This window comes from Acinetobacter sp. AOR43_HL, assembly GCF_027854635.1.
Lineage (GTDB): Bacteria > Pseudomonadota > Gammaproteobacteria > Pseudomonadales > Moraxellaceae > Acinetobacter > Acinetobacter pittii.
Genome location: NZ_JAKTHX010000007.1, coordinates 115,343 through 173,013, shown reverse-complemented (window position 1 = coordinate 173,013; position 57,671 = coordinate 115,343). Strand labels below are relative to the sequence as shown.

Here is a 57,671-nt window from a genome sequence, read left to right as displayed (position 1 = left end):
CTCTGGTTTGCCTTTTCACAGCAAAGCTCTTCTGCTTTAACGTCGTCTTCAGAAAATGGGCAAGGGACTGGGCAAAAACTGGCAGATAATCAGAATGAATTGGCTCGTCAAAATATACTGAATTTGAGTCCGTCCGAAAAAGAAAGATTGTCTCAGCAACAGATTGTTTTTAATGAAATAGAAAAGGATCAACTGCCTTCTAATGTTAATTTTCCACTAATTAAAAATGCAGAAGGTATGGTCATTAAATATGATCCAAATGTGATTGAGCTTAAAAAAGTGGGTGACACTGTTAAGTTTCAAATGTTGGAATATGGCATTAATCGCACTGGCAAAATTGTAGAGATCGAACCTGTTGACCAAGATATTGTTCGGTGGACCGGTAAATTTGATCAGGGCGATCCGAATCAGAATTTCTTTACCATTACTCAAAGTCAAAAAGACCATTATACGATCATGCAAATTTTTACCGAGAAGGGAAATTATTCGGCTGAAATTAAGGATGGTGTGGGGCTAGTGCAAACCATGGATGAGGGTGTTACAGATCAGGAGTTACACCATGATCATCCTTAGACAAATAAAAGGTTCTGGTAGAGAAAAGAAGCCAGTTCGCAGTTTATCTGTACGGATATGAGCTTTATGCGTTCACACTCTTTTAAAAACAAAGTATGCTTATGCCTGTAAAAAGGAGCATACATGTATCAAGTACTTGCTAGAAAATACCGTCCACGTAATTTCAATGAGTTAGTGGGGCAAAACCATGTTTCTCGTGCATTAAGTAGTGCATTGGAACGCGGTCGTCTTCACCATGCTTATTTATTTACAGGAACGCGTGGTGTAGGTAAAACTACAATTGCACGTATTTTAGCCAAGTGTTTGAACTGCGAAACAGGTGTGACTTCTACTCCATGTGAAGTCTGTGCAACCTGTAAAGCAGTAAACGAAGGGCGTTTTATTGACCTGATCGAAATTGATGCTGCTTCAAGAACAAAAGTAGAAGATACACGTGAACTTTTAGACAACGTTCCGTATGCGCCAACGCAAGGACGTTTTAAGGTTTACCTGATTGACGAAGTACATATGCTATCAACGCATTCTTTTAATGCGTTATTAAAAACACTAGAAGAACCACCAGAACACGTTAAGTTTCTGTTTGCAACGACTGACCCACAAAAGCTACCGATTACGGTCATTTCACGTTGTTTGCAATTTACTCTACGACCTTTAGCCGTTGATGAAATTACCAAGCATCTTGGCGCTATTCTTGAAAAAGAGCAAATTAATGCTGATCAGGATGCAATTTGGCAAATTGCAGAATCTGCCCAAGGTTCACTGCGTGATGCATTATCTTTAACTGACCAAGCCATTGCTTACGGGCAGGGTTCTGTACATCACCAAGATGTTAAAGAAATGCTTGGTCTAATCGACCGTACGATCATTTATGATTTGATTTTGGCGATTCATCAAAACCAACGTGAGAAAGTTAGTCAGCTTTTATTGCAATTTAGACATCAAGCATTAGACGTTTCACTTGTGCTTGATCAGTTGATTTCGACATTGCATGAATTGGCAATTTTGCAATATCTACCTGATTTGAGTTTGAAATATAGCGATGAAATCAATCGCAAGATCATGCAACTGTCTAAGCTGATTTCTGCTCAAGATTTACAGCTATATTACCAAATCGCATGTAAAGGTCGTTCAGACTTGCAACTTGCCGTGACGCAAGAGCAAGGTTTTGAGATGTGCGTTTTACGCTTATTGGCATTCCGTCCTTTAGCGCCAAATGAAATTGTGGTATCAGAGCTTGTTCAACAAAATGGACAAGCAGAAGTAGGTCTAAATTCACAAGCTCAGCCAACAGTCCAAGAGATTACTCCAGTAAATACGGTTCAACCTGTTGAAGTTATTAACCAGCCCGCTATGGTTGAACCTGAACCTGAACCTGAACCTGAACCTGAACCTGAACCTGAACCTGAACCTGAACCTGAACCTGAACCGCAGTCTAATCAGGATTTAATGGTATTTGACCCAAATCATCATGAGCTGATTGGGCTTGAGTCAGCAGTTGTTCAAGAGACTGTTAGTGTTCTAGAGGAAGATTTCATTCCTGTACCAGAACAAAAGTTAGTACAAGTGCAGGCAGAAACACAAACTAAAAATATTGAACCTGAACCAGCTTTCACTGCTGAATCTCAAGGTTTGTTTGAGACATCTAGCGCTTTTTCCCTTGGTCAAGATGTGCCTATAACTCCTGATTTGGCTTCTGAACCTGTTATTGAGCAGCAGTCATTGGTGCAGGCTGAAGTTGTTGAAACAGTTGCCGTTGTAAAAGAGCCTAGTGCAACTGATAACGGTCAGTTGATGCCTCAAGATATCTTGAAGCTTTCTCCTCAAGTTTTGGAAGGTGAGTGGACACTCGAAAAGTGGGAATATTGGTTTAGAAATAGTCAGCTTTCTCCAGCCGTTCAAGAACTTGCTCAACATGGTGTGATGACTGGTGAAATTGGTGGCAATACTATTTTCCATATTCCTCAAGAATATGAAAATATGCTGACCCAATTACAACAAGGCCTTATTGATGCATTAAATGAGCAATGGCCGAATACTCAATTTACAGTTGAATATGGTGCTTTGAAAACATCTACCCCCTATACCATTCAAAGTGCACGTAAAGAAAAAGCCTTTCATAGAGCAGCTGAGCTATTACAGCAACAGCCAGTGATTAAGAGTCTCATAGAAACTTTTGATGGCGAACTACAAAATATTCAATTAAAGCCTTAAATTCATCTGATTTTGATCTGGTGCAGAATATGAAAATAATAGACTTTTCATATTTTTCACTGGATTGAAATATTTGGGTCATGTCACTGTCATTGTACTTTTCTATGTTAGCCATTTTAGATTTTAAATGGACTATATATCGTTATGAAAAGGCAATGCACTGGAATAAATAGTTTTAAATATTCATATTTTTTATTAATCGGCGCGATTCTGCTGAGTGGTTGTAACGACTCGGCAAATGATAATTCAAATACACCAGATACAGGTAAAAAGCCTGTAATGCGCTGTGCTCCATAAACTTAAATAATAAAAAGAACCTGATCATGATGATTACACGTCGTAAATTTTTAAATTACTCTTTAAATATGGGTTTTGGTGCTGCGGCATTGGCAACTTTCCCATCTAGTATTCAAAAAGCTTTAGCAATTCCTGCAAATAATAAAACTGGAACCATTCAGGATGTCGAGCACGTTATTATTTTAATGCAGGAAAACCGATCTTTTGACCATTACTTCGGAACACTAAAAGGCGTCCGAGGGTTTGCCGATCGTTTTACGATTCCTTTGCCAAGTGGCCGCCGTGTTTGGGAGCAGCTTAGAAGTAATGGGCAAGTTTTAACGCCTTTTCACTTAGATGGTACAGCCAATAATGCACAGCGTGCAGATGGTACGCCACATACTTGGAACGACAGTCAGCTGGCTTGGGACAATGGGCGCATGGCGAACTGGCCAACTCATAAAACTGATATCTCAATGGGTTATTTTAAAGAAAAAGAAATTCCATATCAGTTTGCGCTTGCGAATGCTTTTACGATTTGTGATGCCTACCATTGCTCTATGCACACTGGAACAGATGCAAACCGTTCTTATCATTTAACGGGTACAAATGGTGCAACACCGACCAAGCGTTCATTTGTAAACAATGAGTGGGACTGGATTGATGGTAACCCAGCGACGGCAGACCGTGGTTATACATGGAAAACTTATGCCGAACGCTTAGAAGAAGCAGGGGTAAGTTGGATTTGTTATCAAAATATGCCAGATGAATGGGGCGATAATATGTTGGGTGCATTTCGTTCGTTTAGAAAGGCCAACATTGCATCTGGCTATCCTGTTTCAAGTGGCGGCGAACCGAATAAGCCATATGCTGATACGGGTCAAAAACTACCTTATAAAGCCTATGATGCTGCGACCGATAATGCTAAAAATCCATTATATAAGGGCATTGCAAATACATTGCCGGGCAATAAACCAGAAGAATATCTTGATGCTTTTAAACGCGACATTCGTGAAGGGAAGTTACCTCAAGTCTCTTGGATTAATGCGCCATCGATTTACTGCGAACATCCAGACCCTTCAAGTCCTGTCCAAGGGGCATGGTTTATTCAAGAAATTATTGATGCTTTAACTGCTGTGCCAGAGGTTTGGAGTAAAACAGCACTTATTATCAATTTTGATGAAAATGATGGTTACTTTGACCATGTACCGTCACCATCAGCGCCATCACGACTTAAAAACGGCCAGTACGCGGGTAAATCGACATTAAGTAGTGCCGATATGCAGGACGAATATTTTGATCATGCTGCACCTGAGGGAAGCCATTCACAGCCAACACCTGATGGACGAGTTTATGGTCCAGGTCCTCGTGTTCCGTTATATGTGATTTCCCCATGGAGCCGTGGTGGTTGGGTGAACTCGCAAGTGTTTGACCATACTTCTGTGCTCATGTTCTTAGAAAAACGTTTTGGGGTTAAAGAGCCGAATATCAGTCCATATCGCCGTGCAGTGTGTGGTGATTTAACTAGTGCATTTAACTTTAAAACACCAAATGCAGATGTTTTACCGCAGCTGAATGGTAAACAAACACGTTTACAGGCTGATGAGTTAAGAGAAAATCAAGAAGCTTTACCAGCTGTGCCTGTACCCACGGATACAAAGTTACCGATTCAGCAAAGTGGTATACGTCTTTCACGTGCGTTACCTTACGAGTTGCATACCAGTGCACGCTGTAAAGCGGATGGCAAAGTGCAATTAATATTCTCTAATACAGGTACGCAAGCTGCGGTTTTTCATGTTTATGACAAGCTCAACTTAGACCGTATTCCAAAGCGTTATATTGTCGAGCCGAATAAAACTTTAGATGATGAATGGGATGCTTTAAAAGATAACTTGGGTCGTTATGATTTATGGGTACTCGGTCCAAATGGCTACCATCGTCATTTCAAAGGGGATACTCAACGTATTATAGATAGTGGCGTTAAACCTGAAATTCGAGTGTGCTATGACATTGCCAATGGTGATGTTTATGTCGAACTTATGAATGATGGTACTAAGGATGCGATATTGACGGTAAAACCGTGTGCATATCGACAAGATGCGCCGTTACAACTTACCGTAAAAGCGGGACAGGTTGTTAAGCAGCATTGGGCTTTGGCCGATGTAGGTCATTGGTATGATTTTGAAATTACCAGTCAGAGTGATCCATATTATTACCGACGTTTTGCTGGTCGAGTCGAAACGGGTGAAGATTCCTTTAGTGACCCTGCAATGATGTAAGCTAAAATGAGGCAAAAAGAGCTGTGTATTTTCTTTTTGCCTCATTTTTTATAATAAGAAATTCTCTAAAACCTCACGAACTGTCTCGGAAATTGGCACAGTCTTACGCGTTTCGCGATCAACAAACACATGCACAAAATGTCCTTGAGCTGAGGCTTGGTTCTGACCTTGTTTAAAGATTGCTAATTCATAACGCAATGAAGTCGTACCGATTTTACCAATCGCAACACCTACTTGAATAATTTCTGGAAATGACAATTCCTGAAGAAAACTACAAGCTGAATCGATCACTAACCCAATTGCTTTTGCTTCATGAATATCAAAACCTGTTTTTTGGATGAGCAAAGCATTGGCCGCTGTATCAAAGTAGCTATAGTAAGTCACATTATTCACATGACCATAAATATCGTTATCTGCCCAACGCGTTTGAATGTCTAAAAAGAATTTAAATTGATCACGGGTTTTTAAAACTGGTTTAGTCATTAATGAATCGCCTGATAAATTGCCAAAGCAGCGGCTTCTGTCATGTCACGTGGGTTATTTTGTAGTAAACGGGTTTGCAACATGGCATCTTGAGCAAGTCGAGGTAAGCTGGACTCGTCAATACCCAAATCACTAAGTCTTAAAGTCAAGCCACTACGGTCTAAGTGGTTCTGCATGTGGTCAATAAACAGATCACACAAGCCATCAGTGCTGCCATTACTATATGGATCGATCCATTGCATAAGCTCCGCATAGTATTTTTTTGCATTGGGCGTATTAAATTTTAATACTTCAACCAACACTAAGGCGTTGGTATGCCCATGCGACAAATGAAAATGTCCACCCAATGGATAAGCTAAAGCATGTACCGCAGCAACGGGTGAGTTTGCAAACGCTTGTCCCGCGAGCATTGAACCAAAAAGCATGTTTTGACGTGCTTCTAAATCATTACCATCTTTAAGAACTTTTGGTAAGTTATGATTTAACAACTTCAAAGCATGCTTGGCTAAAATATCCGTATAAATATTTTTTTTATGTTTAGAAGTATATGCCTCAATAGCATGTACCATCGCATCAATACCTGTTGCAGCGGTAATATGTGCTGGTAGATTTTGAGTGAAAGTAGCATCAAGAATTGCAGTGTCGGCGTAGAGTACTGGAGAGACAATCCCCATTTTTGTCGTCTCACCTGTGGTGACAATTGAAATTGGCGTTACTTCTGAGCCTGTACCGGCTGTAGTAGGAATCAAAATAAGCGGAAGACGAGCTGTAGTGACCTGATTCACGCCATACATCTCTTGCAAACTTTGGGTCTGATTAGGGTGGGCGAGTAAAGCAATAACTTTTGCAACATCTAGAGAACTACCACCACCAAAACCAATAATGGCATCAACATTTTGCTGTTTTGCATAATTGGCTGCATCTAGTACTACTTGTTCAGGGGGATCAGCTTGCACATCGGCATAGATGACATATTCAATGTTGAGGTTATCTAAAATTTGCAGGATGGGACGGTGTAATTGATTTTTAAGCATGCCTGCATCGGTGACTAGCAATAACTTACGGTAAGTTTTTGACGACAAAACATTCTGTAATTCTTGTATAGAGCCTAAGCCAGAGATGATATTTGGAACGGTTTGAAATTGAAAATGGCTCATATACATTATTTCCTTATTTTTGAACATTATTGTTGAATGGTTCTATAAGATTCTATCTCCGAATAAGTTAGCATAAGAAACTTTAAAATAAAGTAGTTCTGAAGTGACTATGCTTTTCTTAAGCCTTGTGCCACCCATAGATAAATACTTTTTTGCAATGTTGGGTCCGACATGTAAGTGAGGATTACCAAAATATTTAAACCCTCGTCGAAAAGTGGGCTTTTTTTTATTTATAGGGTTCTGTAGATTTTCTGGCAAGCTTCTAATTTATATAATGCCTTAACAATTTATAATTTTATCGGTTCTAAAAAGTGAAAATTTCTAAAACTTTTCTTAGTATTATGGGATGTACGTGTTTGATGCTTAGCTCGGCAGCAATCGCGAAAACCAGCTCTAGTGTATATTCGCCTACAAAAGGTGTAATTTGTGACAAATATATTTGTGCTGACAAAAAAGGTGTTTCTAAAAAGCTTACAGCTAAATATTTAGGCACTTATAAAGCGAATAAAGCCTTCTCTCAAGGTGATTTTGATACTTCAGCGTTTACGCTCTCAAATGGTGTGTTCTGTGATACTAAAACAAAACTATGCCATGTCGATCGATACTTTGAGAATGGGCATCGCAGTAAAATTGATAGAACTATGACAGATAAGCTTTTTAAAAATAAATAATTTTTCTATTGCAGAAATGAGGTAAATATCTCTGATAGATGAGTCTATAAAAGTAAAATTAAATCGCAAAAGACCCCGCTAACTATCGACTAATGGCGGGGTTTTTTATTATTAAGTATTTCTGTAATATCAATTTAATAGTATAGGGTGAAAAAATACTAAATGATCAGGGGTAATAATTAATAAGGGAGGGTTTAGTTTTTGGTAGGATCTTTTCTGATTGGGAAGGAAAAAAGGATCTTTTTATTATTAAGAAAAAACATAATTTTTAGGTGGAATTTAAATAGTGATGTACACAATTAGATATGTTCATCGGAACAACACTTACTATATCGCTTCGAACAACGAAGGAAATTTTATTATTCTTGAGTCACTTGATTCAGAGTTTCGTATGGGCCACCAAATTTCATATGATGGTGAAAAAGTATTTAATCTGACACTAAATGATGAAACGGATGCAGTCATTAAACTTGAGAGTAACGAAAAAGGAGTCTATGAGTACTTACATTCAGTTAAGTAAATTGGCTTTTTTATTCTTAAGTATTTCTGTAAGATCCTTCCGTTGCTTTAAACAACAATAAACCTGAATGATCAGCGCAAAAGTCATAAGGGGAAAGCCTACTTGAAAGAGTAGGCTTTTTTTATTTCTTTATAAAAGCATACTGAGGACTTTATGATCAGGGTAGCTGAGTTATAAAAATTTATTTTTTGCTATGAATGAGCTTAAGTTCCAAATTCTTAAAATCTATAACTTGATTAGAAGAATCAACAGGTTTTAATTTAAGTTCATCATCAGTACTCTTATTAAAAACTTTCACCACATCTTTACCAGCTTCAATAAAATTACCGCCAGATTCAAGCATGGCCAGTAAAACAATATTTAGACTTTTGCCTTTTTTAGTGAGTAAGTATTCTTTACGTTCTCGCTCACCAACTTCTTTATAGATTGATAATTCAAATATTTCTAATTGGATGAGATGCTTTAGACGATTAGATAAAATTTGCTTTGATATGCCTGTATTTTCTAAAAAATCATTAAATTTTGTTACCCCATAGAAGGCTTCTCTTAACAAGAGGATCGTCCATCTGTCATTCAATATTTCTGTAATTTTGAAGATCCCACATACATCTACTGGAAATTTATGATCTGGAATAATTTGATTTGACATTAGTAGGAGCTCCAATTAGTATGGGTCTATAATTTAGACCTAGCCTTAATTCAGGTAGCATTATGCCATTTATAAATATACAAACTATAGAAGGTTTACTAGATAAAGATAGTAAGGCTGAGCTTTTCAAGCGAATAACGGATTTATTTGTAGAAATAGAAGGAAAGGGAAATCCTGCTTTTCGTGAACATGTTTGGATCAGAATTGATGAGCATCCTCCTGAACATTGGCAGTTAGGCAGCTTAAGACCAACAAAGGAAATGATTGAATTAATCACTGCATCAAAGTGATGTTTGTAAAGCCCTATAAATTAGGGTTTTATTTTTATTTAATTACTACAAAAATACAAGATTAGCTAATTTATCGTCTGAATTATCAACTTTTAATCTATTGATAAACATTATTTTCCTTTTCAACCCAAGTGAGTTTTGACAAAATGCAACAAGTCATACTGGTCAATTTGGTTCTTATAAACTTATAGTCTGTTAAGATTGTGCATGATCCCGTTTATTTTTATGTAATTCAAATGTTTGGAAGTAATTTCTAATGGAAACACAATATAAGGTGTTATGTGTCTGTTTAGGAAATATTTGCCGTTCTCCCACGGCTGAAGTGGTTTTTAGACATTATTGTGACGCGCATCAACTCAATGTTATTGTCGATTCAGCTGGAACGAGTAATTATCATCCAAATAAATCGCCTGATCAGCGTAGTCAGTTGCATGCCAAAAAAAGGGGTTATGACCTATCATCTTTACGTGCAAGACAACTTTCAACTCAAGACTTTTTAGAGTTTGATTTGATTTTGGCAATGGATCATCAAAATTTTGAAGATATTCATGACGTGTTGCAAAGAGCCGTTTCCCAATTTGGCGCACATCAAATTCGTGCAAAAGTAGCTTTAATGAGTGAGCATGATCCTGAATACCCACAACAAGCGTTGCCTGATCCTTATTATGGCGGTGCTGATGGTTTTGAACGTGTACTCAATCAATGTGAGTCCAGTAGTTTGGCGTGGGTCAATATTTTAAAAAAACAATTGAATGTTTAAGAATAGGTTTTTCAATACAATGCAAATTCAGAATCAAGTACAGCTTAAGCCATTCAATACTCTAAGTTTAGATGCAACTGTTTCTCACTATACTAAAGTTGGCAGTATTCAAGATATTCAATCAGCTTTAGAGTTTGCTGAGCAGTATCAGTTAAATGTACTTGTATTATCGGGCGGTAGTAATATGTTATTACCGCAGCAGATCAATGCTTTAGTGATTCATCTTGATATTCAGGGAATTGAAGTTTTATCAAACGATGATGATTTTGTGCGGGTTAAAGTTGGCGCAGGCCAAGTCTGGCATGATTTTGTTTTATACAGCACTGAACAGAACTGGTTTGGTTTGCAAAATTTAGCCCTTATTCCAGGTTTAGTTGGTGCTTCACCCGTACAAAACATTGGGGCGTATGGGGTAGAGGTAGGCGAGTTTATTGAGTCAGTACAAGTGTATGACCGTAAATTAAAGCAAACTCAGACAATTTTAGCGGCCGACTGCCATTTCGCTTACCGCCATAGTATTTTTAAAGATGATCCGAACCGTTACATTATCACGCATGTTACTTTTAAATTGCTTAAACAGCCGCACTTAAAACTTAACTACGGCGACTTGAAACAAGCAGTTGGAGACAATCAGACTGCCGAAAATTTACAAAATCAGGTCATCCATATTCGACAAAGTAAACTTCCTGATCCAAAAGAGTATCCTAATGTCGGGAGTTTCTTCAAAAATCCAGTTATTAAACCTCAAGAGTTTGAACGCTTAGTCACACAATTCTCAACAATTCCACATTATCCTCAAGCTAACGGAAACGTTAAAATTGCAGCAGGATGGTTAATTGATCAGGCGGGTTGGAAAGGGAAGCAACTCGATATGGTAGGGATGTTCCATAAACAGGCATTAGTTCTGGTGAATTATGCCAATGCATCTCTAGCTGATGTAAGGAAAACTTATCAGGCTGTACAACGTGATGTTGATCAGCTTTTCCATATTATGTTAGAACCAGAGCCTGTGCTTTATAACAGTTTAGGTTTAATTGAAAATCATACGGAATAGTTTTATGCCAAAAGTACACTTAATGGTACGTTTAGTACAAGTAGTCACCGTGCTATTTGTACTATTAGGCTGTTTCGTGGTTTTTTTATATTCGCCATTTTATTCAAAACTTATTGTAGCTGGCCTTAACTATTTTGTACCTGTTGATGTTAATCAAGTCGCTGCTGAGAGCCAGAGACAGGCTGCTTTAAGTGAGCATGATAATTTAGAGCCAGGTTCGAATTTATGGATCGCTCGTCAAGCCTATTTAAAACTGACAGAGCAAGCGTTACGTGAAAAAAGAACATCTGATCTGACCTATATTCAAGAGAATTATAAAGCTTTGCAGCAAATTATTCTTTTAGAAGAAAAGGAACAGGATTCGGAAGAGCAAGCCGCATCTGTAACGGTTCCTTTAGTCGCTAAAAACTCAGAAATTGATGCTGCAGATGAGGCGAGTAGTCCTGTTGACGAAGCACTTTTTATTAATAGTTCTGAAAATAAAGCGCTTACTGAGCAATATACAGAGTTTTTAGCAAGAAAACCTGTGGTGCCAGAGCATCAAAAAGCTGTCAGTGAACCTGAACAAAAAGTCGAGTATGTGCGTAAAAATCCATTACCAGTACAACCTAAAAAGTTATCAGAACCTTATGCAATTGTTGTGTTGGGTGGCGGATTAACCTTAGATAAAAATGGTAAGGATATTGTTGTTAATGGCTATACGCGTTTGCGATTAGAAAAAACTTTAGAAGTTGAAAAACAAAATCATTTACCTATTGTGCTTAGCGGTGTAGAAGCGCCTTATATGCAAGTTTGGTTAAAAGAACGCGGTGTTGATGCAAAGCTATTAGAAAAGCGCAGTATGAATACATGTGAAAATACTCGTTTTAGCTCTTTATTGCTTCAGAAAAAAGGCGGGGCACCAACAGTCATGTTGGTTACAGATGAATACCACATGCCACGTACACGCCGACTGTTTGCTTTAAATGGTATAGAAACTATTCCTGTTGTAGCTCCAATGCCAACTCCACTGACACGTTGGCAACCAAGTGTGCAAAATTATGATCATAGCCGCCGTGCAAATTATGAATTACTTGCGACAATTCGTGACATGTTGTTTGGCTCAAGTGATTGTCGAGAGGTTCCTTAATGTCAGATATTCCATTTCTCAATCCTGCCGTATTAAAACAATTAGATTTACCGGTTCCTAACCGTGATCTTACGCCGCAGGTTTTGAGTCCGCTTAATTTAAATACATTAGAAGAACCTTCTCGTGATTTGCTGGCCTATCGCAAATTGTATGGTTTACATTTACTTGAATGTGACCATTGGCAAGGCTATGTTCAAATGCCTTTATTCCGTTTGCATGTGCAAGTTTTCAAACCTAAAGTAGAAAAAATACAAGGTACAGTTTGTCTATTGCATGGCTATCTTGAGCATAGCGGTATTTACCAGCCAATTATTCGTGAAATTCTTGAGCAGGGCTTTAGTATCATTACTTATGATTTGCCGGGGCATGGATTAAGTGATGGTTCACCAGCCAGCATTAAAAACTTTGATCATTACCAGCAAGTTTTGATGGCTGTTTATCAATATGTGAAACATGCAGATCAGTTACCTAAACCATGGGTCGGTATTGGTCAAAGTACGGGTGGAGCAATTTGGATGCATCACTTATTAGAATATGCTGAAAAACGCCAAGATCCGATTGTAGATCGAGTACTTTTACTTTCTCCGTTAATTCGCCCTGCAAAAACCGCGTGGTGGCATAACCCCGTTGGATTAGGTATTATTCGCCGTATTAAGCGTCAGGTACCAAGGCATTTTAGACGTAATAATCATAATCCCGAATTTTTGCGTTTTATTCGTTTAAAAGATCCTTTGCAACCTCGAATGATGGGCATGGATTGGATTTTGGCAATGTCAAAATGGATGCAAGAAATGGAAGAGCGACCTGCTTGCCGTATCCCAGTCTGGCTTGCACAAGGTGCTCTCGATCAGACGGTTGATTGGCGTTACAACATTGAATTTATTCGTCGTAAATTTAGACTCCAAACGTTGTTAATGCTTGAAGAAGGCTCTCATCAATTAATTAATGAGCGTGCGGATATACGTGCGGCTTTAACGGGCTTGATTCCGGCCTTCTTGCATGCAAAGCCAAAACATTTTTATTATTAGAAAAGTCATGCATCTATCCAAAATTCTAGATAGATGCATTATTTAATCTTTGTAGTTTATTTTGAATTCTGATAAAGCTGCATAAAGTTTTTATAAACCGAAGACTGCTTTTGTGGACTATACATATTGCGCTCGATTGTTCCTTTATCTGTTTTGATTAAAACATTCACATTTTGAGCATTTTTAAATTCTTGTAGAAATTGACTTGGAATAACAAAGTAAGTGGTTGAATGTTTAGGTACTAATCGGCTCACATTTGTCTTTTCAGTGGCTTGAGCTGGTTCGTAATTGAATCGTTTGCCATCAATATCAAAGGTCAAAGCGTTAATATCATAAAAGTTATAACTACTACTTAAATGAACATCTACTCGAAGCTGATTTTTTTGATTTTCATTCCATTTAACCAATAAGCTTGGGCATAGTTCAGTTGGTGAGCAGTTTAGTTGACCAGCTGTCTTTACCTCTTTAGGAGCTGGTGTACTAACCTGTGTGGTGCTACAAGCCGCAGTAAGTAGACATGAACCCAATAAGAGTAGAGATTTCTTCATCATATAAATTCCAAGATCGTATGTTTAATATTATTTATGTTAAGAGTAATAAATTTTGACATAATTTAACGCGTAGTTGGACCTAAAAATACAAATGGTTTTGCAATTTTAAAGGAAGAGGTGGCATCACCTGCATAGATATGGCTTTGATCGGGTCCTAAATCAAGTCTACGTGTTTTACCATCTTTAAAGTTAATCTTTTTCAAGTCGACCCAAAATACATTTGGTGAGAGAGCGGATTCAAAAAAGTAGAGCATCTGTTTGTGGTCGGCAACAGTTCGCCAGCGAGTCGAAGAGATATTAGGTTCTTCTTGAGTATTTAATCCATAGGGAACAGATGCATTGCGAATCACACTAAATACAGAGGCTTGTGCTTGTTTTGTATTATCATTTTTAGGAATAGCATTAATGTAAAATGATGCACGTGCAAAGCGATCAGATGCTCTGTTCGTACCGGGAAGCATAATTGTTCCGCCAATTTGCTTCCAATATTCAACAAGTGCAAGTTGTTTATCGAAAGTAGGTGAGTTGGTCATGACCTGATAGCTTCGACTATGGTGAATCACTTGTTTTCCACCAATATATTCAATAATTGCGCTATCACCTGTTTTATCAGAAATAGATAAATGTAAGGTGGTGAGCCGTGTTTCACCGGGAACATTGTCGGTAATAATAGTGTAGGGTTCTTTTTCTAAGGCCTTAACGGCTTCATCTACAGTTGCAAAATTATCAAGTACATATTGAGCCCATGCTGCAATACTTAATAAAGGCTTATCTGTCTTTTTTGCATCTGGGTATTCAGACTCTACTAACCATAAAATATTAGCAACCAAACCGGCTTCATTCATTACATCTGTTGTGGAAACTTCATAACCTGTAGCAATTACACTCCCATATTTCGACGTCCATTTTATTGAATTGGGACCAGCGCTACCGTCACGGCTAACCCCGCTTGGCATAATCCATAAGTTGGTACCTGTATCAACCTTCCAATCCATTGAGCGAGCAGTAATAATATGTTGATTATTACCTAAATATACGGCACGTGTACAAGCAACAGCATAGCTACTTAAGCCTACAGCGATTGCAACAAAAGAAGAGATGAATGTTTTTTTCAACATGATGAGGTACCTTCTTGTTATAAGCATTAAAAAATTTTTATTAAATAAAATTAAAATGTGTACGTTATTTATACTTTTATATTAGGTGAAAAATCTATTAAATACAAATTAAAAGGGGAGTGAAATTTAAGCAAAAATCACATATTAGGTTTAAATATGGAAGAGCATCACACTATAAAGGTGATGCTCAACTTATAAAAATTAATATAAATTAAAAATGATTGGCATCAGCCATATTCCACATTCGATAGTAGAAATTATCATCGTCATTATTAAGTTCAGATTGTAAAAGTTCACCTTCTTTCAAGAAAAAATGCAACTGAGCATAGTTCTTAATTTCACGGTCATTTACTCGCTGAGCCAAATGATGAGCTTTAATATCAGAAGGATGGCGTAAACCCGCAGCAGCGATCATTTCTGATAATGCATGCAACGTATTTTTATGAAAATTAAATACTCGTTCTGCTTTGGTTGGTACATCAATTGCTTTTTGACGATCTTTGTCTTGAGTCGCTACACCTACAGGGCATTGGTTGGTGTGGCAGCTTTGTGCCTGAATACACCCAACGGCAAACATGAAACCACGTGCTGAGTTAACCCAGTCTGCACCGAGTGCAAAAGTGCTAGCGATATCAAAAGCACTAATGATTTTACCACTAGCACCAATTTTAACTTGATCTCTTAGCCCTGCACCCACAAGAGTGTTATGGACAAAGCGTAAGCCTTCGCGTAATGGCGTGCCAATATTATCGCTAAACTCAATTGGCGCTGCTCCTGTACCACCTTCAGAACCATCCACAACAATAAAGTCGGGAACAATTTTTGTTTCAAGCATTGCTTTAACAATACTCATGAATTGCCAAGGTTGGCCAATACACAGTTTAAAACCAACTGGCTTGCCGCCAGATAATGTTCGCAGCTTCTGTAAGAAATGCATCATTTCAATTGGGGTAGAAAAACTAGAATGCTTAGCAGGAGAAATACAATCATGATCGCGTGAAACGCCACGGATTTGGGCAATTTCTTCGGTAATTTTATGCTTAGGTAAGATACCGCCATGGCCTGGTTTTGCACCTTGTGAAAGCTTTAATTCGATCATTTTGATCTGTGGCAATTGAGATTGTTTAGCAAATTTTTGCTCGTCAAATTTTCCATCTAGGGTACGGCAACCAAAATAACCACTGGCAATTTGCCAAACAATATCTCCACCATTTTCGAGATGATAAGGGCTTAAGCTACCTTCACCAGTATCGTGATAAAACCCACCTAATTGCGCTCCTTTATTGAGTGCTCGAATTGCATTGGCACTTAAACTACCAAAGCTCATGGCAGAGATATTCATAATGGATGCACTATAGGGTTGAAGGCATTGTGCATTACCCACCTGAATGCGGAAGCTCTTTGGATCAGCTGGTGGGCAAGGGCTTATTGAGTGGACAATAAAGCGGTAATTCTCTTGATAGACATCAATAATTGAGCCAAAAGGTTTATCTGCATTTTCGTTTTTAGCACGTTGATAAACTAAGCTTCGTTGCATGCGAGAAAAAGGTAGAGCATCTTGATCCGCTTCAATAAAGTATTGACGAATTTCGGGGCGTATATCTTCAAACAAAAAACGAAAATGTCCCATAATTGGGTAGTTTCTTAAAATAGAATGTTTATTTTGTAAAACATCATAGAGGCCTAATAGGCTTAAAGCTCCTGTAACTACCCATAAACCATTAAGGAGAGTATCAGAAATAAAATAATAGATACTATGAGGGGTATAGACGGTTCGAAACCATGTGATGCTGAGCGCAGTAAAAATACATAAAAACCAGAGAGAATGGCGTGAAAAGAATGTATTGAGAAATTTATGTCGAATGATTTGTGCTGGACTCGCCATATTGGAACAAATTCCTAATGTTTTACTGATACATACCTTGCCAAGAAGGAACTAAAACCACAAGTATGGAATTGTTAGCTTAAGGACGGTATAACAAAATGCAAAGATTATTAGGTTTGATTTTTCATTTAATTTTTAGAAATAGTTGAGCTAGCAATACATATTTTTAGTAGTGAAGACCCGCCTCTAGCCATTGAAATATCTAAAAAAATTCTAAAGATGTGATAAAACACTTAGCTTTCTTATTCATAAAGTATTATTTTCTTATTCATTTAAAATATATAGAATAATCAGGTGCTTACTTTTCGTTCTTATTTTTTTGACCAAACTTTAAAAAATTATAAAATATAAATGGTTATGGTAAATTTTAACTAATGAAAAATTAAAATTTTTTAGAAAAACTAATAAAAATATAAATGAAATTATCGAAAATTAATAAAAAGAGTGGGGATAACCATAAAAATTTTTATAATTGAGAAATCAATCAAAATTTTGATTATTAATTGATATTTGGAATGAAACAAACATTAGTGTTTTTGTTGTTTTTTTGTATTATGCGCAACTAGTAGAGTAAAAAAATAACGCTTTGAAAAAACAGTCAGAAGAACTAGTGATTGTGATGGGGAAGGCTAATTTTTACATCTATTAATTTTATTGGCGTAATGTAAAAAGGTTTTTAACCATGAATAAGTCTCTCATTTGTTTATCAGCAATTGCTATGGGTTTAACATCTATCAATGTTGCAAATGCAGCTAACGCAACCGGTACACTAACTGTTAAAGCAACGATTACAAACAGTTGTGTTCTCAACACTTCTGCAACAGGTACTACGTCAAATGCAATTTTAGACTTTGGTACGTTAAGTTCGCTTGCAAGCAACGTAGATGCAGACACCACAACAACAGGTGGGACTGCAATTAAAGTGTTATGTAACAACACTGTGCCATGGACTTTGGCTTTTGACGCAGGGAAAAATGCTCAATCGACACAACGTCGTATGATTGGTGGGGCGGCTAGCAACGAATACATTCCTTACAACCTTTTCTCAGATACTAATCGTGCAACAGCAATTGGTATTGCAACAACTGCATATAGCGGTACTGGTACTGGTGCAGCATAAACAGTTAACGTCTATGGTCGTATTCCTACAGGAACGACTTTACCAAGTGCAGGTAGCTATGTTGACACTGTGACTGTAACAGTGACTTATTAATTTTTAATAAGTTTTATTGCGTCATCGCTAGCTCTTTTTAAAGGAGCTAGCTCAATTTGAGAAAAGTAGTTCTGGGCAAATCATGAAAAAAAATATCTTTGTTGTGACAAGTTTATTGTTATTTTTGCCTAGTATGCTAAATGCAGCATCAATCCGCCTTTCACCTGTTAGTGTTGAAATATTGAGTGATCAGGCTGCATCTTCCATTAGTTTATATAACCAGTCAAATGAAAGTGCTGATTTGCAGGTGCGTGTATTTGAATGGAGACAAAATGCTGGTCAAGATCAGTTAATCCCTACGGATGAGATTGTAATTAGTCCACCATTTCTAAAACTACAACCTAGTGACTCTTATAACTTACGTGTAGTTAGAATTAACCCAGAACTTATTTCTGGTGAAAAAACTTATCGTATTATTATTGATGAGTTACCAAAACCGATTGATAGTCGTAAAGCTGATCAAGGGGTTAACGTACTACTACGTTCGTCATTACCTGTATTTGTCGTCAATAAAGATGCGATTACTAAACTGAATTGGTCAATACAACAAGAACAAAATAACGCTTATCTCACCATAAGTAATCTTGGTAATCGGCATGCGCTTTTAAATAACTTAATACTTGTGGATACAACAGCAAATAAAAGCTATCCCATTAAAGTAAACACCGTGAATGGTTATATTCTTGCTGGGAAATCGAGAAAATTTAATATTAGTCCTGATTTCAAATTTCAAGCAGATCATAAATATAATATTTCATTAAATATTAACGGTAAGCAAACATCTCTTTAAAGAGGCACATATGAAATATATCGTAAGTGCCTTATGTGTTATGTACTTGCCGATTCATGCTGCTGCTGAATCATTACAAGATAGTACCAATGCTGTCTTACCAAGTATTCCGGAAGTTCCGAATTCTGCTCATCAGGCATTTGGTTCTGATCAGGGATATATCCAGCTATTTTTAAATATTTCTGTTAACTCAAATATTTCTAAGGATTTAATATCGGTACGGCAGGATCAAGATAGAAAACTATATATCCGCTCTCGTGATTTAAAAACTTTAAGACTAAAAATGGATGAACATATCCCAGATAACCAGTGGGTGTGTATTAATGGTTTTAACGGAATCCAGTTTAAATATCTCGAAAATGAGCAGTCTCTAAACCTAAAAGTTCCACTGAACATGTTAACGGGTTACTCAGTTGATTTAAGTGGCCAGCAGGTCACTAGCCCACAATTGCTAAAGATGAAACCCTTAAACGCGGCTATTCTGAACTACAGCCTGTATCAGACTATGACCAATGATGAGAATGTTTTCTCTGGTTCGGCTGAGGGTATTTTTAACAGTGCAATCGGTAACTTTTCTTTAGGGGTTTTATATAACGGTAGTAATGAAAATAGCTATAGCCATGAAAAATGGGTGCGCCTAGAAAGTAAGTGGCAATATGTTGACCCTGAAAAGATCAGGATATATACCCTAGGGGACTTTATTTCCAATAGCCCAGACTGGGGGAGCAGTGTCCGTCTTGCCGGTTTCCAGTGGTCGAGTGCATATACTCAACGAGGTGATCTTGTTACCTCGGCACTACCGCAATTTTCAGGCTCGGCTGCATTGCCTTCGACTTTAGATTTATACGTTAACCAACAAAAGATTTATTCAGGGCTTGTGCCATCTGGTCCATTTGACATTAAGCAGCTCCCATTTATTTCAGGCAATGAAGTCACGCTTGTGACTACCGATGCAACAGGTCAGCAGAGCATTACTAAACAGGCTTACTATTTTTCATCTAAAATTCTGGCAAAAGGCATTAATGAATTCTCAGTAGATGTCGGGGTTCCACGCTATAACTACGGACTGTATTCAAACGATTATGATGATGCCACTTTTGCTTCGGGTGCGATTCGATACGGTTACAGCAACTCGTTGACCTTAAGTGGTGGTGCAGAGGCTTCAACAGATGGTTTATCGAACCTCGGGACTGGTTTTGCCAAGAACTTGTTTGGTTTTGGGGTAATTAATGCTGACATCGCAGCGAGCCAGTATAAAGATGAAAACGGTTATTCTGCCTTGCTGGGTTTAGAAGGTCGCATCAGTAAGAACATTTCATTTAACACCAGTTACCGCAAAGTGTTTGATAACTACTTTGACCTTGCCCGTGTGTCTCAAGTTCGATATTTAAAAGATAATCAATCCGATGATGAACCCAAAAATTATTTAAGCTACAGTGCGCTGGCAGATGAGATCTTTAGGGCCGGAATTAACTATAATTTTTATGCAGGCTATGGCGTTTATTTGGGCTATAACCAGATCAAATATAGCGACAATGCTAATAAATTAGTATCTGCCAATTTAAGCGGAAGCCTGAACAAAAACTGGGGATTTTATACATCAGCTTATAAAGATTATGAAAACCAAAAAGACTATGGTATTTACTTTGCGTTGCGCTATACACCATCTAGCCGAGTCAATGCGATTACAAGTATTTCTAATGAAAGTAGTAAAACAACCTATAGACAAGAAATAAATGGATTTAGCGATCCACAAATCGGTGCATTTGGATGGGGAGGCTATGTTGAGCGTGATCAGGATGCGAATCAAAACAATGCATCGGTCTATGCTTCTTACCGTGCTCGTGCAGCTTACCTGACGGGACGTTATAACCGATTTGGAGATAACGATCAGGTTGCACTTTCAGCAACAGGTTCACTGGTTGCGGCAGCAGGACGTATATTTGCGGCCAATGAAATTGGAGAGGGCTATGCGGTCGTAACCAATGCAGGGCCGCAAAGCCAAATTCTAAATGGTGGTGTTAATTTAGGTGCGACCGATAAGTCTGGCCGATTCTTAATTGCGAATTTAAGACCCTACATGTCTCATCATATCTACCTAGACCCATCATATTTACCTTTAGAGTGGGAAGTTAGCTCTACGAATCAGACAGCGTTTGTAGGTTACCGCCAAGGAACCTTGATTGACTTCGGTGCTCATCAGGTCATTTCTGGATTAGTGAAACTGGTTGATCAAAACAACTCACCGTTGATGCCGGGTTATACGGTTCGAATTAATGGTCAGCAAGATGGGGTGGTTGGCTACGACGGTGAAGTGTTTATTCCAAACCTGTTAAAGCAAAACAAACTTGAAGTTGATCTTCTGGATCATGGTTCATGCCAAGTTGTTTTTGCGTATGAAAATAAGCAATACAGTGCTAAAAAATTGGGGCCTTATGTATGTCGATAAATATTGCTAGCTTTAACCAACCCACAACATTTAGAGCACTTTCATTTATCCTGAAATATTTTTTGGGAACGGGTTTGCTATGCCTGATCTTTACATTTTTTAATTCCGCCCATGCAGATTGCACAGCTACAGCGCCAAATTCTGGCACATATACATACACTGCTGCAACAATTAACAATGATGCAGTACTGACATACACTGGGACAATACGTTGTTATGGAGCACGTTCAACACCAGAAATTTCAGGTTATATGTGTATGAAAACCGTTTTTACTGGAACCACCAGTAGTAATAATAATGTTTCATTACCCTATACGGTAACTGCAAGTGTAGGTGGGGCTGGCTCTTCTACCACTAATCAAAATTCGAATGTCTGGTATGGGCCTGTGAAAACCGTCTCTTCAAAGAATGTTATAAGTTACTCAGTAAATATAAAAGTTACAGCTCGTACGGGTTCGCTCATGGCATATCCTAAAGGAACCTATACGGGTACGGTTCAGCTATTTTGGGACATGCAAGCAAGCTCTAGCACTGTGTGTGAGGGGGGTAGTGGTGGAGGTTGGGACTCGGGTAATACCACCATAACTGCTAATTATGTTGTGCCAAGTTTGTGTCAAATAGATTCAACATCAAATGTCGATTTTGGAAATATTAATGATATTGGTAAGACTACTCGTGATTATACAGCTCAAGGAGTAGTAAATACGACCTGTAATAATGGACTGCCATATAGTATTTATTTGGGGGATGGAAATAACCGTATTGCTGGTGGCTTTAGGCAGATGACAAATGGTAGTGGTCAATATATCCCATATCAGTTATATCAGAACTCGAATTATAGTGCGGTATGGGATACTACTGGTGGTGTAAGCGCAGTTGGAGGTTCTGGAGGTGTTTCTAAAACAGGTTCGGGCAATTCTCAGGGTACAAATGTCTATGGAAAAATTCCGCAAGGTACCACTATTTCAACAGCTCCGGGTAATTACTCAGATGCGATAGTTGTTACAGTAATTTATTAAGAATTTATTGGAATTTTATGTTGAGTATATTTTTTGGATTTGAGTTGAACACTTAGCATTTAAAAAGTGGTCTATAAATTTGGTGTTTAATTGTTCTAATTTAAAAGAGGCAGATAGGTTTTTTAAACAAAAGGTAGGGGTGATAGGTAGTTAGCGGTAATGTTGTTTTAGGATGAGTAAAAACAGAAAAAGACAAATTAAAAAAATAAGAAAAAACATCTGATAAATATATACCTTATGAATATTAAATGTATTTTTACATAAGTTAACAGATTGTACAAATTAAATTACAGTTCTCTTTTCTTTATTTATTCTTTCTTATCAATAAAAAATACTTATAGACACAGGTAGACTATCAATCATTTAATGATTTGTATTGGAAAACAAAGTGTTAAAATTGAAAGGCTGAGATGCTCTGATATGTTTAATTGTATTTTATTCGGTGAATCTACGAATCAAAATTTGTGGATGCTTAGTAGTACTAAAGACAAATGGCTACATGCGTGATAGCTATCCCGAATTTTAACCTCATGAAAATACAAAGGTTTATAAATTGTTTCAACCACTTACTATCCAAACTCGACTTGGTGGATTCTACTTCTTTTACTATTCCATCGTGGGCACATTCATGCCTTATTGGAATTTATATCTTCAAGATCAGGGATTTAATTATCAAGAAATTGGTGTTTTATCCTCAATTGCGATTGTAACGCGTTTTTTTGCACCTTTAGTTTGGGGTTGGATTGCTGATAAATCTGGTAAGCGAATGTTGCTTGTTCGGGTAGCAACTTGGATGGAATCTTGTATATGGTTGGCTATTTTTATAGTGCCAAATACTTTTCAATCAGTTGCTTTGCTTATGCTTATTTTTAGTTTCTTTCAAAATGCGATTTTAGCTCAATTTGAGGGAGTTACTTTATTTTGGTTGGGTGATCAAAAAGCTAAACTTTACGGCAAAATTCGTAAGTGGGGATCGGTGGGGTTTATTGTTGGGGTATTCAGTATTGGGGCTATTTTAGAAATAGTGCCTATTTCAATGCTCCCAATTTTACTATTAATTATCGCGTCGCTGGCGTTTATTTGGTCTTTCACAATTCGCGAACCTGATAGCGCGCCTAGTTCCCAAAAATATTTAGAACCTTTACTTCCTGTTCTTAAGCGCCCAACAGTGGCTGTATTTTTTGCAATTGAATTTATTCTACTTTTTTCACATGCGCCTTTTTATAGTTTTTATAGTAATTTTCTGAAATCTTTGAATTTCAGTACGACTGAAATTGGATTTTTATGGGCCATGGGCGTTTTTGCTGAAATTTTTATGTTTTCAATTGCCTCAAATATTTTTCAACGTTTTTCGTGGCGCAGTTTAGTGATAGTGTGTCTGCTAGTGACGAGCATACGTTGGATGCTAGTTGCAGTATTTTCACATTATTTTATTGGTCAACTTTTTGCGCAGTGCTTACATGCCTTTAGTTTTGGTTTATTTCACTTGATCGCAATGAGAGTTATTTTTCAAAACTTTTCTGCTGGACAGCAAGGGCGTGGACAAGCACTTTATAGTACCATGTGGGGGTTAGGTGTAGCTTTCGGTAGTGTTCTGGCTGGGCATTTCTGGAAAATTCTTTCTGGTGAACTCATCTTTATGTGTGCCAGCGTGGTTGTGCTCTTAGGTTTGTGCTTTGTAAAGTGGCTTCCGAAACAAGTCGATTCTTCAACTACCTAAGCTTGAGATCATGCAAAACAAAGAATTTATATTGAAAAAAGCAAGTAAATATAAAATTGTTTGATGACTTGTTGTGACACGTTACAGTTGAAAAATATTGTTTTTATATGGTTATGGAGCAGTGATTTTGTCAAAAAATATGCTAACTTAACTTCATGCGTTTAATGATTAATAAATCTATGAAAAATATTTATATTATTGGATTATTGTGGGCTTGTTCTGGTTTAGCTGTGGCAGAAACGGCTAGTCAACAGCCAGCTGAACAACCCGTTCGGACCGCAAGTAATCCTAATGCTATACGTATTGTTACGCGCCCTGAAATTATGGGATTATGGGGAATGGAAATTCCAAATAATAAGAAATGTGTGGAATATTATAACTTTCGTAGTAGTAATGATGTAGTGATCAAAAGCGGTCAGGAATGGTCTTATGGTATTTATGAATATCAACCATCTGATGACCCTAAAGAGCAGCTAGCCGCTTTAGTAATGCAAATTAAATTTGACAATAATAAAGTAGATTGTTCTGGTCAGAAACAAGACCAAACAGGTGATGTTTCACAGTATTTTGTACAATGGAAAAACGACCATACAATCAATTTCTGTTCAACAGCTAAAGGTGAGCAGTGCTTTGCGACTTTACGTCGGGTATTACCATAAAATTATAGATATAAAAAAAGCCTCTTAAAAATAAGAGGCTTTTTTTATTATGCAGTTTCAGCTTTCTTTTCTTCGACTTGCTTTAACAAGTGTTTTTCAAGGTAATGGATATCCATTGCTTGAGAGCAGAAACTCTTATCTTGCAAAATAAGATCTTTATGTAGAGGAATATTTGTTTTAATTCCCGTAAGGATCATTTCATCTAGTGCTTGACGCATACGAGCAATTGAAGTTTCACGGTCTTTACCATGAGAAATCAATTTAGCAATCATAGAGTCATAGTAAGGTGGAATGCTGTATTCTGGGTAGATATGAGAATCTAAACGAATACCAGCGCCGCCTGGCGCATAGAAACTTTCAATTTTACCTGGTGAAGGTAAGAAGGTTGTAGGATCTTCTGCATTGATACGGCATTCAATTGCATGTCCTTGAACTTTGATATCTTCTTGTTGAAGCTCTAGTCCTAGGCCACCAGCAATACGTAACTGTTGTTCAATAATATCGACACCGGTAACCATTTCAGTTACAGGGTGCTCAACCTGAACACGAGTATTCATTTCAATAAAGAAGAATTCACCGTCTTCAAATAAGAATTCAAACGTACCAGCACCACGATACTGCATCAACTGACATGCATGAACACAAGCTTCTAAAATATCAGCTCGAGCTTGCTCTGGTAGGTTTGGTGCAGGTGCTTCTTCTAGTACTTTTTGATGGCGACGTTGTAATGAACAGTCGCGGTCATATAAATGAATTGCATGACCATTACCATCACCAAGAACTTGAACTTCGACATGGCGAGGTTTTTGTAAGAAGCGTTCCATGTAAACGGTATCATCACCGAACCACATTTCTGCATCGCGCTGCGCTGCTTGAACTGATTCAAGTAGTGTATCTACACGCTCAACAATACGCATACCACGACCACCACCACCAGAAGCCGCTTTAACAATAAGCGGGAAGCCGATTTCTTTCGCTTCTGCCAAGGCATTGTGGATGGTTACTGCATGGTCGCAACCTGGTACAGTAGGTACGCCAGCTTTTTTCATGGCAACAATCGCAGAAACTTTATTCCCCATAAGGCGGATATGTTCTGGACGTGGACCAATAAAAGTAAAGCCTGAGCTTTCTACAATTTCAGCAAACTCAGCATTTTCTGAAAGGAAACCATAACCCGGGTGAATAGCATCAGCACCGGTAATTTCTGCAGCAGTAATAATTGCCGGGATATTTAAATAGCTATCACTACTTGCGCCCGGACCAATACATACTGCTTCATCAACAAAACGTAAATGCATCAAATCCTTGTCGGCATCTGAATAGATACCAACAGTCTTGATTCCTAATGTTTTACAAGCCCGGGTAATACGTAAAGCGATTTCACCACGGTTTGCAATTAAAACTTTTTGCAACATAGACGTCCCCGGGGTAATTACGCGCGATAACGGAATAAAGGTTGACCGAATTGGATAACTTCACCATTTTTCACTAAAATTTCTTCAATCACGCCACTTTGAGTTGCTTCAATTGGGTTCATGATTTTCATTGCTTCAATAATACCCAAAGTTTCACCAGCAGATACTGTTTGGCCTACTTTAACAAATGGTGCTTCACCTGGGCTTGGAGCAGCGTAGAACACGCCAACCATTGGAGAAGTTTCAACTGCTCCACGCGGTGTTTTTGCAACTGGTGCTTCTGCAACAGGAGCAGCCGGAAGTGCTACACCAGCCGCAGCAACGACAGGATTGCGACGAGTTAAAGCGATTGATTGATCACCTTCTTTAACTTCGATCGCTTGCAAGTCAGACTCAATCATTAAATCGATGAGTTTCTTAATTTTGCGGATATCCATGGGCGACTATTCCTAAACTAGTTTGGGTTAGATGGTTGAATTTTTTCAATAGCGTAATCGAGCGCAAAACGATAGCCTTTTGCACCTAGACCACAAATCACGCCAATTGCTTTATCAGATAAATAAGAATGATGTCTGAATGCCTCTCTTGCATGGACATTAGACAAATGAACTTCAATGAATGGAATCGCAACGCCAAGCAGGGCATCACGTAGAGCAACTGAAGTGTGGGTGAGGGCAGCAGGGTTAATAATAATAAGTTTTACGCCTTCAGTTTGTGCCTGATGAATACGATCAACAAGGGCACCTTCCCAGTTGCTTTGAAAAGTATCTAATGTGATTGAAGCTTGTTGAGCTTGGCTAATAAGTTGTTGGTTAATATCATCTAAGGTAAGATGACCATATACTTCTGGTTCGCGTTTTCCCAGCAAATTCAAATTCGGTCCATGAATCACCAAAATGGTCGAACTCATTCAGATTGCTCCAGCTCTAAAGTTGCAAATATTCTTTGCAAGATGTCTGCAAAGTTTGCTTATTATGGCATATGTTTCTACAATTTTTTTATAATTTGTTTTCATCGTCGCAGAAAGGGTATACCAAATTCGGCTTATATATTGTAAATTTTGCGATGATTTAGCAATGTTAAAAAATGACAAAATTTCAAGTAATTTAATGGAGCTTATTTTAAACTGAATTGACAAAAACAGTTCATGTATTTTGTGTAACGGCTATAGAGTTCTCTCCAATCACTAATAGCTCATTCCATCGAGTTAGATAATTTTTTGAACGGTGACATTGTTTCATGTGCCAAGATGGATTACGGGAATGATAACCGACTTGTAAATAGTGACTGCCAAATCGGTTACGAACTGTGCTGAGCGTTTGCATTAATTGTTGTCTTTGCTGAATCAACTCAAGAGGTTGCCATAAATCATCAATGTGATGTTGGCGGGGATGCAACCCACAAAATAAAACTCCAATCTTAATGTATTTTTTATTTTCTTTATATAAAACATCAATTTGCTGCATGGCTGCTTTTGTTAATATGCATAAATCATCTGTTGCATAATTTAAGCCTATCGCTTGAGAAGATGCTTTTTTATAAGGTGGTTTATCTATTTTTTCATAAAGCAAGACTTGAACGCAGGCACAGAGCTGTTCTTGTTTCATTAAACGGCGATGAGCACGGTTGAGATGAAAAATAAGTGCTTGCTTAATAATTTCAATGCTGGACAAAGCTTGAGCAAAACTACGTGATGCTAAAATTCGTTTGGTGACAATTGCAGGATCGTCGAGTTGAATACAGGATTGGCCTTTTAGCTCACGAATGGTACGCGCCATAACCACAGAAAAAGCTTTTGCTAGATGATGCTCATTGGCAAAAGTTAAGTCTAAGCATGAATAAATCTCATAACTCCGTAATTGTTTGACTAATTGATAGCCAATTCCCCAGACTTCTTTGACTGAAGTGTGTTGCATGAGGTCTTCAAGAAGCAGAGGATCTAAAGTAGTGAAATTACAAATTCTATTAAAGCTTCTAATTTTTTTAGCATAGTGATTGGCTAATTTTGCTTGAGTTTTTGAATATCCGATGCCAATACAACAGGGTAAGCTTAACCATTCTTCTAAGGTTTCTACGACTTTGACACAATAAGAATGAATATCTAGAGATTGAAGGTAAGGGGTAAGGCGAATAAAACATTCATCTATAGAATAAGCTTCTAAATCATCGGGCGAGAAAAACTCACCAAGAACTGAAAAAAAGCGACGTGACATTTCAGCATACAAAGTGTAGTTGCTTGAATAGACGTGTACACCTGCTTGAAGAGCTTCTTGTTCGATTTGATACCATGGAATACCCATTTTGATACCCATATTTTTTGCTTCTTCACTACGTGATACAACACATCCGTCGTTATTAGAAAGTACTACGACTGGTAGACCAATAAGTTTGGGATTAAATAGTCGCTCACAACTCACATAACAATTATTAATGTCTACGAGGGCGTAAATTTCGCGGTGTGAGATTTCCATTATGATTTGCCCCGTGAAAAATATTGGTAAAACTACATATTGATATTGTTTTCATAAACACAGCGATGAGGGGTGTTGGATGAAAAAGTTGCATCTTGAATATGTAACAAAATCAAGTTAACAAAATTTTTAGCAGAATGCTAGGGTGGTTCTGTGGGTTTACCTCAGGTTAATAATGGAAAAAATAGATAAGGAATTAATATTTTTAATAAAAAAGGAGATCGCATTGATCTCCTTTTTGTGACACATTCAATGTCAGTTTTTGATTACCACTTATGACTATAAGAAACTTTAAGCGTTGCACCATTTGCCACTAAATGGCTAGTGTTATCGCTAGTTCGTAATAATTGGCTATATAGAGGATAATACTTGCGGTTAAACATGTTCTCTAAACCAATCGTCACAGTGTCTTTTTTGTTAAGCGCAAAGCTACTGATTAAATCTGCTGTTGTATAAGATTTTACATCATAGCGACCAAAACTATTTTTGCCATTTAAACGGTAATCTTCTGAACCGAAGTAAGTAGCTTGCAGGCGGTTCGTCCATGTTTCCGTTGGACTATAGGAAATATAACCTGTGAGTTTTAATGGTGGAATACGGAAGCCTGTCATGTCTTGTTCAGCACCGTTTTGCGGCTTTTCACGACCTTTCATCCATGTAACACTACCACCAGTTCCCCAAACATTGGCATCGTCAAGATAATCAAAAGTTGCTTCAACACCAGTGACTTTTTCTTTGGTTCTAGCGAGTACTAAACCATTGTTGAACGATTGCACAGCACCTAGGTCGGAAGTGGAGTGGAAGACCGCTAAACTTGAAGAGAAGTTATTGAAGTTTCCTTTCCAGCCTAACTCGTAGTTATCTACTTTTACGGGTTCTAAGAATGACGAACCAAGGTTAAAACCTTCACCAGCATTACGAATAATCAAACCAACATCAGGTAATTGGAAACCTTGGTTAAAAGATGCATAAATCGAGTGTTGGTCATTTGGAGAGAAAGTCACATTAGCATTGTACAACCATGCATCAGCTTTCACTTTTCCGCCCTCAACGGTGTAAGGGTTAGGCTTACCTAATTGTGATAAAGGAACAAAGCTATCAATTTGGGCATAGCTATCTTCATAACGCGTACCAGCTTCTGCTGACCATTGGTCATTAAAGCGGTGTTTTAACTGTATAAAACCACCCACACTTTGCGTAGTGAGTTCAGGTAAATAAATAAGTTTGCCAATTTTTACAAACTCTAAGCCACCAGATTGATCATAAATTTTTTGATCGAAAATATCTAAAGGCATTTCGCTTTTTTCGCGGCTAAAGTCACCACCCCAAACCAGTGAGGTGTCACCTAAAAACTCAAGTGGTGTAGTAACAGTTAAGCGGCTACCGAGTACATTATTTTCTTGATAGATCTGATCTACTTGTCCTCCACGATTTGCATTTTTTCGTGCATCAAATGGTGAAAAACGTGTAAAGAAGTCGCGATAATAAATTTGTGCATCAACCTTATTACCAAAAAAGTCTTTATGGTTATAAGTTAAATTGTAGATCTGGTTTTCGTTTTTATTTTGGTCTTTGAGCTTTAAGCCTTTAATTGCTTTCGCTGGTACAGTTCCAGCAGGAGCATTTTTCACACTTGGGTCAGATGCATAATCTGAGTCTTGCTCGGCATTATAATAGTTTGCAGCGAATTGTAGGTATTGGTTGTCATCAATATGATAACCAAGTTTACCACCGATACTATAGCCATCAGAATCATATAAATCGCCCTGACTTGGTTCTGGTGCAACACGGTCACCACTTGCATCGTACGGGCTACCAATACGCTGATAACCAAAGTCTAGTGCATAGTCAAAAGCATTAAAGCTGCCTGTGAAATATTGATGAATATCGCCACTTAAAGCATTAGAACGGAAATTTGTTAAAGGTGTTTGAAGTCCAACAACTGTTTTTGCTGTAGGTTCGCCACCAGCCGCTTTCGTGGTAATTGAAATAATACCACCTGCAGCGCCACCACCATAAATTGCGTTACTGCCTCGAATCACTTCAATGTTGGCAATACTTTCAGGGTCAATTGCTGAAAGTCCGCGTGATGTGTCACGTGTAAGGTTCATTGGTACGCCATCAACCAAGATGAGGGCATTACGGCCACGTAAAGTTTGACCATAATCGGTAATGGTTCGGCTTGAATCTGACAGGCCCGGTACGGCTTTTGCTAAAACGGTTGCAATACTTCCAGATGAACCATTTCTTAAAAGTTCAATTTGTTTTTCATCTAGCTTGGTGACTTGTTTGGCAGAGGTAGAGAGTTCATCTGCACGTGAAGCGGTAATTGTAATTGTAGGAAGTGCCTCAGGCTTTTTTTCAACATCTGTTGTTTCAGAGGCTGAGGCTGCAAAGGCCGAGTTTGAGAGAAAGATGGCCCCACCAAGTGAAAGGAGTGGAATGATATTTTTTACTTCAGACTTCCTGGTAAAAAGTTTGTGACTTTTTATCTTATTTCCCATTGTCTCGCCCTGAGAGTGATTTTAAATTTGTCGAATTATAAGTGAGAATGATTGTAATTCACAATATCGTTGTTGGACAAAAAATAATAAAATTTATTTTTATTAATTGTTGTGTAGAGGAAGGTGCACCCATCGCTCTACACAACTGAAAATTTATGAGATTTCTTTATAAGAATTCAAATGATTTTGATGAGCACGGCGAATAATGCTGCGGTCATCACCGAGTACAAAAAGCTGAACGGATTGTTGTTTCCATGCCGCAATATCTTCAGGTTGTCGGGGAATAGCACAGAAATGCTTTTGACTATTTTTAGTCTTTGCATACATCTCTTGAACTTTTTCTTTCACTTTTGGATGGCTAGATTGCCATGGCATTCCCATAGATTGAGAAAGGTCGGCAGCACCTTCTAGAATAATATCAATACCTTCAACTTTTAATATTTCATCTAGTTGTTCTAGTCCTTCTAAGCTTTCTATCATGGCAACGACAACCGTTTCGTTTGCTGCGTGTTGAACAAAACTAGCTAAATCATCCATGCCATATCGATTTAACCTTGTCGAGTTGAGACCTCTTTGCCCAAGCGGCATATAGTGACAATAGTTCACGGCTTCTTGTGCTTGCTGAGCATTTTCTATACGCGGAAAAACAATACCCGTTACCCCTGCATCGAGCAGAGGTAGAACTAAATGGTTGGCGTTTAACGGCACCCTCACAAAGACATCAAGATTCATGGTTCTAGCGGCTAAAATCATCGTCTCGACTTGAGACGTAGTAAATAAAGTATGTTCCAAGTCGATAATAATAAAGTTGTAGCCCGCAAGTGCCATTTGCTCGACATTAATCGGAGAAGCTACGGAACAAAAGATTCCGTAGAGCGTCTCGCCATTTGCTATTCGTTTCTTAAAAGAAATCGAATGCTTATTCATATTCAATTTCCTTAATAAGGCTGAGCGGGTTCGGCGTGGTTTGTACTCTTAAGCGAATTTCCGGAAGGAAACGGCGGCTTGCGAGCTGTTCAATATCAATGGTGTCATCTGTAAAGTTAAACAATTCATATCGTTCGCTAAACTCTGGGTGAGCTTCTTTATGCTGATTAATGATGGTTCTTAACATGGTCCAGAATTTGATTTCATCGAAGTCATAATGTTCATTTAAGAAAATCGCTAACTCAGCCAGATTTACAAACCAGAGCGCATCTTGAGTAAAGTCTCTTAACTCATTTGGAGAGTGGGTTTCCAAGAACGAGTTCGGGTTAATCTTGGCGTGCTCTTTTGGCGCATCTTGTAAGTTGGGTAAAAAGTTCGGCTCACGTAAAAGATGACGACTAAAACGAATTCCATCATGGAAATCTTTCAAAGCAGCTTTAACGGGTAAGCCATTTTTATGAATTAGTACCATGTTTTGTGCATGTGACTCTAAAGCGAGACCGTGACACCACAAAATATGCATGATTGGTAAATAAGCATTGGTAAGTAATTTTTCTAACCAGAACTCAATACCATACTCTTGGATCCACTCATCGATTAGCGGTTTTTGGTCTGTATCGAGTTGCATTAGTCCTGTTACTGGCGTTGCCGATTCGCCTTCTTTTAAGTAGCTGTAAATACTTTCGCGCCAAATGCAAGCCAGTGCGCCGTATTGAACAGGTAGCGCAATTTGCTGGTTCACTGAAAGACCGCCGATCTCTCTTAAAATAACAGGCTTACGCTGTTTTTCTAAAATATGGTCTTGTTCAATAATGTTATAAAGCCAGTCACTCATTTTTGCCGCATTTTGAACGGTATGCGGTGCCAATACACGAGAGGTCGAGGTATTGACCAAGTTCATTGCCAATTTAAGAGAAAGCGCTGAGATGTCGCTAATATTTGATAATGTGCGAATGGACTGTTGCGGTAAATAAGTCGGACCTTCAATATCTAACGGAATGATCAGTTGGTTGCTGATTGCATCTTGATAATATAATTCAATAATTTTATCCCACTGCCACGGGTGAATTGGAGTGAGGATATAATCTTTAAAATCTACATTTTGCTCTTTCAATTGATTGTTAATGGCTTGTAGATCTTTTTCTGAAAAATGCTGTTTATAAAGCTGCTCTAAGTTAATGGTTTCACTTAAAACCAGTTTGCATAGACTATTATGAGTTGCAACCCATTGAACCGTAAAACCTTCAGAAAGCTCGGGTGCATATTTCTGGTTTTCTTTTAAATCGAAGCCGATACGAGACTTAAAACTTGGGTGATATAAATGTGCATTGGTAATCCGTGCTTCTTGTTCTAAATAAGACAAGGTTCTTAAAGGTTGAGCAGGGGCTTGGCTTAAAGTTTGCGCATGTTTAACGTAAGTTAAATTGAGTTCATCATTAAAGTTTTGCCATTTAACTGGGTCAGCTTCAATAATATTTTTTAGATCGGCAAGTAATGTTTTTAAGTTAGGGCGAGTTTCAGTGCCTAAAGTAATATCAGAACGGACTAAGCTTGAAGGATCTAACTTAATTCGTTTAAAACTAAAGTGTCGTTTGGCCGCGCAGGTATAAAAAACGGTATCGGAAATATAGAACTTGATTTGACCTTTAGAAAACTCGTATTTAAAAGTATTTTCAAAAATGAGTGCTTCTAATAATTGGCCCATCACGCGATTTTCCGCGAGGGTTTTATAATTGGTTTGTTGTGTTGGTTGAAGAGGGCAAAGTGCTTCTGCGCCGCGATATTTATAAATAGGGTTTTCAACTTCAATCCAGATTGGGTTGCCACCACTATGGTAGAGCGTATTTAACATATTTGCCTTGATTGGTAATGTGAGTGAATTAATTAATAAATCGCGGTATTGCTCACCTTTTGCGCTAAAATTTTCTTGCGTGAGCGTAAGGCGTGTGGCTTGCCAAAGTTCAGATTCTTCAATGGCCGTAACTCGTGCAATTGCACTGATGAGATGAGCAATGTGATTGATCACAAGGTAATATTTTAAAAAGGTCCACGCATCTTTCTGAGAGAACCAAACGGTACTATCTTCAGAAATAGATGAGTCGTCTTTTATCATTTCTGGAACAATGCTAATGCCTTCCATGTCTCGAAGAATAAGGCGATGTGGATAGCCGTTTTTAAATTCCATTAAACTATTTTGCATGTGCGCTTCTACGCTAATGCCTTTATTTGCAAACAACTCAATTAATGGAATCAGTGAAACTTTAACGTACTGTTTCCACCAGAAAGTAATGAAGTCTTTCGCATCTTTCGATTGTAGATTTTGGTTGGGTGCCGCTTGCTGAATAAAGCTTAAAAGTGGGATTTCATGGTTTTCATTTTCTTCAACCAAGCCGCCCAGCATTCGGGTATTTTCTAATACATCAGTAGTGAGCCCAGCTCTATAGAGGATGCCAAATGAACTTTCAAGCTCTGGAATTTTGACTGTTTTTGCCTCTAACTCCGGCAGAATCACAAGGTCTGGATATTGCTCACTAATCTTGTGATTAATAATAATTTTGCTCGCATCAATCGCGCGTTCCATTTCATCCATTGGGTTATTACGAATGAAACTGGTAATTCGTACATCAATTGATAGCTTTAAGAATAGATTTGATTGAGGCAACCATACTGTACGAACGGATGAGGTCGGCCATACGGTTTGACCTAAAGCTCCCAGATAGATCACGTCTTGGCTATCTAAATGTTTCTTTAAAGATGGATGTTGAAGTAAGAAATTAGCTTGCCACGGATGGGTTGGCATTAGCTCGTAATTTGCTAAGTTTTCTTGTAAACGTTCTTTTGCAGTTTTTAAAACTTCATCTTCAATACGATGAGAAAGCTGTTCTTCACTTACAAGCTTTTGGATTAAAGAAGAATGGATTGCAAAGTAATGAAGTTGGAAACTTGCGCCTAACTCAGGGCTATATTTTTTCATGTCTTCTTTAGAGAAACCTAAATTGGCTTTAGAGGTCACATGAAAAGGGTGCCCATATAACATGCCTTGTTCCGTAGCCTGAAAACCGCTTAACGCTTTAGTTGCTGTTTGGGAAGGCTTATTTTCTAAAAAGAATTTTGTATTTTCGATACTATTGGCAATATCGGAGTACAGGTTCTTATTTTGGTTTTTATCTTTAAATAGACTATTCAACTCATCTGTAATCAGTTTCACTAACTGTTTAGGGTTGGTGAGTGAGTCAAATGTATTGTCGTTTAAGTTTTGCAGGACAAAACCACGTTGATATCGGTGATAACCCGTAGTTGAAAGATGCTGAACTGCACCATAAACAATCGTGTTAGACGCATTAAACGTATAAGCAAAATACAGTGTGTCTGGTTGCTCAGCATATAGGGTGAATAAAGGAGAATCTTGAGCTGGGATAATGTGCTTTTCAAGATTTACTTTGAGTTCACGAAAGAAAGTATTCAGGTACTGTTCGAAAAGTTTATAAGACCATGCATCGGTTGTAATAATTGAGTTCATTCTTGTGCCTCTTCTAAAATTGTATCCATTAAGAATCTGTTCAAAATCACCACTAATCCCGCACCGATAAAAAATAGTGAGGTGCAGATTAATGCAGCAGTAATATTGAAAAATGAGTAGGTGAGCGTGATCGTGATTGGGCCAATAAGCTGTCCTAAGACAAAGGCACTGTTAGAAATGCCAATCACTTTTCCTTGGCTTTGAGCGCCAGCTTTTAGAGAAATTGTGTGCAAGATCGAAGGAATAAGGGCTGCAAAGCAGAAGCCTTGTATGAGTCGTAATACAAGAATCAGCCAGAGATTAGAAACCCAGATCAATGCGAAAATCGTGATGCCGCAAATTAAGGATGCGTAAATGAAGTTATTAAAAGAGTCTCCTTTATCATCATTTCTTTTCCCCCAATAGGTTGCAGCAATAAAGGCTGCTCCCCATGAAAGCGCATGAATGGTTCCCGTTAAACTCGCAGCAGATAACGATGAGTGAGTGCTTTGGCTTATTTCACTAATGTATAAAACGAAGCAAGACACTAGACCAAAGCCGCCCGCTTGAACCAAAATGCCGGCGCTTAACCATGAAAAAATCGTTCTATCAAAGAAAGCTGGAAGCTTAGATTTCTCTTTGGTTTTTGTGGTTTCGGTTTTAACGGGATTGGTTAATACAAATGACGCAATCACAATGAGTGTCATCACAACAAATGCTGTCGCGTTGAGTAATACTTCAACCCGCCATTGATCCATAAATATCCCGCCGAGCACGGGACCACATAAGCAAGCGAGCGCTACGCTGCTTTGTAGTTGCCCAAAAGCGGCGCCTCGTTGTTGTTCATTCGAGAGATATGAAACATAGGCATTTAAAATCACAGAAAGACCGCAAAAACCGAGTAAAATTCGCGCGAAAATAAACAGGTATAAATGCTGGGCGCTCGCCATGAGCAGTATTGAAATACAGAAACCAGCCAGAGAAAGTAACAAGGCTTTTTTATGGCCGAATGTGTCGGATAGGTGGCCAACAATCGGTGCTGTAAATAAGCTGCCAATAGCTGGAGCCGCGAGTGCCAAACCTGCCCAGATAGTGGGAGCACTCATATGTGCCGTCAGTTTTTCCATATAGAGCGGCATGATTGGAATCAGCACCATGAGCCCGAAAGTAGAAAAAAACTGACAGAGCAAAATAATGAAATGATCTAGGCGAGATGAGCGCATGATTTAGATATCCATGGTCTCATAGCTAGAAACAGATAAGCTGTGATAAGGGTTTGGCGTAGTTCCGATTTTACTTGGCATGCCTGTTGAGTCGCTTTCTTGCGCAAGTAAAGGCGTAAGTAGCTGTTTGAATGGCCAAGTTTTATTGTCAAAAAGATAGGTTTGAATTTGCGATTTTGTTTGCTCTGAAATGGGTTGGGTTTCTACAAAATCTTGAATAATATCTTGAACCATCTCCCAAAAATCGCTTTCTGTACGATCCGTATATTTCAAGGTAGCTAAAGCAATCGGGTAGAGGTTAATTTGAATTCCTAGGGTAATGAAGTAATTAAATAAGTCTTCATTTTTAGTAAAGATAAGATTGTTCGGTGTACTCGTGTCAATGGTATAAACCGGAGGTGTAAAACCACTTTCTTCAATGGCTGTGGTACATATTCTTAAGGTATCGTGGTCACGTAAAATAAAGCATTTAAACTTATTATTTTCATAACACACCATGGTGTTTTGCCCGTGGCATTCAGGCATGATGCCTTTCGCCCAAAGCGTTAAGAATGTTTGAATAAAATGAACACTTAAGTCTTTTAGTAATGACCATTTGTCACCTTCAACGCCTAAAGCTTCCCAAGGGTCAACATAGGTACAGCTTAAAGCTGACATAGTGATTGGAGTAACGTTTTGGTCTCGGCAAATATCCGGTAAATGTCGGACTTGGCAACCGATTACACCTAAATTTTTTACAATCGGCTCTTGTTTACCGAGTACCCACCAATGTGTTTCATTACTCAAAAAGAGACGATTTTTTAATAAAGCAGTTTCATTAATGACGTCATTTAAAAAATCATAAGCCGTATGACCATTCATTAAATAACGACCTGGCATGGAGCGGATTGCACCTAATGTTTTGGCATTGGTTGAAAGTTTTAAATGCAGAGTCGGGTTTGTGTTGTGAATAAGCGTTCTTAAAGAAGAGGTCGGTAAACCAATGGTGGTGACATGGTTTAGGTCAATACCGTCGTACTTATTTTCTTCAAACTTTAAATAGCGATGTTGCGTCTCTAACAACGGCAGGGCTAAGTAATCATCTGAAAGCTGAGCCATTTTGTCAGCAATAAGACTTTCCTCAACTTCTGATAACAGAAGCTCTTTGTGAGGAATCGACTCCATATTATTAATCACGTCATCTTTCTTAAATGCCCACCAGTACACCTCAATTTCTTTTTGAGTTGTGAGTGGTGCAAGTTCACCTTTTGAGTGAGCGAATGGATGAAATGGACGATCAGCTACCAGTGATAGCAATTCACTAGTAATCAAAGGCGAAGAAAATGAAAGGGCTGACTGTAAAATTTGAGGAACTTTTTCAGCCGTCACTAAGTTGTCGAGCCAATAATTAATCGCTTTTTCATGGTGTGGCGATGGCCACCAATTTGCTTGGGTTAAATAGTTAAAAACTTCAGAAATAGAAATTTCAGACGTTGTATTGTTTAAAGCGTTATGAAGCAAAACTTCGGGTTGGGTAACATAGAAAGGATTTACACCATCTACTTTTAAACAGCTGAAATAGAGTTCCAACTCATCATTGAGAGTAATTGCCAGATAAGGCTTTTTATAGGAAATATGATCTCTAAAATCTCCATAATTCTCCATGTAGAGTGCATCTATCGTTTTTTGTAGTTGTGCTGTGTAAATCCGATCTAACATTTTAGTTATTCCTATTCTTATAAAAGCGGTAGAACCGTGCCAACGTTTTGTTCTTGTGCAGCATTGAAGAACCATTTAGCGCAGACAATATCGTCAATCGCCATGCCCATTGGGTTGAGCAAAATGATTTCATCTTCGTGTTCGCGGCCGTTTTTATGACCAATAATGATGTCGCCAAGTTCAGCATGTAGTTTTTCACGGCTGAATAAGCCATCTTCAACCAGCACGTTGATGACTTTCTTTTCTCGGTTTGATTGGTCCCAGTCATCTACAATCACTTTGTCGACTTTTAAGAAGACTTCAGGCTCGATATCCATAATTGAAATATTTGAAACAAAGCAGCCTTTTTTAAGCCACTCAAATGGAATGTAAGGTTTATCTGAAACTGTACAGGTAATGAGGACATCGGCTTGTTGAATCGCAGACTTAGCGCTGTCATGAATTTCAATTTCTAGATGTGGATATTCCGATAAAAACAACGCTTTGAGTTTTTCAGCTGCTTCAGGGTTCACATCAAATAAATGGATTTTTTTCACTTGAGCATATTGTTCAAGCACAGTTTTAATCTGCATTTGAGCAATTGGTCCGCAGCCAATCACGGTAATGTCTGAAAAGTCTTTTTTTGCTAGATACTTAATCGAAACACCCGTAATGGCGGCGGTTCGCATGGCACTGATGAGGCTGCCTTCCATCACCGCAACTGGATAATTTGTTTCTGAGTCATTTAAAACAATCAGTGCGCTCGCACGCGGAATATTGTATTTTTTAGGGTTATGTTGTCTTGAACCAATCCATTTGATTCCGGCAATTGGGTCGTTGCCGCCTAAATAACAAGGCATTGCGATAATACGGTCGGCAATATGGTCAGCACCTTGCCAGCGAAGATAAGGTTTTAAAGGTTGAACAAACTGTTTATTTGCATGCAGGGTTAAACCTTCAGTAATCGCTTCAATAAATGAATTACTATGATTTGCGCCAAGATTTAATAAATCTGATTGACTTAAGTAGCGAAGGGTAGCCAAATTGCTCATGAATATTTCCTAAGGAGAAGGTTAAACAGCATTTTGTAAAGTAAGGTTTTCTTGACGTCGTACGTTTCGATTGAAGTGACGCTTCTTGATCATTTCGAACCATTCATCTTCATAAACAAGATCGAGATAACGATCGCCGCGATCGGGCAACAGCGTTAAGACGCACGATCCATCAGGAATGGTTGGAATCAGTTTTTTGATGGCTGAAATTGATGAGCCACTTGAACCACCAGCAAAAATTCCTTCATGTTCAAGAAGTTCTCTGCAACCGAGTGCCGACTCATAGTCATCTACATAAATGACATCATCAATTTCATCGGGGGAGAGTAGCGGTGGGACAGTACTTGCACCAATCCCAGGAATTTCGCGTGGACCAGATGTACCACCGAACAACACAGAACCGACGATATCGACTGCGATCACTTTTAATTCTGGAAATCTTTCTTTAAGGCGACGAGATACGCCCATAATCGTGCCAGAGGTACTTGCCCCAATCACGAGGTAATCAATCTTGCGATCAATTTGATTTAGGATTTCTTCTGCTTCTCCAAAATAATGGCTTTTCCAGTTATTTGGGTTTGCATACTGATTAATCCAAACAGCATTTGGAAGCTGTTGGCAGAGTCGTTTTACAGTGTCAATTCTGGTTTTTAAATAACCGCCGTTTTGGTCTTTTTCAGAGACCATTTCGATATTGGCCTTGTAGAGCTTCAACATTTGTAAGTTTGCTGAGGCAATTTTCGGGTCAATAACGGCAGTAAATTTTAATCCATATATTTTGCAGGCCATTGCAAGCGCAATCGCTAAGTTCCCTGATGAGCTTTCAACAATATGACTATCTTTATTAATCACTCCAGATTTCAGGCCTTCCTGTAGCATGAATAATGCCGGACGGTCTTTAATGCTTCCTCCTGGGTTTAACAATTCCATTTTCGCAATCACTGAGATCGATTGATGCGTGAATAGCCTTGATAATTGTAGTAGTGGCGTTTTACCTATGCAGTCGAGAATATTTTCATGGATCATGGTAGATCTTCTCAGGTTTTTATGTGGTGTGAATGATAATGATTATTAATTTAATTATTATTACCATTTGTGCCATGATTGTTGCGGTTTGTAACTAAAAACAGGAGGGACTTAGAGGATTTTTCACTAATTTTTTTTATCTAATTATTTGAATCGTAATATTTAAGTTTTACAAAAGGATTAATAAATAAATCTTTTTAAATATAATGACATAGGCAATAAATTACTTTAGAGCTAAAAAAATTAATTTAATTAAGACAGATGCGAGAAATTATTTTGAAGAAATAAAATGAAATTTATGACCTCACCCGTGTAATTGATGCATCACTATTCTGTAGTGAGCATGGGTAGATTTAAGGCTTAAAGAAGAGAGAGGTATTTAAAGACTGACTTAAGATGCTTTGAATAATGAACTGAAAGTGATCAAGTGGCAGTTATTGATATGAAAATGTCTGAAAATGATACGCTTAGATAGATATGATCATTTCCATAAGCGCTATATTTTCAACGGATCAGTTGAGCCTAGAAAATATAGTAATGCGTGTTTCGCATTTTGTCTTATGGGTCTTTCAAGCTGTCTTTGTCATAAAAGACAGCTTTTTTTTATGGCGATTTAATAAGTAGAAAAGTTATGAACGATAGCGTTGTTTAGCTTGTTCATAAGCCTCAAGATTAATGCATTGAGCACCCAAGCTTGTGATTTGTGCTTGGTCGAGTTGAAGTTCATCCCATTTTTGCATTTGCTCGAGCAGCCAATAAAAGTCTTCTACTTTTGGAAGTGCACTTTCTTTTACTAAATGACGAACAATATCCTGAATCATATAGTATTTGTCGACATGTACTTCTTCTGAACAATGGAAGCGCACAATTCCAAACTCGACTAATAATTTTAAAATTGGAGCAAAATCGTCTAACTTACTCAATTCTTGCTGGGCTTTCATAATTGCCGTGGTGAGTGCGACCAGTGTTTGTGGATGCTGTTCAGCCCATTCTTGAGTTACGGCTAGAACCTTATCAGCCACAGGTGGAATAATGTTTTGACTTGAGCAAATCATTTTACTTAAGCCTAAAAGCTCACCTTGAGTATTCCATGGTTCTCCGACGCAAAAACCATCAATCACATGTTTATCGAGTGCTTCGACCATATAAGGTGGCGGTAATGTTTTGAGCTGGATAGATTGAGCAAGTTCAGGCTTTGCTAAGGCGAGCCACTCTCTTAAACAATAATGATGAATAGAATGCTTAAATACATGCGCTAAAGAAATGGAGTGACCTTGTTCGAGATAATCTGCCACTTTTTGCGCTGTTACTTGAGCCGTATCATTTTTTTGAATTGCAAGTTGATGAGTAAGTTTTTGACTTAAGCTAATGAAAGCACGGTTTTCACTTAAAACGAGTGACGTTTGTAGTGGCGTGCCAATTTGATCTGTGCCTACTGCCGCCGCAGGTAACATTGCAGATAAGCAATGCGCTGCATCTAATAGACCAAAAGCAAGACGGTCTCGAAGACTTGCCCATGATGCTTCTTTAACTAAAGTGACGTCTAAACCGACTTCCTCAAAGAGGCCTCTTTGTTTTGCCCAAAGCAATGCAAGACAATCAAGCAAAGGAATATAGCCGAGTTGTAATTGAGTCTTTTCTAATGTGCTCATTTATTCATCCTTTAGTTGATCATTTAGTAATTTTTGGGCATCAAGTAACCGCCGTGCCATTTCTCCAATCGTTATACGGTGACTCATGGCATTTTTTCTGAGAAGTTGGAAAGCTGTATCTTCAGGCAGACCGTGGAGTTGCATGAGTAACACTTTGGCCTTTTCAACATCTTTACGGTCAGCCAATTTGGTTTGAGCCTCTTTTAAATCACCTTCGAGTTTTTTGTGCTTTTTATATTGCTCAATCGAGATTTCTAAAATGGTATGTAAACGGGCAGGGTCTATGCCATCTACGATATAAGCCGTTACTCCCGCATCGATGGCTTGTTTGATGGTGTGTTTATCTGAATTTTTAGTGAACAGGACAGTCGGTAGGTCATAGCTACTCACACAACTTTCAATAATGTCACGATGAGGATGATCCATATCGAGCAAGATCACATCGGCTTGTAAATGCTCGAGACGAAAAATATTTAAATGGTCCAAAGTAAGGCAAGCGACCACTTCAAAATCATTTTCAAGCAGACTTTTTCTTATATAGTCTGCTCGCGCATGATCATCATCAATAAGGGCTATTTTGAGTTTTGGCATAAGTTCAGAAAATCAGGCTAAGAAAATGCGCCAATTCGACGCGTTTTTTGTTATCAGGTTTTAAGCAAGATTAGTGCCATCCAAAACTAAACAAAAAATCCAGTTTAAGTGGCATTTCAGCGAGCTAAAGAATTAATGTGGTCAGTCTTGGTGCAAAAATACGATTCATTTTGTGGCAAGACATATTCTTATCTTAACCATTTAAGTGTACCGCGATGGGGCAAATAGAATAAGACATTATTTTTATAAGATAGCTGGGTGAATTATATCTATTTGAAGTTAAATATAAAAAATTAATAAATTAAATTTATATAAGAATTGGCATGCAAAATGCTTACTTAATTACAGGTCGAAGACGACCATAAGTTTTAAAGACGGCCAACGATGTCCGTTCTGATCGAATTTGTGAGTGCAACTGTGCACACAAAGAATTTACGTTCAGTCGGAGTGAAGGCCATGTCTTTATTTTTATTGCATAAAAAAGTTACATCTGAATTATTTAATTTTTCAGTTCCAGCGATGCGAGCCTTCTCTATGAGGGGGCTCGCTTTTTTTATTTCTTTTTATGACTTTGCTGTGCATTGGGTGTCATTAACGAGTGGGAAAAATGGATTCCAAGCAGCTACATGCTTTGTGAGATTGATTCGCTTCTCGGTAGAACACAAGGCAAAAAAACAACGTCTATTTGAGAACGCAATAACGCAGCTTAAAAGCAACGTGATTTGAGGAGAAACACTATGAAATTGGTAATGATTGGTCATGGTATGGTGGGCCACAAATTCATCGAAGCCATTTTAGAAAAAGCAGATGATGAACTGGAAATCACGATTCTCGCGGAAGAACCTCGTATCGCCTATGACCGTGTACATTTGACAGAATATTTCTCTGGGAAATCAGCAAAAGATTTATCTTTAGCACGTTTTGACTTTGCTGATGCTCATGGCATTGACTTACGTCTAAATACAAAAGCAACTGCAATTGATACAGCTGCACAAACAGTCACAACCAATCATGGTGATGTCATCAGCTATGACAAATTGGTGTTGGCAACCGGTTCGTATGCATTCGTTCCGCCAATTCCGGGTAATGACCGTGAAAACTGCTTTGTTTACCGTACGATTGAAGACTTAGACGCGATTCGTGCAGCGAGTCTTAATGCAAAAACAGGCGTAGTCATTGGTGGTGGTTTACTTGGACTTGAAGCTGCAAAAGCTTTACGTGATTTAGATCTAGAAACGCACGTTGTTGAATTTGCACCACGTTTAATGGCAGTTCAAATTGATGACTTGGGCGGTAAAGTTTTACGCCGTAAAATTGAAGACCTTGGTGTAAAAGTTCATACACAAAAAGCGACACAATCTATCGAATGTGGTAACAGCACTACACATGTAATGAAATTTGCAGATGGTAGCGAGCTTGAAGCAGATGTCATTTTATTCTCTGCGGGGATCCGTCCACGTGATGAGCTCGCACGCAATAGTGGTCTGGCGATTGGTGAGCGTGGCGGTATCGTCATTAATGATTATTGCCAAACTTCAGATAACAATATTTATGCCATTGGTGAATGTGCGCTTTGGCAAAATAAAATTTATGGTTTGGTTGCACCGGGCTATGACATGGCGCGTATTGCAGCAAAACACATTTTAGATGAAGAGTGTAATTGCTTCGCCGGTGCAGACATGAGCACCAAGTTGAAGTTGATGGGTGTGGACGTTGCCTCTGTAGGTGATGCACATGCCATGACTCCGGGTGCATTAAGCTATTTCTATGCAGATGAGCATGCGCTGGTTTATAAAAAGATTGTTGTAAATGCAGATAAAACCAAATTGTTGGGCGCGGTTTTGGTGGGCGATGCGAAAGAGTACAACGACCTTTTACAAATGATGTTAAACGGTCTGGCTTTACCTGAAGTGCCGGAAAGCTTGATTATGCCGGGCTTTGAACAATCAGCAGGTAAGTCTGGTGGTAGCGGTGTAGATTTACTTCCAGACAGCGCGACCATTTGTTCATGTAATAACGTATCAAAAGCGGACATCTGCCAAGCAATTAGCGATGGTTCGACCTCTTTAGGTGCATTAAAGAAATGCACCAAAGCAGCAACAGCATGTGGTGGCTGTGCACCATTAGTGACACAAGTGTTGAAGTCAGAGTTGCAACGTCAAGGTGTGACTGTAAATAACCACATTTGCGAACACTTCCCGTACTCGCGTCAAGAGTTGTATCACTTGGTTCGTGTCAATGAAATTAAGACATTCGATGATTTGATTCATCAACATGGTCATGGTTTAGGGTGCGATATCTGTAAACCTGCTGCCGCAAATATTTTAGCATCTTGCTGGAACGATTTCGTCCTTGAGCCAAGCCATGCAGGCTTACAAGACAGTAATGACTACTATTTGGGTAATATCCAAAAAGACGGTTCTTACTCGGTTGTACCGCGTATGGCAGGTGGTGAAGTGACTCCAGATGGTTTAATCGCGATTGGTCAAATTGCGAAGAAATATAACTTGTACACCAAAATTACTGGCGGTCAACGTGTTGACATGTTCGGGGCGCAAGTTCACGAGCTTCCATTCATTTGGGAAGAGCTGAATGCTGCGGGCTTCGAGTCTGGTCATGCTTACGGTAAATCATTGCGTACCGTGAAATCTTGTGTGGGTAGCACATGGTGCCGTTACGGGGTAGATAACTCGGTTGGTTTGGCGATTGAACTTGAAAACCGCTACAAAGGTTTACGTTCACCGCATAAATTAAAAATGGCAGTGTCTGGCTGTACTCGTGAGTGTGCGGAAGCGCAAGGTAAAGATGTGGGTATTATCGCGACCGAAAAAGGTTGGAACCTTTATGTATGTGGTAACGGTGGTATGAAACCACGTCATGCCGAGTTACTTGCATCTGACCTTGATAAAGCAACGCTCATCCGTTACATCGACCGTTTCTATATGTTCTACATTCAAACCGCAGACCGCTTACAACGTACCAGTGTATGGCGCGACAACATGGAAGGCGGCTTAGATTACCTTAAATCTGTAGTTGTGGATGATTCACTTGGTTTGGCTGCCGAGCTTGAACGCCGTATGGAACACATCATTGGCACATATCAAGACGAATGGCGTACTGCGGTGGAAAATCCTGAAGTTCGTAAACGCTTCCAAACGTATATCAACGCAGGAGCAAATGAACAGGCCGATCCACACATTCAATTTACAACTGAACGTGGTCAAATTCGTCCATTAACCGAAGCTGAACGTTCAGAAGACCGTATTCCAATGGTTGAAGCATAAAGGAGAGTTTCTATGAATATTGTACAAGACAAAAATATGCTTCCTGATGATCAATGGATTGACGTTTGTGCACTCGATGATTTAACCCCAAACACTGGTGCGGGTGCACTAGTGGGTGGCCAAGTGGTAGCAATTTTTCGTGTAGGACATGAAAAACGTGTTTACGTGCTGAGTAATAAAGATCCGTTTAGCCAAGCGAATGTGATGAGCCGCGGCATTATTGGTGATTTACAAGGTGAGCGTGTCATTGCATCGCCAATCTATAAACAACATTTTAGTTTGGCAACGGGCCGTTGTTTAGAAGATAAAGACCAAAAATTGGCAGTTTATCCGAGCAAAATTGTTGATGGCCGTGTTTGGGTCAATGCGGTGCCGCAAAAAACTTATATTACCAATACAGGTGTATCACAAGACAAACTTAAACTGGTGCTGATCGGGAATGGTTTGGCAGGGATGCGTTGTCTAGAAGATTTACTTGATATGGCCCCAGACCGTTATGAAGTCACGGTGATTGGTGAAGAACCTTGGGGTAACTATAACCGCATTATGTTATCTCCGGTTTTATCGGGTGAAAAAACCATTGAAGACATTATGTTGCATCCACCAAAGTGGTATGACGATAAAGGCATTAAATTTATTGCCGGTGATAAAGCCGTAAAAATTGATCGCCCACGTAAAGTGGTTTACACCGAAAAAGGTCAGACAGTTGATTATGATCGTTTAATTCTGGCAACAGGCTCGGCACCATTTATTCCACCAGTTCAAGGTGTTGACTTAAAGGGTGTGTTAACTTTCCGCGATATTTATGACGTCAACACCATGATTGAATACTGCGGTTCAAAAACCAACGCCGTGGTGATTGGCGGTGGTTTACTAGGTTTAGAAGCGGCGTATGGTTTAAAACAACGCGGTATGAATGTCACAGTTCTACATTTGATGGACCGTATTATGGAACGTCAACTTGATGGGCGTGCAAGTCAGTTATTACGTCATAGCATTGAGCAAAAAGGCATTCAAATCATTACCGAAGCCAATACTGAAGCGTTAATTGGTGATGAAAATGGGCATGTGAAGCAAATCCGTTTGAAAGATGGCACGGTCTTAGATGCAGACCTTGTGGTGTTCGCCGTGGGCATTCGTCCAAATATTGCTTTGGCACAAAGTGCTGGTTTACGTTGCAATCGCGGTGTATTGGTGAATGACACCATGCAAACATTTGACCCAAGTATTTACGCGGTGGGTGAGTGTATTGAACACCGTGGTCAAACTTTTGGTTTGGTTGAGCCACTATGGGGGCAAGCTTTTATTTGCGCGACCCATTTAGCAGAGCACGGCAGCTTAACTTTTAAAGCACCAACTGTGCCGACTCAGTTAAAAGTCAGTGGTGTCGATGTATTCTCGGCTGGTAATTTTGAGCCGAAAGATGATTATGAAGACATTATCCTGAACGATGAAAAACGCCAGATTTATAAGCGTATTATCATTCAAAGCGATCAGGTAATCGGTGCAGTACTGTTTGGTGATACTGAAGATGGCATGTGGTATGCAGAGTTAATTGCAGACCAAACACCTGTTTCTTCATTTAGAAATAAACTGCTATTTGGTCGAGATTTTGCATTAAAAAATGCAGGCTAAATAGGGAAAGGAGCAGTTATGAATAGTATTCCAAGCGTTGAAGTCGATAGCTCCGATCATGTTGCAAAAAACACTAAAACAACATGTCCATATTGTGGTGTAGGTTGTGGTGTTAGCGTAAACGTCCAACAAAAACCTCAAGGACCTGTGGTGCAAGTTGAGGGGGATGCTGAGCATCCTTCCAACTTTGGGCGTTTATGTATTAAAGGTAGCCGACTTGCGGATACTTTAGGGTTAGAAACACGTGTTTTACAGCCAATGATGGGGCGCAAAGCTGATCGGGTGGTAACGACATGGGATGCGGCAATCAATAAAATTGCCGATAAATTCCAATCTTGTATCGATCAATATGGTCGTGACAGCATTGCATTTTATGTTTCAGGTCAGCTTTTGACTGAAGACTATTATGTGGTGAATAAGTTTGTAAAAGGCTATTTGGGTACTGCAAATATTGATACCAACTCACGCCTTTGCATGTCATCTGCGGTGGCAGGTCACAAACGGAGTTTCGGTGAAGATATTGTGCCTGCGAGTTATGAAGATTTTGAACATGCAGATATGGTGGTATTGGTCGGATCTAATACTGCATGGTGCCATCCGGTGCTGTATCAGCGGATTATGCAGGCTAAAAGCCAAAATCCGGATATGTTTGTGGTGGTAATTGACCCACGTTTTACCAGTACCTGTGAACAAGCGGATTTACATTTACCGATTTTACCGGGCCAAGATGTCGCATTGTTTAACGGTCTATTCCAATATCTATATCAAAATGGTCATGCCGATCAGGCATTTGTAGAGGCTTATACCGAAGGTCTGCAAGATGTTTTGGCAAGCAGCCAGCCAGAAACTGATATTCAATATGTGGCAAAGCGTACGGGAATTGCACTCAATAAATTACAGCAGTTCTTTGAGAAATTTGCGCAGACTGAAAAGGTAATCACGCTATTTTCAATGGGTGTGAATCAATCAAGTCAGGGCGTAAATAAGGCCAACAGCATTATTAATTGTCACTTACTAACAGGCAAAATTGGTAAGCTCGGCGCCGCACCATTTTCAATGACAGGCCAACCCAATGCGATGGGTGGTCGAGAAGTGGGTGGCTTAGCCAATATGCTAGCGGCACACATGGACTTAGATAATCCATTACATCAAAAAGTAGTGCAAACCTTTTGGGATAGCCCATTTATTGCAACTCAAGCTGGCTTAAAAGCAGTTGATTTATTCCGTGCCGTTGAAGCTGGAAAAATTAAAGCCATCTGGATTATGGCGACAAATCCAGTCGTGAGTCTGCCAGATGCCGATCAGGTGAAACGTGCTTTAGAGAAATGTGAATTGGTCGTTGTGTCAGATATCTGTGCCGATACGGATACTACGGCTTATGCCGATGTTTTGCTTCCAGCTTTAGGGTGGGGAGAAAAAGATGGAACTGTGACTAACTCTGAGCGCCGTATTTCACGTCAGCGTGCTTTTTTACCTGCACCAGGTGAAGCAAAAGCAGACTGGTGGTCTGTTAGCCAAGTCGCGAAAAAATTAGGGTTTAATGGTTTTGATTTCGCCACTGCTGTTGATATTTTCAATGAGCATGCAGCGTTATCTGCACAAGACAATACAGACATAGATGCTCGTGAACAAAGTAATAATTTCCGTTATTTTAACTTAAAAGGCTTAATGAATCTGAGCGCTGTGGAGTACGACGCTCTACAACCAATTCAATGGCCAGTATGGGATAAAAACCAAGACGCTAAAGCCGTTCAACAATTGTTTGGCAAGGGCCAGTTTAGTCATAAAAATGCCAAGGCAAAATTGATTCCGACTGTTGCAATCGATCCGGTACATGCAGTTTCAGAAGATTATCCGCTCATTTTGAACACGGGACGTATTCGTGATCAATGGCACACCATGACGCGTACTGGTTTGTCACCAAATTTGACCAGTCACCGTGCCGAACCATTTTGCGAGATTCATCCGAGTGATGCCTTGAAATTTGGTGTACGTGATCAAGGCTTAGTAGAAGTTCGTTCGAAATGGGGCAGTTGTGTACTACGTGTGACCTTCTCATCGGGGGTACGTCGTGGGCAAATTTTTGCACCGATTCACTGGACTGAACAGGTTGCATCCGACGCCCGCATTGGTAAAGTCGTTAATCCAGAAGTTGATGCAATTTCAGGTGAACCTGAGTTCAAACATACGCCTGTAACTATTCAGCCGTTCTATACCACTTGGCAAGGTGTGCTCTATATTCGTGAAGGATACGATTCGCATATTCAAGAATCGCTACATCACTGTGCATGGTGGACCAAAGTCAAAATGGTGAAAACCAATCGTTATGAACTTGCAGACCGCCAAACTTTTCATGATACTCAAAAGAATCTGAAAAGCTTTTTACCATTTGCCGATGAAACCTTTGAATGGTTAAGCATAGAAGATATCTCTTCACAACTGAGCCATAGCGTTATTTTGAAAGATGGCATTGTAATTGCAAGTCTATATATTGCACCGCCAGATTTATTGCCAGACCGTGATTGGGTAGCGAGTCTGTTTAAACGAGAACGTTTGAGCGCCTTGCACCGAAAAGCTTTACTAGCGGGTATGCCAATGTCGGCTACTAATAATGATGGGCCTTTAGTGTGTAGTTGTTTTAAAGTAGGTAAGAACAAAATTATAGATGCAATCAAAACTCAAAATATTACTCATGAAAAACAAGTGACGGCTTGTTTAAAAGCAGGTGGTAATTGTGGTTCATGTTTACCTGAAATCCGTGGCTTGATTAAAGCTTGCCAACAGGAGGTGGAAGTGTGAATAAGGGATATCCCGTAACTGATTTGGTCATTTTGGCGGGTGGACAAGCCCGCCGTATGAATGGTTTAAATAAGCTGTTGCAGCAATTCGATGGCGATACGCAACTACTCAAAATTCATCAAAAACTAAAGTCATCTGTATCTGAAATTTGGGTAAATAGTCATCGTGATTATTCGATTTATCAAAGTATTGTGCCTGATATTAAGTGTTTTCAAGATGATGCTTCGGGTTTTTTCGGCCCGCTTATGGGTATGAAAAGCGCATGGTCACATGTAAAAGCAGATTATGTTTTGTGTATTCCCTGTGATGTGACGTATATACCTACGCAAGTCGTTGCGAAATTACACAGCGCACTTCGTAAAAACAAACAAGCTCAGGCAGCCTATGTTTCAATTAATGGGGATGCTTTATACCCATTTTGCTTATTAAAGCGTGAAAGCCTGATCACGATAAGAGAGCAAATTGACAAACAACGATTAAGTTTAAAAGAGTCCTTTAAGCTTTTACATGCACAAGTCGCCGTATTCCAAAAACAAAACTTATTTTTTCATAGCATTAACTCTTTGGATGAGCTTCAACAATATAAACAAATCAATGCTTTTAAAGAGATATTTACCGCGAGTTAAACATTAGATTTTATTAATTTACAAACTAAAGTGATGTTATAAACAAATTTTAAAGTGATGCGTTCTTGACTATCTAATATATAAGTTCTATTTTGGAACTTGTTATTTTAATTCTAGCTAGATGTATAAAAATAAACGGAGCCAGAAAAATGATGGACGCAGCTCAGCAAAGTAAAACAGATGTGACCGCATGTATCTTATGTTCTAGAAATTGCGGTTTAAGTGTTGAAATTAAAGATAACCAGTTTGTCAAAATTAAAGGTGATCCCGAACATGCTTTTTCTCAAGGTTACATTTGTCAAAAAGCTGCCAGATTACAGCATTACCAGCAACACGCAGACCGTTTGACTACACCTTTAAAACGTCAGCCCGATGGATCATTTCAAGAAGTGAGTTGGGATGTTGCCATACAAGAAATTGCTGATCGATTAGTGCAGATTAGAGATGATTTTGGTGGGACTGCTTTTGCTTCGGTTGGGGGTGGTGGCCAAGGCAATCATTTAGGTGCAGCGTATGGTCGACAACTTTTGCTGGCCATGAAAAGTTATTATGCTTACAACTCACTTGCTCAAGAAAAAACGGGTGATTTTTGGCTCAATGGTCGTTTATTTGGTAGTCAGGCTTGCCATACCACAGAAGATGTTGAACACGCAGATTATGTACTTTTTATTGGAACAAATCCTTTTCAGGCCCATGGCATTCCCAACGCCCGAGACACGCTAAAACATATTAAGAAAGATCCGAATCGAACCATGGTGGTGTTTGACCCGCGTGTTACCGAAACAGCAAAACAAGCTGATATTCATGTGCAACTAAAACCGGGGACAGATGCTTTTTTAATGTCGGCCATGATTGCGATTATTATTAAAGAAAAGCTTTATGATGCAGCGTTTATTGAGCAGCATACGCACGGTTTTGAAGACGTAAAAACAGCATTTAGCCGAGTTCCAATTGAAGACTATATTGCCAAAGCAGATGTACCTGTCGATTTGATTTATCAGGTTGTTCGAGACTTTGCTAAAGCAAAAAGAGGCTGTGTACGTATCGATTTAGGTATTCAACATACTTTAAATACGACATTAAATGGTTATTTAGAAAAGCTTTTATACTTACTGACAGGGAACTTTGGAAAACAGGGTACCAATAATTTGCATACCATGTTTATTCCAATCTTAAGTGATACAGATGAAAGAAAGCCGAAATATAGACGGAGTGTTTACCATAAAATGTTCCCCATTTCTGGGTTCTTCCCGCCTAATATTTTACCCGATGAAATTTTAAAAGCAGGGGAAAAGCGAATTCGTGCTGTGTTTGTAGATAGCTGTAATCCACTATTAACGTATCCTGATACACCAGCTTATGAGGAAGCATTTAAAGCATTAGATTTGTTGGTTGTGGTCGATGTTGCCATGACGGAAACCGCTAGGCTTGCGGACTACATTTTGCCGGCTCACACTCAGTTTGAAAAATGGGAATTTACGGGCTTTAATCTTGAGTTCCCTAAGAATGGCTTTCACCTAAGACATCCCGTATTGGCTGCTCAAGCAAACACTTTACCGGAAGCCGAAATTTATACACGATTACTTGAAGCTATGCAGGTGATTCCAAAACGCTTTCCAATTTTAGAAAAAATAGCTTCAGTCGACTCGAAAAAAATAGCTTATTTACCTTATTTGTCGGCATTGGGACTTACTTTTGCACGAAATAAAAAATACATTCCTTTTGCAGCCTCAATTCTCTATCGCACTTTAGGTAAACACTTAGAAAAATCAGCTGGTTCAGTTGCTTTTTTATTACCACTGTCGATTCAATATGCTGTTTTACACACCAAAGCGGTACGCCGTGCAGGTTACAAAGGTAATCCTTTAAATTTAGGTGTTCATTTATTTGAACAAATTTTAAAGCAGCGGTCAGGTGTCGTGTTATCGCAACATGAATATGACGAAGTCTGGAAACTGCTAGCTTATAAAGATAAGAAAATACGTCTAGCTATTCCCGAGATGTTAACTGAGCTCGCAAGCTTGAAAAGCCATAACGTTAATATAGAAGAGTTTCCTTTTATCCTCTTATCAGGTGAGCGACGTAGTTATAACGCCAACCAAATTTACCGTGACCCAGCATGGCGAAAAGTAGATGCTGAAGGAGCTTTACGAATTCATCCTGAAGATGCAGAGGCCTTAAATGTAGCTATGGGTGATCAAATCAAATGTATCTCACAACATGGAGAAATTCAGGTTACTGTAGATTTTGATGAGGGAATGCGAAAAGGAGTTGTTGCGCTTCCACATGGTTATGGCATGCGCTTTCAAGGTGGAGAACCGATTGGACCACAATTAAACATGCTCATTTCTGGTGAGCATTGTGACCCTTTATCTAAAACACCTTACCATAAATATGTACCCATCCGTTTAGAAAAGTGCTAGAAATAAAGTAGGGCATATAAAAGGTTGACGCCGCACTGATTTTATAAAGCTTTAAAGTTTGAGCTAAAACGGTACGGCCGAAATTTCAAATACAACCCAAAAAGTTATGGATGATAAATAGAATTGGAACAAATTTTGCAATAAAGATCAAAGCACTACTAAGGCGCAATTTTAAAAGTTTAATTGCTCATAATCAGTGCTTGCAATATTTGAACTGTTCTCGATATGAGTGCAAATAATGAAACAATATCACTCTGAAACTGCGCCAATGCTTTTGCAAGATCAATATGGGCGCATCAAGCGAAAGTTACGTATTTCAGTAACTGATCGCTGTAATTTTAAGTGTGTGTATTGCATGCCTGAACATCCTGAATGGCTAAATAAACAAGATTTGCTTAGTTTTGAGGCGCTCTTTCAGTTTTGCAGTTTTATGGTGCAACAAGGTATTGAAAGCATCCGTATTACGGGTGGTGAACCATTAATGCGTCAAGGTATTGTTCACTTCGTTCGCGATTTACAAGCTTTAAAAGCATTAGGTTTAAAGCGTATTTCAATGACCACCAATGGACATTATCTTGCAAAATACGCTCAGCAATTAAAAGATGCCGGTCTAGATGATTTAAATATTAGTCTAGATAGCCTAGATCCGATTCAATTTAAAGAGCTCACTAAGAAAAAGTTAGAACCAGTTCTTGAGGGTATTCAAGCTACAAAAGATGCAGGGCTACCTTTTAAAATTAACTGCGTGTTAATGAAAGATAAAAATGACGATCAAATCCTACCGATGGTGAAATGGTCTATCGCCAATCATATTCCGCTACGTTTTATTGAATTCATGCCACTTGATGGTGATGCACTTTGGTCAAATAAAGATGTGGTGAGTGAAGCCGAAATTTTACAGGCGTTGCAACCACATTATTCAGTACAAGTGATTGAGCAGCAACATGAGCCAGCACGCCAATATTTACTTAACAATAGCTACGCGCTAGGCATCATTTCTACCATTACTCATTCATTTTGTCATCAATGTGACCGTATACGACTAACGGCACAAGGTGAACTCTATAACTGTCTCTTTGCGCCGCAGGGTTTAAATATTAAGCCACAGCTTCAAACGCTGGTAAGTAAACAACGTACACCAGAATACGATATGTATATCCAAAATTTAAAGAATTTGGTCCATCCTTATATTTGGCATAAAGCTAAAGGCTTTCATGCCTTACAACATCAACAAACCCGTAAAATCAGTATGCATATGCTTGGGGGATAAATGCAGCAATCTATCCAAATTAAAATCGAATCATTTGGTGCAATTGAAAAATTGCTTCCACAAAATCTTTCGTTAGTTTTCCCCACCGATATTTTAGTTAAAGATGTCTTAAATGAAATTGTTTCGTTACATCCGGAATGTACACAGGCCATGGAAAAATGTGCATGCGCTATTGGCGATAATGTCATAACAAGGCAATCAGCTTTAAGTCAGCCATGTACTTTGGTTTTATTATCACCAGTTGCAGGAGGATGAGTCATGCGAGATTTTGCACGTATTCAAGAGCAGGTTTTAAGCCTAGATATTTTTGATCCTATTGAATCATTTCCTGAATGCGGTGGAATTGATATTTTTATGGGTACTGTTCGTAATCATCATGAAGGTAAAGCGGTTAAGGCTTTGAAATATACCTCGTATAAACCGCTTTCTGAAAAAATGATACGTGAAATTGAACTGGAAATTGAGAAAAAGTATCAGGTATCTTATGTGCGAGTGGTTCATCGGATTGGGCATCTAGATGTCGGTGAAACAGCCATTATTGCAATTGCTTATGCAGCCCACCGCCGTGAAGCTTTTCAAGCATGCGAAGAAGCGGTTGAGCGGGTTAAACATGAAGTGCCTGTGTTTAAAGAAGAGTTCTTTACAGATGGCACGAGTCATTATGTAGAGGGCTGCTGTATTCGTAAGGATGCACCGCACGAACACAAGCATCACCATCATACCGGCCATGAGCACTCACACTGAAATAAGTAAGACTAGGATAAATAATGAAAAACGTAGGAATGAAGCCGGAAAGTTATCGTGTTGCTGAAGCACAAGCAATTTTATATGCACCACCGCACTGTATTGAATTATTAAGACAAGGGAATACGGAAAAAGGTGATGCATTAAAAACTGCACGTGTTGCAGGAATTTTGGCAGCAAAACGTACTGATGAGCTGATTCCTTTATGTCATCCACTGCCGATTTATCGGGCAGATGTTGAATATGAACTAGAACATGATTTTGTAAAGATCGTTGCAGTAGTTGAAACCATTGGTCCAACTGGCGTAGAAATGGAAGCCTTAACGGCTGCAAGTCTTGCCGGCTTAACCATTTACGACATGTTAAAACCACATTGTGAACCAGAAGAGCTCTGGATGGATCAATGTAAATTGCTTAAGAAAAAAGGTGGTAAATCACACTTTAAGCGAGTTCTTCGTCAACCCGTTTCGGCTGCGGTTATTGTGTTGTCAGACACCGTAGCAGCGGGTAGAAAGCCCGATACTGCCGGAAAATCTGTGGTTGAAACTTTAACCGAAGCAGGATTCGATCCAATTCATTACCAAATTTTGCCAGATGAAGCGGATACTTTGAAAAACTTAGTGCTTGAGTTGAGCAAATCATATGCTTGCATTATGACCGTTGGTGGAACTGGAATTGGTAAGCGTGATATTACGGTTGATACACTAGAACCTCTTCTTGAGCGTAAGCTAGATGGCTTAATGGAAGCTGCGCGTTCATTTGGACAAAAACGCACGCCATATGCTGCAATGTCGCGTGGAGTAGCTGGTTTTATTGATCGCTCTTTAGTAGTGACTTTACCGGGAAGCCGTGGTGGAGCAAGCGAATCAATGGCTGCTATTTTACCTGCCTTAGTCCATATTTTTGATGTTTGCCGTGATTTACCACATCCGGGAGGCTATGAGTAATGACTGGTTGTGGTGCAGAACGTGGATTGATTAGCGTAGATGAAGCAATTGAACTGATTAGTAACCGACCTGAAAAATTAGGTTCGATTCAGCAACCTCTTCAAAATAGCCTAAGTAGGTATCTTGCTAAAGAAATCTATTCAGAAATTAACCTACCAAGCTTTTCTCAAAGTGCTGTAGATGGTTATGCACTTTGTTGTCATGCCGAAGATTTAAATAATCAAAAGTTTCAGGTTACGGGCGAGATTCGTGCCGGAAGCGAAAGTCATGACACTCTGAGTGAAGGGCAAGCGATTCGCATATTTACTGGCGGCAAAATTCCTGAAGGGACAACGCATGTAGCGAGGCAAGAAATCGTATTGGTTGTTTCGACTCAAGAAATTTGTTTAACGGAGCATATACGCCCTCAAGCTGATATCCGCTTTACCGGTGAAGAAATCAAGCAAGGGCAGTTGCTTGCTCAAGTAGGACAGTTCTTAAATATTGGAAGTTCGGCTGCCTTAAGTATGGCGGGTGTACAAACCGTTGAAGTCTATCGTGCGCCGAAAGTCGCTGTTTTAGTCACAGGTGATGAAGTTGCCGAAACAGCAGAAGATCTTGCTGAAGGTAAAATCTTTGATGCAAATGGTCCATTACTAAAAGCTTGGTTTGAAGATTATGGCTTAGAGATTGAACTCATTCATGTGGCCGATGAAGCGGAACAAGTCACGCATTACTTTAATGAGTTAAAAAATAGCTATGATGTCATCATAACCACAGGCGGAGTGTCAGTAGGTGATTATGACTTTGTTCGACCATGCGCTTTTGAGACTGGCTTTGAACAGATCTTTTGGAAAGTAAAACAAAAGCCAGGTAAGCCACTGTTTTTTGCTGAATATTCTCACACGGAAAAAGATCACCGTTGTTATTTGCTAGGGTTACCAGGTAATCCGGCTGCGGTCTATGTGTCAATGCAAGTGTACGGTAAAGCATTACTTGACACTTTGCAGGGAAACTCAGCAGAGCCAGAGTGGTTTAGTGCAATTTTAGATCATGATTTAAAAGAAGATGCACGCGAGCGTTTTCTAAGAATGCATGCTTATTTTAACAATGGACAACTTAAAGTTAAAAGTCTGGCAAAACAGCAATCACACATGCTCAGTAATTTAATGCAGGCCAATTGTCTGGTGCGAATTCCAGCAAGTGTGAAACTAGAAGCAGGTCATATTTTGAAGGGTGTATTCATCTCAAATTAATGATGAGTAATAGTAGATATAACTCACTATACAATTGGGTGAGTTATATTTGTTAAGCGAATTTATATAATAGCTTTCTATTTTTTTAGAATAAAAATTCTTTTATAAAGTTGATAAAAAGTTATTTTTATAATGAATCTTGCATAACTCGTGGTAAGTGGTTTAGGGTATAAACAATAGGGCCGTT

Annotated in this window: 47 protein-coding genes and 1 pseudogene (1 of these 48 cut by a window edge); 29 read left to right on the top strand and 19 right to left on the bottom strand. The window is 38.9% G+C overall.

The window, feature by feature from the left end; all coding sequences use genetic code 11:
- From cpaB to MKL33_RS03290, 4 genes are all read left to right on the top strand, one after another.
- Positions 1-573, top strand: the 3' portion of a protein-coding gene (gene cpaB, locus MKL33_RS03305) for a metalloprotease secretion chaperone CpaB (RefSeq protein ID WP_270906449.1). Its footprint begins 60 nt before the window's first position; the window shows 573 of its 633 coding nt (coding positions 61-633); its start codon lies beyond the left edge, outside the window; it ends in the stop codon at positions 571-573.
- A 123-nt stretch (positions 574-696) separates the two neighbouring features.
- A complete protein-coding gene (locus MKL33_RS03300; RefSeq protein WP_270906448.1) occupies positions 697-2,784 on the top strand; it encodes a DNA polymerase III subunit gamma/tau in 2,088 nt (695 codons plus the stop codon).
- 144 nt (positions 2,785-2,928) lie between these two features.
- Complete coding sequence (locus MKL33_RS03295; protein ID WP_153301268.1) at positions 2,929-3,081, top strand: hypothetical protein; 153 nt, start codon at positions 2,929-2,931, stop codon at positions 3,079-3,081.
- A 29-nt stretch (positions 3,082-3,110) separates the two neighbouring features.
- Positions 3,111-5,339 carry a phosphocholine-specific phospholipase C gene (locus MKL33_RS03290; RefSeq protein ID WP_270906526.1) on the top strand — a complete coding sequence of 743 codons (2,229 nt, stop codon included), beginning with the start codon at positions 3,111-3,113 and terminating at the stop codon, positions 5,337-5,339.
- A 48-nt stretch (positions 5,340-5,387) separates the two neighbouring features.
- Here MKL33_RS03290 and MKL33_RS03285 read toward each other — a convergent pair whose 3' ends face one another.
- Together MKL33_RS03285 and MKL33_RS03280 are read right to left on the bottom strand one after the other, a co-directional pair.
- Positions 5,388-5,822, bottom strand: coding sequence for an acyl-CoA thioesterase (locus MKL33_RS03285; RefSeq protein WP_270906447.1), 435 nt, complete (start codon positions 5,820-5,822; stop codon positions 5,388-5,390).
- A complete protein-coding gene (locus MKL33_RS03280; RefSeq protein ID WP_270906446.1) occupies positions 5,822-6,979 on the bottom strand; it encodes an iron-containing alcohol dehydrogenase in 1,158 nt (385 codons plus the stop codon). The genes MKL33_RS03285 and MKL33_RS03280 overlap by 1 nt, the downstream gene beginning before the upstream one ends.
- Before the next feature lie 341 nt (positions 6,980-7,320).
- Here MKL33_RS03280 and MKL33_RS03275 point away from each other — a divergent pair, with 341 nt between their 5' ends.
- The gene (locus tag MKL33_RS03275) at positions 7,321-7,650 is read left to right on the top strand and encodes a YcgJ family protein (RefSeq protein ID WP_182924259.1); all 330 of its coding nucleotides are present in this window, start codon (positions 7,321-7,323) and stop codon (positions 7,648-7,650) included.
- A gap of 289 nt (positions 7,651-7,939) precedes the next feature.
- Entirely contained in the window at positions 7,940-8,170 is a 231-nt protein-coding gene (locus MKL33_RS03270; RefSeq protein WP_213689601.1) for a hypothetical protein, read from the top strand.
- Positions 8,171-8,351: 181 nt separating this feature from the next.
- Here the strand turns inward: MKL33_RS03270 and MKL33_RS03265 are convergent, their stop codons facing one another.
- On the bottom strand, positions 8,352-8,819 hold the full coding sequence (locus tag MKL33_RS03265) for a winged helix-turn-helix transcriptional regulator (RefSeq protein ID WP_032038133.1): 468 nt from the start codon (positions 8,817-8,819) through the stop codon (positions 8,352-8,354).
- A 62-nt stretch (positions 8,820-8,881) separates the two neighbouring features.
- Here MKL33_RS03265 and MKL33_RS03260 point away from each other — a divergent pair, with 62 nt between their 5' ends.
- From MKL33_RS03260 to MKL33_RS03240, 5 genes are all read left to right on the top strand, one after another.
- Positions 8,882-9,109 carry a tautomerase family protein gene (locus MKL33_RS03260; RefSeq protein ID WP_002115197.1) on the top strand — a complete coding sequence of 76 codons (228 nt, stop codon included), beginning with the start codon at positions 8,882-8,884 and terminating at the stop codon, positions 9,107-9,109.
- A gap of 256 nt (positions 9,110-9,365) precedes the next feature.
- A complete protein-coding gene (locus MKL33_RS03255) occupies positions 9,366-9,869 on the top strand; it encodes a low molecular weight protein-tyrosine-phosphatase (protein ID WP_002115216.1) in 504 nt (167 codons plus the stop codon).
- A gap of 19 nt (positions 9,870-9,888) precedes the next feature.
- A complete protein-coding gene (murB, locus tag MKL33_RS03250; protein ID WP_270906445.1) occupies positions 9,889-10,923 on the top strand; it encodes a UDP-N-acetylmuramate dehydrogenase in 1,035 nt (344 codons plus the stop codon).
- A 4-nt stretch (positions 10,924-10,927) separates the two neighbouring features.
- Complete coding sequence (locus tag MKL33_RS03245) at positions 10,928-12,052, top strand: YdcF family protein (RefSeq protein WP_270906444.1); 1,125 nt, start codon at positions 10,928-10,930, stop codon at positions 12,050-12,052.
- Positions 12,052-13,080 (top strand): alpha/beta hydrolase, encoded by a 1,029-nt coding sequence (locus tag MKL33_RS03240; RefSeq protein WP_002115207.1) that lies wholly within the window; start codon positions 12,052-12,054, stop codon positions 13,078-13,080. The genes MKL33_RS03245 and MKL33_RS03240 overlap by 1 nt, the downstream gene beginning before the upstream one ends.
- A 56-nt stretch (positions 13,081-13,136) precedes the next feature.
- On the opposite strand, the gene MKL33_RS03235 is transcribed toward MKL33_RS03240, so the two are convergent.
- From MKL33_RS03235 to MKL33_RS03225, 3 genes are all read right to left on the bottom strand, one after another.
- Positions 13,137-13,631 (bottom strand): hypothetical protein, encoded by a 495-nt coding sequence (locus MKL33_RS03235; RefSeq protein ID WP_002115218.1) that lies wholly within the window; start codon positions 13,629-13,631, stop codon positions 13,137-13,139.
- 62 nt (positions 13,632-13,693) lie between these two features.
- A complete protein-coding gene (locus tag MKL33_RS03230; protein ID WP_270906443.1) occupies positions 13,694-14,749 on the bottom strand; it encodes a linear amide C-N hydrolase in 1,056 nt (351 codons plus the stop codon).
- A 211-nt stretch (positions 14,750-14,960) separates the two neighbouring features.
- Complete coding sequence (locus MKL33_RS03225; RefSeq protein WP_039761913.1) at positions 14,961-16,634, bottom strand: FMN-binding glutamate synthase family protein; 1,674 nt, start codon at positions 16,632-16,634, stop codon at positions 14,961-14,963.
- A gap of 682 nt (positions 16,635-17,316) precedes the next feature.
- On the opposite strand from MKL33_RS03225, the pseudogene MKL33_RS03220 reads away from it, so the two are divergent.
- The 6 genes and pseudogenes from MKL33_RS03220 to MKL33_RS03195 all read left to right on the top strand — a co-directional run bounded on the left by MKL33_RS03220 (position 17,317) and on the right by MKL33_RS03195 (position 24,484).
- A pseudogene (locus MKL33_RS03220) lies at positions 17,317-17,847 on the top strand (Csu type fimbrial protein).
- Between the two features lie 82 nt (positions 17,848-17,929).
- On the top strand, positions 17,930-18,637 hold the full coding sequence (locus MKL33_RS03215; protein WP_270906442.1) for a fimbrial biogenesis chaperone: 708 nt from the start codon (positions 17,930-17,932) through the stop codon (positions 18,635-18,637).
- A 40-nt stretch (positions 18,638-18,677) separates the two neighbouring features.
- Positions 18,678-21,086, top strand: a complete 2,409-nt coding sequence (locus tag MKL33_RS03210; RefSeq protein ID WP_270906525.1) for a fimbria/pilus outer membrane usher protein — start codon at positions 18,678-18,680, stop codon at positions 21,084-21,086.
- A complete protein-coding gene (locus MKL33_RS03205; protein WP_270906441.1) occupies positions 21,077-22,105 on the top strand; it encodes a Csu type fimbrial protein in 1,029 nt (342 codons plus the stop codon). The genes MKL33_RS03210 and MKL33_RS03205 overlap by 10 nt, the downstream gene beginning before the upstream one ends.
- 553 nt (positions 22,106-22,658) lie before the next feature.
- Positions 22,659-23,825: an MFS transporter gene (locus MKL33_RS03200; protein ID WP_270906440.1), complete on the top strand. Its 1,167-nt coding sequence runs from the start codon at positions 22,659-22,661 to the stop codon at positions 23,823-23,825.
- A gap of 155 nt (positions 23,826-23,980) precedes the next feature.
- A complete protein-coding gene (locus MKL33_RS03195; RefSeq protein ID WP_270906439.1) occupies positions 23,981-24,484 on the top strand; it encodes a hypothetical protein in 504 nt (167 codons plus the stop codon).
- Positions 24,485-24,531: 47 nt separating this feature from the next.
- Here the strand turns inward: MKL33_RS03195 and accC are convergent, their stop codons facing one another.
- The 11 genes from accC to sbnA form a co-directional block, all read right to left on the bottom strand.
- The gene (gene accC, locus MKL33_RS03190; RefSeq protein ID WP_002115704.1) at positions 24,532-25,899 is read right to left on the bottom strand and encodes an acetyl-CoA carboxylase biotin carboxylase subunit; all 1,368 of its coding nucleotides are present in this window, start codon (positions 25,897-25,899) and stop codon (positions 24,532-24,534) included.
- 17 nt (positions 25,900-25,916) lie between these two features.
- Complete coding sequence (gene accB, locus MKL33_RS03185) at positions 25,917-26,336, bottom strand: acetyl-CoA carboxylase biotin carboxyl carrier protein (RefSeq protein WP_000354611.1); 420 nt, start codon at positions 26,334-26,336, stop codon at positions 25,917-25,919.
- Positions 26,337-26,353: 17 nt separating this feature from the next.
- On the bottom strand, positions 26,354-26,809 hold the full coding sequence (gene aroQ, locus MKL33_RS03180; RefSeq protein ID WP_119685271.1) for a type II 3-dehydroquinate dehydratase: 456 nt from the start codon (positions 26,807-26,809) through the stop codon (positions 26,354-26,356).
- 235 nt (positions 26,810-27,044) lie between these two features.
- The gene (locus MKL33_RS03175) at positions 27,045-28,370 is read right to left on the bottom strand and encodes a Y-family DNA polymerase (protein ID WP_033847358.1); all 1,326 of its coding nucleotides are present in this window, start codon (positions 28,368-28,370) and stop codon (positions 27,045-27,047) included.
- A 266-nt stretch (positions 28,371-28,636) separates the two neighbouring features.
- Positions 28,637-30,874, bottom strand: a complete 2,238-nt coding sequence (locus tag MKL33_RS03170; RefSeq protein ID WP_270906438.1) for a TonB-dependent receptor — start codon at positions 30,872-30,874, stop codon at positions 28,637-28,639.
- A gap of 153 nt (positions 30,875-31,027) precedes the next feature.
- Entirely contained in the window at positions 31,028-31,801 is a 774-nt protein-coding gene (locus tag MKL33_RS03165) for an HpcH/HpaI aldolase family protein (protein WP_060466260.1), read from the bottom strand.
- Positions 31,794-35,321 (bottom strand): IucA/IucC family protein, encoded by a 3,528-nt coding sequence (locus MKL33_RS03160; protein ID WP_270906437.1) that lies wholly within the window; start codon positions 35,319-35,321, stop codon positions 31,794-31,796. Before MKL33_RS03160 ends, MKL33_RS03165 begins: the two co-directional genes overlap by 8 nt.
- Positions 35,318-36,523, bottom strand: a complete 1,206-nt coding sequence (locus tag MKL33_RS03155; RefSeq protein WP_005073856.1) for an MFS transporter — start codon at positions 36,521-36,523, stop codon at positions 35,318-35,320. The genes MKL33_RS03160 and MKL33_RS03155 overlap by 4 nt, the downstream gene beginning before the upstream one ends.
- A 3-nt stretch (positions 36,524-36,526) precedes the next feature.
- Complete coding sequence (locus MKL33_RS03150; protein ID WP_270906524.1) at positions 36,527-38,167, bottom strand: IucA/IucC family protein; 1,641 nt, start codon at positions 38,165-38,167, stop codon at positions 36,527-36,529.
- A gap of 71 nt (positions 38,168-38,238) precedes the next feature.
- A complete protein-coding gene (gene sbnB, locus MKL33_RS03145; RefSeq protein WP_270906436.1) occupies positions 38,239-39,252 on the bottom strand; it encodes a 2,3-diaminopropionate biosynthesis protein SbnB in 1,014 nt (337 codons plus the stop codon).
- 21 nt (positions 39,253-39,273) lie between these two features.
- Positions 39,274-40,278, bottom strand: a complete 1,005-nt coding sequence (gene sbnA, locus MKL33_RS03140; RefSeq protein ID WP_005803491.1) for a 2,3-diaminopropionate biosynthesis protein SbnA — start codon at positions 40,276-40,278, stop codon at positions 39,274-39,276.
- Positions 40,279-40,815: 537 nt separating this feature from the next.
- Here sbnA and MKL33_RS03135 point away from each other — a divergent pair.
- A complete protein-coding gene (locus MKL33_RS03135) occupies positions 40,816-40,902 on the top strand; it encodes a hypothetical protein (RefSeq protein WP_081038164.1) in 87 nt (28 codons plus the stop codon).
- Between the two features lie 5 nt (positions 40,903-40,907).
- Here the strand turns inward: MKL33_RS03135 and MKL33_RS03130 are convergent, their stop codons facing one another.
- Together MKL33_RS03130 and MKL33_RS03125 are read right to left on the bottom strand one after the other, a co-directional pair.
- Positions 40,908-41,930: an ABC transporter substrate-binding protein gene (locus MKL33_RS03130; RefSeq protein ID WP_270906435.1), complete on the bottom strand. Its 1,023-nt coding sequence runs from the start codon at positions 41,928-41,930 to the stop codon at positions 40,908-40,910.
- Positions 41,931-42,521, bottom strand: a complete 591-nt coding sequence (locus MKL33_RS03125) for an ANTAR domain-containing response regulator (protein WP_270906434.1) — start codon at positions 42,519-42,521, stop codon at positions 41,931-41,933.
- A 456-nt stretch (positions 42,522-42,977) separates the two neighbouring features.
- On the opposite strand from MKL33_RS03125, the gene MKL33_RS03120 reads away from it, so the two are divergent.
- The 11 genes from MKL33_RS03120 to MKL33_RS03070 all read left to right on the top strand — a co-directional run bounded on the left by MKL33_RS03120 (position 42,978) and on the right by MKL33_RS03070 (position 57,484).
- Positions 42,978-43,247 (top strand): hypothetical protein, encoded by a 270-nt coding sequence (locus tag MKL33_RS03120; protein WP_333724936.1) that lies wholly within the window; start codon positions 42,978-42,980, stop codon positions 43,245-43,247.
- A gap of 11 nt (positions 43,248-43,258) precedes the next feature.
- Positions 43,259-45,805, top strand: a complete 2,547-nt coding sequence (gene nirB, locus MKL33_RS03115) for a nitrite reductase large subunit NirB (RefSeq protein WP_017385976.1) — start codon at positions 43,259-43,261, stop codon at positions 45,803-45,805.
- A gap of 12 nt (positions 45,806-45,817) precedes the next feature.
- Entirely contained in the window at positions 45,818-47,440 is a 1,623-nt protein-coding gene (gene nirD, locus MKL33_RS03110) for a nitrite reductase small subunit NirD (RefSeq protein ID WP_270906432.1), read from the top strand.
- 18 nt (positions 47,441-47,458) lie between these two features.
- Positions 47,459-50,239 (top strand): nitrate reductase, encoded by a 2,781-nt coding sequence (locus MKL33_RS03105; RefSeq protein WP_270906431.1) that lies wholly within the window; start codon positions 47,459-47,461, stop codon positions 50,237-50,239.
- Positions 50,236-50,865: a molybdenum cofactor guanylyltransferase gene (gene mobA, locus MKL33_RS03100; protein WP_057068343.1), complete on the top strand. Its 630-nt coding sequence runs from the start codon at positions 50,236-50,238 to the stop codon at positions 50,863-50,865. The genes MKL33_RS03105 and mobA overlap by 4 nt, the downstream gene beginning before the upstream one ends.
- Before the next feature lie 149 nt (positions 50,866-51,014).
- Complete coding sequence (locus MKL33_RS03095) at positions 51,015-53,288, top strand: molybdopterin-dependent oxidoreductase (RefSeq protein ID WP_270906430.1); 2,274 nt, start codon at positions 51,015-51,017, stop codon at positions 53,286-53,288.
- A gap of 229 nt (positions 53,289-53,517) precedes the next feature.
- Positions 53,518-54,558 carry a GTP 3',8-cyclase MoaA gene (moaA, locus tag MKL33_RS03090; RefSeq protein WP_081032114.1) on the top strand — a complete coding sequence of 347 codons (1,041 nt, stop codon included), beginning with the start codon at positions 53,518-53,520 and terminating at the stop codon, positions 54,556-54,558.
- Complete coding sequence (locus MKL33_RS03085) at positions 54,559-54,813, top strand: MoaD/ThiS family protein (protein WP_017480948.1); 255 nt, start codon at positions 54,559-54,561, stop codon at positions 54,811-54,813.
- A gap of 3 nt (positions 54,814-54,816) precedes the next feature.
- Positions 54,817-55,302 (top strand): molybdenum cofactor biosynthesis protein MoaE, encoded by a 486-nt coding sequence (locus MKL33_RS03080; RefSeq protein WP_270906429.1) that lies wholly within the window; start codon positions 54,817-54,819, stop codon positions 55,300-55,302.
- 23 nt (positions 55,303-55,325) lie between these two features.
- Positions 55,326-56,249, top strand: a complete 924-nt coding sequence (gene moaCB, locus MKL33_RS03075) for a bifunctional molybdenum cofactor biosynthesis protein MoaC/MoaB (protein ID WP_000799987.1) — start codon at positions 55,326-55,328, stop codon at positions 56,247-56,249.
- Entirely contained in the window at positions 56,249-57,484 is a 1,236-nt protein-coding gene (locus MKL33_RS03070) for a molybdopterin molybdotransferase MoeA (protein WP_270906428.1), read from the top strand. Before moaCB ends, MKL33_RS03070 begins: the two co-directional genes overlap by 1 nt.
- Positions 57,485-57,671: the final 187 nt, after the last annotated feature.

Bases quoted from the DNA above. Each gene is read 5' to 3' on its own strand.
- MKL33_RS03300 (WP_270906448.1), top strand. From the start codon at position 697: ATGTATCAAGTACTTGCTAGAAAATACCGTCCACGTAATTTCAATGAG.
- MKL33_RS03295 (WP_153301268.1), top strand. From the start codon at position 2,929: ATGAAAAGGCAATGCACTGGAATAAATAGTTTTAAATATTCATATTTT.
- MKL33_RS03290 (WP_270906526.1), top strand. From the start codon at position 3,111: ATGATTACACGTCGTAAATTTTTAAATTACTCTTTAAATATGGGTTTT.
- MKL33_RS03285 (WP_270906447.1), bottom strand. From the start codon at position 5,822: ATGACTAAACCAGTTTTAAAAACCCGTGATCAATTTAAATTCTTTTTA.
- MKL33_RS03280 (WP_270906446.1), bottom strand. From the start codon at position 6,979: ATGAGCCATTTTCAATTTCAAACCGTTCCAAATATCATCTCTGGCTTA.
- MKL33_RS03275 (WP_182924259.1), top strand. From the start codon at position 7,321: ATGGGATGTACGTGTTTGATGCTTAGCTCGGCAGCAATCGCGAAAACC.
- MKL33_RS03270 (WP_213689601.1), top strand. From the start codon at position 7,940: ATGTACACAATTAGATATGTTCATCGGAACAACACTTACTATATCGCT.
- MKL33_RS03265 (WP_032038133.1), bottom strand. From the start codon at position 8,819: ATGTCAAATCAAATTATTCCAGATCATAAATTTCCAGTAGATGTATGT.
- MKL33_RS03260 (WP_002115197.1), top strand. From the start codon at position 8,882: ATGCCATTTATAAATATACAAACTATAGAAGGTTTACTAGATAAAGAT.
- MKL33_RS03255 (WP_002115216.1), top strand. From the start codon at position 9,366: ATGGAAACACAATATAAGGTGTTATGTGTCTGTTTAGGAAATATTTGC.
- murB (WP_270906445.1), top strand. From the start codon at position 9,889: ATGCAAATTCAGAATCAAGTACAGCTTAAGCCATTCAATACTCTAAGT.
- MKL33_RS03245 (WP_270906444.1), top strand. From the start codon at position 10,928: ATGCCAAAAGTACACTTAATGGTACGTTTAGTACAAGTAGTCACCGTG.
- MKL33_RS03240 (WP_002115207.1), top strand. From the start codon at position 12,052: ATGTCAGATATTCCATTTCTCAATCCTGCCGTATTAAAACAATTAGAT.
- MKL33_RS03235 (WP_002115218.1), bottom strand. From the start codon at position 13,631: ATGATGAAGAAATCTCTACTCTTATTGGGTTCATGTCTACTTACTGCG.
- MKL33_RS03230 (WP_270906443.1), bottom strand. From the start codon at position 14,749: ATGTTGAAAAAAACATTCATCTCTTCTTTTGTTGCAATCGCTGTAGGC.
- MKL33_RS03225 (WP_039761913.1), bottom strand. From the start codon at position 16,634: ATGGCGAGTCCAGCACAAATCATTCGACATAAATTTCTCAATACATTC.
- MKL33_RS03215 (WP_270906442.1), top strand. From the start codon at position 17,930: ATGAAAAAAAATATCTTTGTTGTGACAAGTTTATTGTTATTTTTGCCT.
- MKL33_RS03210 (WP_270906525.1), top strand. From the start codon at position 18,678: ATGTACTTGCCGATTCATGCTGCTGCTGAATCATTACAAGATAGTACC.
- MKL33_RS03205 (WP_270906441.1), top strand. From the start codon at position 21,077: ATGTCGATAAATATTGCTAGCTTTAACCAACCCACAACATTTAGAGCA.
- MKL33_RS03195 (WP_270906439.1), top strand. From the start codon at position 23,981: ATGCGTTTAATGATTAATAAATCTATGAAAAATATTTATATTATTGGA.
- accC (WP_002115704.1), bottom strand. From the start codon at position 25,899: ATGTTGCAAAAAGTTTTAATTGCAAACCGTGGTGAAATCGCTTTACGT.
- accB (WP_000354611.1), bottom strand. From the start codon at position 26,336: ATGGATATCCGCAAAATTAAGAAACTCATCGATTTAATGATTGAGTCT.
- aroQ (WP_119685271.1), bottom strand. From the start codon at position 26,809: ATGAGTTCGACCATTTTGGTGATTCATGGACCGAATTTGAATTTGCTG.
- MKL33_RS03175 (WP_033847358.1), bottom strand. From the start codon at position 28,370: ATGGAAATCTCACACCGCGAAATTTACGCCCTCGTAGACATTAATAAT.
- MKL33_RS03170 (WP_270906438.1), bottom strand. From the start codon at position 30,874: ATGGGAAATAAGATAAAAAGTCACAAACTTTTTACCAGGAAGTCTGAA.
- MKL33_RS03165 (WP_060466260.1), bottom strand. From the start codon at position 31,801: ATGAATAAGCATTCGATTTCTTTTAAGAAACGAATAGCAAATGGCGAG.
- MKL33_RS03160 (WP_270906437.1), bottom strand. From the start codon at position 35,321: ATGAACTCAATTATTACAACCGATGCATGGTCTTATAAACTTTTCGAA.
- MKL33_RS03155 (WP_005073856.1), bottom strand. From the start codon at position 36,523: ATGCGCTCATCTCGCCTAGATCATTTCATTATTTTGCTCTGTCAGTTT.
- MKL33_RS03150 (WP_270906524.1), bottom strand. From the start codon at position 38,167: ATGGAGAATTATGGAGATTTTAGAGATCATATTTCCTATAAAAAGCCT.
- sbnB (WP_270906436.1), bottom strand. From the start codon at position 39,252: ATGAGCAATTTGGCTACCCTTCGCTACTTAAGTCAATCAGATTTATTA.
- sbnA (WP_005803491.1), bottom strand. From the start codon at position 40,278: ATGATCCATGAAAATATTCTCGACTGCATAGGTAAAACGCCACTACTA.
- MKL33_RS03135 (WP_081038164.1), top strand. From the start codon at position 40,816: ATGCGTGTTTCGCATTTTGTCTTATGGGTCTTTCAAGCTGTCTTTGTC.
- MKL33_RS03130 (WP_270906435.1), bottom strand. From the start codon at position 41,930: ATGAGCACATTAGAAAAGACTCAATTACAACTCGGCTATATTCCTTTG.
- MKL33_RS03125 (WP_270906434.1), bottom strand. From the start codon at position 42,521: ATGCCAAAACTCAAAATAGCCCTTATTGATGATGATCATGCGCGAGCA.
- MKL33_RS03120 (WP_333724936.1), top strand. From the start codon at position 42,978: ATGTCTTTATTTTTATTGCATAAAAAAGTTACATCTGAATTATTTAAT.
- nirB (WP_017385976.1), top strand. From the start codon at position 43,259: ATGAAATTGGTAATGATTGGTCATGGTATGGTGGGCCACAAATTCATC.
- nirD (WP_270906432.1), top strand. From the start codon at position 45,818: ATGAATATTGTACAAGACAAAAATATGCTTCCTGATGATCAATGGATT.
- MKL33_RS03105 (WP_270906431.1), top strand. From the start codon at position 47,459: ATGAATAGTATTCCAAGCGTTGAAGTCGATAGCTCCGATCATGTTGCA.
- MKL33_RS03095 (WP_270906430.1), top strand. From the start codon at position 51,015: ATGATGGACGCAGCTCAGCAAAGTAAAACAGATGTGACCGCATGTATC.
- MKL33_RS03085 (WP_017480948.1), top strand. From the start codon at position 54,559: ATGCAGCAATCTATCCAAATTAAAATCGAATCATTTGGTGCAATTGAA.
- MKL33_RS03080 (WP_270906429.1), top strand. From the start codon at position 54,817: ATGCGAGATTTTGCACGTATTCAAGAGCAGGTTTTAAGCCTAGATATT.
- moaCB (WP_000799987.1), top strand. From the start codon at position 55,326: ATGAAAAACGTAGGAATGAAGCCGGAAAGTTATCGTGTTGCTGAAGCA.
- MKL33_RS03070 (WP_270906428.1), top strand. From the start codon at position 56,249: ATGACTGGTTGTGGTGCAGAACGTGGATTGATTAGCGTAGATGAAGCA.